Below are 57296 nucleotides of genomic sequence, written 5' to 3'. Positions count from 1 at the left end.
AGAGTCACGACGGAGAACTGGAATTGGCGTTAGCGCAACTGCCGTGACAAGGCTTGCGTTGTTAGCCGGTATGCAGATCAGAAGCAGTGGTTTATGGACATTGTGAATCCGGCTCCCAAAGTTGCAAACGATGAGGTGCAGCCACCTGCCGTTCCGCAAGGGGCAAGCGCGGCGCTTTGACGATCGCCATCATCGACGGTACCCGAGCCACTGGAACTGTATGGACAGACTGGAGGCGAAGCTCCCCAAGCTATTTCACTACCTCCGGCCTGACAATGAACACCGGCTGAGCGATCCAAGCGTTTCACCCGGCCACTACTATCGGCGGTTGACAGGCACGTCCGATGCGCAAATTAGAAGAGAGCGTCGCGGTCCGCCTACGGGCCGCGCCGCAGCGGCATGCACCTGCCTGCCGAACTCAAGAGCCGTACCCAAGCCGAAACCGATGCGAAGTCAGGTGAGCGTGCGTGCAAAGCGCGCGAGCCAAAGCTGATGCGAGCCGCGGTGTACAGCATCCATGGACGTTAAAGCGAAGGAGAGAATCATGCAAGACGCCAATCAGGGTGGCGAACAGATGAATCCGGGTGACGAAGCGCCAGCCGACGCACCCGGCACGGGCGAAGACTTATGCCGCGCGTGCCACGGCACCGGCAAAATAGAAGGGGAGCAGTGCAAGGCGTGCGGGGGCACCGGCAAAGTGCAACAAGGTATCGGAGGCGGTTGAGACCTCGCGTGAACTGACAGCCTCGCAGGGCAATACGGACACGTGATCACGAGCTTCGACGGAGGCTGTCGCGGCCATCTGACCGAAAAAGCAGCGCGGGTGCCGTTACGTCTCGCTATTCCGATGCGGCCACTGCTACCTGATGTTCCCTGGGCCGATTTCGCCCTACGGCGGGTCCCGGCTTCACTCCGACGCGCGCATAAAGGCGTATGCCATTTTCGGCGTCGAACGCGTCATTGGCGCGCCCCAAATCATTCGCCCTCCCGCCGGCGACTGCATGGAAGTATTGCGGCTAACGATGATTGCGGCGGCCGTCATGCGGCATGCAGATTACCGTCAATCGGATGCGGCTCCCACCGTCCGGTTCGACCGGCGACTGTCGATGCATGGCGCGAGACCCGTCGCACGGTCACTGTTCGGTACCATGCGGAGGATCTCTCGCGCGCCTTCGTGACCGAAGGAACCCACGACTACCTCGAAGTCCGGTACGCAGATATGCGGCGCCCGGCGTTTTCCCTTTTCGAACAGCGAACCGCGCTAAAGGCCGTCCGGTCGGAAGGACAGCACATTCCTTGCGGTTGTTTCTGGCCGGTAGTGGCAGTTATGCATTCCTCGCTGTGCGCAGGCGGCGAGGAGTCCAGGACCCAGAAACGTTCTGGATCAACGTAACGTCCGAACTAGCCATCGACGCAACCCAGTCCGCCCCACGGACCCGATATCTTCTGCGGTTGCCGGACGCGCAGATCAACGGGCGGACGGTACGTATGCCAATCATTGATATGCAGTGGGTGTCCGAGGATGTCTTCGAACCGGCTACGCCGATCAACGATTAACCGTCGAACGCCTACCAATGCAGGGGGAGACTGAATGGCCGTTTGCAGGTTTGCCGGACGCCAATTCCGGGTCGCGTGCTGTCGACCACCGGTTCGCATGAGGCGGTGCCCGGCCAACTCCGGACGTTGATCCGGCTCAACCAGATCGGCGACAATCCAGACCCTGCCTACGCTATCCGATGGAGCACCATGAGTGTCATTCAGCTAAGCCGCGTGATCCGCGCCGACGCCGCCGATTTGATCGCCGCGAACTTGGCAAGCCAGGACTATCACCTGCCTTGGGTCACATCCTTTACAGACCAAACGGGCTTCGATAACTGGTATGCACGCGGCCTCGTCGGGCCGAACGTTGGTCTCGTTGCGCGTGAAGCGGCATCGAATAAAGTTGTCGGCGTCGTAAATATAAATGAAATAGTTGCAGGCGCTTTTCAGAGTGCCTATCTCGGGTATTACGGGATGTCGAACTTCGCCCGGACAGGGTTGATGACGGAGGCACTGCGAGCGGCTGTCGCCTATGCGTTCAGCGAACTTGGATTGCATCGGGTGGAGGCAAACATTCAACCTGGGAACACTGCATCGACCGCACTTGTGCGTAGGTTAGGTTTTAAACAGGAAGGTTTATCGCCACGCTATCTCCGCATAAATGGCGAGTGGCGAGACCATGAGCGATGGGCGTTGCTTGCCGACATGCTTGGCTAAGCACCAGCCGGAGTCGTTCAGGTCTCACATCCGAATCTCAGCGGTTAAATTTCGCTATCGACTTCGACTGGTATTCACTTTGGATCGCTTGCCACTGTCCGGTAGCCTCCTTGCTTGACACCAAGCCACGATGCATGCAGCCCTCGCGAACGGCGGCTTCGGGGCGCGATGAGTGTCTCCTGTGGGCCGTCTGCTGCCCGTCGCGGCGGGGCTACAGTATCTGCGTCATTTGCAGCTAATGTTGGCACGCGGCGGTCGAATGCAGGTCGGTGCCGCTGAATGCAGCCACAGTTGCAGATAATCCTGGTTCGCGCGTGCCGTCAGTTGCAGTTAATGCTGACCGAAAAACGCGTCGATTGCAGGTCCGACCATTTTCAAATGCAGATCGTTACACCTAGCAGGTTGGGCTTACCGCCTGTGCAGGGGCCTGAACGCCGGCGGCGGTGGCTAGCGGAAGACTGGCGATGGTGCGGGAGAGTTTCGAGCCGGGCATGTCGGTCTCGATGGTTGCACACCAGCACGGCGTCAAGGGTGACGAGCACGGTGTGAGCCGGACCGCCTACAATCGATGCCGCGACAAAAATTGTAGGGCCCGCCCACTCTTTCGGCAACTTATATTATGAATTCGCTTCCCGGCCGTAGTCCGACCATCGCTGCAACCCGGATGCCTGTATCACGGGCGCTGTTCCTGACCGCGTGGATCAGCGCGTTCATTTTCGGCGTGTACATCGTCGTGTTCTATGGCGGTGCGGTATTCACGGGCAGCATGCAGGACTGGAACCAGGTACTGCCGCGCCTTTACGAAGCGGCCTCGAGACCGGCGACGTTTGCCATCGGCGCGCATTTCTTCGCGGGCGCTGTCGTGCTCCTGCTCGGACCGCTGCAGTTCCTGCCCGGTTTGCGGGCGGGTGCGCCGACCGTGCATCGCGCGGTCGGCCGCGTCTATGCGTTTGCCGCACTCGGCGCGGGGCTCGGCGGGCTCTCGTATCTCGTGCTCAAGGGCGCGGTAGGCGGCCTCACCATGGACGCGGGCTTCGGGCTCTATGGCCTGCTGGTCGTGCTGTCAGCCATCAATACGGTGCGCCACGCGCGCGCGCGCCGCTTCGAACTGCATCGCGCGTGGGCCACGCGACTTTTCGCGCTCGGCATTGGTTCATGGCTCTACCGGATGGACTACGGTATCTGGCTCAAGCTCGTAGGTGGCATCGGCCACACGCACACCTTCGATGGCCCGTTCGACCACGTCATGGATTTCTTTTTCTATGTGCCGAATCTGCTCGTCGCCGAGGCGGTCATCCGCGCACAACGCAACGCGGCGCACGTGCTGGGCGCTCGCACGCTGCGCACGGTGCTGATCGTGGCGGCCTGCTTGCTGGTGATATCGACGGCCCTCTTCACGCGCTCGTATTGGGGACCGCATATCGTCGCCCGCCTGGCCGGAGTTCACCGTGCGTCGGTGCTGTGATTTCCCCGCGACGCCGGTGCTTGGCGCCATCAAGGATGGAAACGACCGCCACTCCTTTATTCGTTAAGGGGGGGAAAGAGTCGCTGCTGGACCCTGCCCTCGCGAAGCGTTCATGTGTTCCGTCTGAGGCTCTCAGGAAGGTACGCTGTGAACGGAATGATAGAAAGCGTTCGCGGGCATGGTTACCGGCTGACCGATCGGTTCGCGATAGCCGGAGAGTCGAAGGTATCGGGCGGGTAGTAAATGGCGGGAGCCAAGGCAGGCGGCCATCTGGGAAGGATCCGCTACTGGAATCGTCGGGGCTGCAGGTCATTGAGCCACCACCAAGAGGCGGCTTTACACAATAGCGGTCGGGAGTCGGAGACGCCAGTTCGCCCGCTAGTGGCCGAACCCTGTCCATCGGGAACTGCACATAAAACCTGTCCGCACGGGCAGCCCCCAGTTACGGCCGTTTTTTTTTGAGCGCCGTGGTGACATTCGAAGAGATTAATTGAAAGGCAGGAACGGGTCGGGTTGAGCCGACCGCATCGGGCGGGAGTCGGCCAGTTGCTGCCGTTTCAAAGAACAAGTATCAAAATTTCGAACGACCGTTCCGGGCCGTGAAGCGGACATCGATGCATCATCAAAATCGCATTTCCCACGGTGGCCCGTCGATGAACTTCGATTCGATCCATTCCCTGAAGGCGATTGTTGTAGCCGGAGAGAACCTGGCTGAGGGCCTGACAAGAAAGACCCCACCTTGGGCATCAAGCAGCCAGTCAGGAAGGATACGCATCAGCCGGCCAGCCGCGATGTCGCGGCTCATCAGCCATTCGCCCGCGCCAAGAATTCCAACTCCATCGTTGGCCGCCGCGAGGAGCGATTCGCTGTCGTTGGCTGTCAGAGACCCCGTCGGCACGATCGTTTCCTGCCGGTTGCCGTTAGACAGGCGCCACTCAGGGAACGATGCGAATCCGCTGAAGCGCAGGCAATTGTGGCCGGCGAGGTCCTGCGGCTTTGCCGGAAGTCCGTGCCTTTTGATGTAGGCGGGGGCCGCACACAAGATGCGGCGGTGGTCGCAGAGCTTTTTTGCGATCAGTCGATTGTCGTTCAATTCCCCGATCCGGACGGCGGCGTCGAATCCTTCAGCGATGATGTCAACAAAGCGTTCGCTATAGTCCGCCACGATAGACACGTGCGGGTGGCCATTGAGAAACTCCGCCAGCATGGGACCGAGCCAGCGGCGCCCCATCGCGGCCGGAAAGGCGACGCGCAGTACGCCACGAATTTCTGCTGCACCTAACGCTGCTTCCTGTTCCGCCTCTGTGATCGAACCGATGGCAGACTGCAAGCGCTCTGCCAACTGTACGCCCGCATCGGTCATCCTGAGCTGCCGCGTTGATCTTTCTATCAAGCGAACGCCGAGGCGCTTTTCCATCGCCAGCAGGCGCTTCGAAACGATAGTGGGGTGACGCTGCAATAGTCGCCCTGCGGCCACGAACGATCCCTCCGAGGCCACCGCCAGCAGCGCCGCGATCTCATCGGTGTGTCGGGGGTCGAGTGGCCGGGCAATCATGGTTTCAGAATTATGGACCCTGAGGATTTTCCGGATTCCAGATCGGCATGGGCCGCTGCCGCATCGGCCAGCGAATACCGGCCCCAGATGCGTGGTGTGATAGCACCAGTCTCGATGTTCGTCAGCACGTCCCGCGCACGTTCCTGATACTCGGCGATCGTTCCCGTGTGTGCTGCCAACGAGGGGCGCGTCAGAAACAGCGAGCCTTTCGCATTCAACGTCGCGAGTTCTACGGCCATCGGCGCACCACTTGAAGCACCAAAGGACACCATCAGGCCACGTGGTCGCAGGCTATTCAAAGATGCGTCGAAAGAAATCCGACCGATTGGGTCGTAAACCACGTCTGCTTTCCTGCCGTCTGTGATCCGGGCCACCTCATCTGCCAGAGTTTGCGCATCGAATACGAACACCTCGTCGCACCCCAGTTCCCTAGCCTTTTGCACACTCGCCGGTTTGGATACGACACCGATGACAAAGGCTCCGAGATGTTTGGCCCACGGCGCCATGATCTGGCCGAGCGCGCCGGCCACGCCATACAGCACCATAATCGTGCCTTGACCGACTGGATAGGTAGTCTTGAGCAGATACTGGGCGGTGACACCCTTGAACATTACTGCGGCCGCATCCTCGTACGACAAGGTGTCCGGAAGCACAACTAGCCGGTCGGCGGGGTAGAGACGACCGCTTGCATATGCGCCTATAGGGCCTGTCGCATAGGCCACCCGGTCGCCCACCTTAACATTACCCACTCCCGGCCCAATGGCGGCAACATGGCCGGCACCTTCCAGGCCGAGACCGGATGGCAGGGGCACACGTACGGAGCCGTTGCGCTGCATGACGTCCAGATAGTTGACGCCGATGGCGTGTTGCTTCAGCCATACCTCTCCCGGGCCGGGGAGAGACTCTGTAAAGTCCTCGACCGCAAGGACTTCGGGTCCACCAACTTGGCTGAGTCGGATTGCAGAAACCATTTGTATGCCCTTTCGATGTAAGTCACTGTCGACGAATGTCGAAGAGGATTGTGAGATCTTTGTGCGGCGGAAGCAATGCGAGCTGGATGCATTACATTGCTGCACCCGATGCAGCCTAGCGCCGAATGCTTGACGAACGGCGGGTGTGCCATCCCTAGCGGACATGCAGCCTTGAGAGGTCGAACGGCTGAGTTGGGTCGGTTACCGCCGACAGCGTCAGGCAGAGGTCGGCCATGACCTGTCATTCGCTCACGCCATTGCCAGGACACTCAGACGGCGGCTTTGGTCCGTAAGCGGCCGTTTCTTTCGCGAAGGTGAGGGTTCCATCATCGACGCTGCACAACCCGCAGAACTGAAAAAATTCGGTCGCAAGGGATGGAAAAGTTTTGCAACAACGTGATCTACCGCGCAGTGTAACGTACAGGTATCCCCCGATTATTGAGGCGTTGCGTCACCGGGGCTGTATCCAGAAGTGGTCGGGACCTTGGCCTTTTGTGACCCCCCGGCATAAAAGAACATTTTTTAGTTGGCGGAGTGTCACGTGACGATGAGGGGGTCATCATGCTGCAGTGGATAGCAAGCTGGACAGTGCGTAACGCACTTACTCCGGAGAAACGGGCCGAAAAGGCGTTGCGAGAGTTGCGTATGGAACTCTTCCAGGCTGAACAACGTATCCTTGATGCGCAGATGCACGCAGAATACTATCGAGCCCGCCTGGCCTTTTGTGAGGCGGTATTAAAAAGCGGGATCGAGCAAGTAAGCGACCAACGGAAAGGGCCGCAGATAGGGGTGCCGGCTTTATGGACAGGTCACAAGCTTACAGCTGCCCAATAGCCGCAACTGTTGCGGTGGGGAGTGACTACTTCCTTACTGGCCGCTTTGACTGAACTGCTAAATGACGTTCTCGACGAATTGCCAGTATTCCGCTAATCGCTGCGGACGACGCATCGGCGCCGGCCTTTCACCAGGTGGCTGGATTGCCTCGTCGCTCGGTCGTGTGCACCTTCGCGGCCCGACTAAGTCTCGTGTTGGTCATGCCGAAACGAAGCGATTGTTCCGATACGAAGTCCGTCGGCGATTTTGCGTGTACCGCGCCAGTCATCGCTGGTTTGCGGTCGTCACGATCTGCACGTTTACCGTGACGACCGCGGTCCCGTTCGGTTAGTTAAATTGAGCACGCAACGTTCTCGTGCCGGGAGCGTGCCTGGATCACTCCGCGTCGAAATGTCAGCCGCTTTCGGAAACGACGGCGGTCCCATCATGTGCGCATGGCCTTCGCTATTCCCGCGAAAGACATCGACGGCCTGTCAGATAGCCCTGAACGACGTCATATCCTGCCTTTGACAACGAGGACGAGTGCACAGGGTAAGGCGTTTATCTAAAACGTCGACGGCGTGCACAGGCTGGGCTCCCCAAACGCTCGCCAGTCGAACCCGACACACTTCAATTTCCTCCCGTGAACCTCATGTTTGGCACCTCAACATTCCTGAGTAGTTGCCGTTACCGGATTACCAAGGTTGCACTTCACCGGTTGGGGCTGGCGATTTTTGCCAGCTCGTTGCTATCGATATGAGAGGTTGGCAAACATATGAGACTGTCTTTTGCAGAGAAGCTCACCATGACCGCATTCGTCGCAATGGGGGCCGTGCAGAGTGGGGATGCGCAGACATTGCCGACAGTGGGCCGGGCGCTGCCGTAGTCGCCCAACCGGGCATGGCGACGGCACTGTCGGCCACGACGCAAGAACAGCAGGGGCAGGCCGGCATGCTGACAGCCGACGAAGCGAAGCAATCCGCCGCTGGCAACGTCGCCGAGTTGCAGCAGATGATCCGAGGCTCGGACCTGAGTGAGCTGCGCACGACGTCCAACGGCAACTACGGTGCGAGCCTGCTGTTTTACGGCAAGGAAATGACCTACTACGTCGCGCTGTTCCAGTAAAAGAATGCGCGTCATCAAGACGCAGGATACAACGCGTGCCGACATGATCTACAAGGATTTTGTGCGCCAGACGTTGCAGCTATCCGAAGTCGAGATTCGCCGCACGCGGCTCGAGGCGCAGAAGGCGTTCATCGAGCGGATGATTGCGCTGTCGCAGGGTCGTGCGAACCGCCTCCAGGCCGGCCTCGATGTAGCGAGTCAGCAGCAGACAATCGTCGCCAGCCAGCAGCAGAAGACGCGTGCCAAAGCCACTGCGCTCGCGCAGCAGAAGGCCGCCGCGCAGGACCAGTTGCGGGCTTCCCAGCGGCAGGTACGCGAACTCCAGAGCCAGCTGGAAAGCGGCCTGGCGCGCTCACATTAATTTTTCAGTGTCTCACTGCACGAGCGCGACCCCGCCCGGTTCGCCGCTCGGAGCGATGTTCGTTCACCGAGGCCTCGCGCGACAGTCGCGCTGCGGCAGGCCGCGAATCTCGTTGTCAATGCTCCGCGCTGCGCGAGACGGCACTTGACTCTGCGCCACGACGAGGCCGCGGAACTGCTTCCACGACATATGCAGCCGCGACGGCCGAGTTCAGCACGAGGCGCGGCGGAATCTGATACAGATGCTTTATTAAGCTGGCTGGCTCCCAGGCGGGCGGTTGGTGAACATAGGGTTTGCCCCGATAAAAATATTGAGACGGGACGCCGTAATACTGCTGGATTTACACGGCGCGGGTCGAACATGGGAAAGCAAACGTTTGCTCAATTACTGTGGCTGCTAGTGCCCGTGAGACTTGTCGGTCCGATTGCGATCAAGGGCTTCGACGCATGGTTGTTGCGTCGGGTGCATCTGGTGAACAAGAGCGCCGGTGTCCGTTTGTGATCGCGGATTTTAAGGTGACCGCTACTGCTGGGTGCTGGCATCCCTACCAGCCCGCTGAGGAAAGAGCTACATGTTCGACGCCGAAATTGCCGCTACGCTCCTGAACCGGTGGCACCGTAAGCGTGCGAACCCAGGAGATCCGCCACCGCTGGAACTCTTGCAAGAAGGCAAGCTGCATTTCAGGCATGAAGGCGGTGACGTCCACGCGGACGATATCGCCGCGGACCGGCGTCTTCGCGTTGAATGCCTGACGTTCGCCGACGGTTCCCGCGCCTTGCGCGTCACCGACGCGGGTGGACAAAGTGGCTGGACGCGATGGACTGCTACCGAGCCGGTCTGAAGGCTCGAAATGAGCACCCCTCTCGGAAGATGCGCCAGCCGTTGTGCACGCAATCGCCATGCTCGACGAACTGGCCGGCGTACCGGCTTGCGAGCCACGGTGGCAATATCGTTATCGACGAATTCCACGATGCCCTTTCCTCGTGAAAGCAGAGCTGGAAAGGCTCCTCAATACTTCTGAGGCCGTAGATTCATGCGACTGCCCACCCACATGCCGACGAAAAAGAGCCGACAGAACGTGTCGGCTGAAGGATTCTGGCTATTCCGAGGGCCGTGCCAGAATCTGAGAGGCGCACATTATTGCACTGCCTGATTTCTAAAGGACGGATGGCGGAAAAAGGGTTTACGCCAATAAAAATATGCAAAAGGAAGGCCGTAATACATGGTTAGTTCATCCATGCGACAGATCGGACGTGAAAAAGCTAACGTTTGCGCAGAAGCTGTGGCTGCCCCTCTTCCTGAGCGTTACCTGTCTGACGGCGATTACGGCATTCGACGCCTGGTCGTTGCGCCAGGTGCGTATCGAAGAGCGCGAGAGCGATCTGGCCAACAACGCCGACAACGTGGTCAGCCTTGCGCGCCAGTACTCGAACCTTGAGCAACAGGCGACGCTCACGCGCGACGCCGCGCAGAAGGCGGTCATGGAACGCATCAAGGGGATGCGCTTCGGCAAGGATGGCTACTACACCATCATGACCGATGAGCCGAAGATGCTGATGCACCCGTTCAAACCCGAACTGATCGGACGGACGCTCGGCGATTTCAAGGACGCCAACGGCACGCTGCTCTACCAGGAGGCGGTCAACGTCGCCAAGGCGAATGGCGCAGGTTTCATCCACTATGTCTGGCCGCGCCCCGGCGAGGACCGACTGGTGCCCAAGCTCACTCGTATCGCAAGCTTCAAACCATGGGGCTGGATTTTTCTCGATGGCGTCTATTTGGACGATATCGATACCGCATTTCACCATTTGTTGATCAGGTCCGGCGCCATCCTCGCCGCTGTCGCACTGATGCTATCGGTCGTGATCGCCGCTCTGAATCGCGGATTGCAGCGCTCACTCGGCGGTGAGCCGGACGATGCTGCAGAAGCGGCGCGGCGCGGCGCGAGCGGCGGCCTGAGCGTGCGGCGCTCGTCGAGCAGGCGGCCGCGGCTGCTCAATCACTCAGCGGGCAGGCACACGGACTGGCACAGGTCGTCGCGGCATTTCGCCTGGAACCCGACGACCAAAAGCAACGAAGCTTTACTCACCACCCGGTATCGAGGGAGATAGCCGATGTCGACATGGCCTAACCGCACTCTGAGTTGGCTCTTCATCCTAACCTACACCCTGATGGTGGTATGGCTAAATTACCTGTAACGAATGTTGTGCCACGTGTGGCGTGTTGTGTCCAGGCGGATGCCTGAGCACCATGACGTCGCGAAAGGTGACGGAAGCGGCCACTGACCTATGCCGAATGAGCTGTCTTCTTCGGTCCACGGCAGCCCGTGGGACATTCCGTGTTTCAGAGGGTCGCGCAAGGAGACGAACGTGGACATGGTGAAGACCGAGATCGGACAACTTGAGAAGGCTGTGAACGCGCTGGTTCATCGCCCCTGGCTCATCCGTCGCGAGTATTGGGCATTGCAGATCGAGTGTCTGCTTGGACGTCCCGCCCTGTCGTTGCAGGATCGGCAACGACTACGCGCGCTACTTGACCTGCTCGGCACCCCCGTCGCGGAATGTATTGCCTCAGCGCAGCAGTGACAAGCGCCGTAAAGTCTTCGATGTACCAATCAAGATGACGCGGTTAGCGTTCTTTGAAACCGATCGTCGACAAGGCAAGCGCATTGATCCTGTGGAACACGCTCGCCGCTGCCGCATCAATTTCGGCGTGTGTCAGGACTTGGCAATGCGCCGACAACGTTGCGCGATGTCAGGCATCGTTGCGGCATCTGTTTGCACTCTCTGCGCGATCATTGACGGCGAACGCGCCTGCTGAGCTATCGGAAATTACTATGTTTAACGAGTCGAAGTGCATATCGCTGATGTACGAACAGGGCCTGGATCAGTGGACGCGTGCCTGCTACCACGAAGCCGTCGAAGCGAAATTTATCAACCCAACGTATTATCCCGACCCCGCGACCATACGGCGTCTTCGCGGCTATTTTGGCGCCGGCCTGTCGCCCATCGAAGCTGCCCAGGCATGCTTCGGACACAGGCACTGAAGCAACCGGATGATTGCGTCATGTCCCGGTAGCCATACCTGCACGAAAGGCAGTAACGGACCTGAACAGTTCGGCGAATTTTTCACTCACGACAGTAGCCGCGCTCGTATGTGCGTCAACTCGACCGGCATCTCGCAAACACCGCTCCCGATGTCAAATTCACACCGCTCTGCTAACGGCTACCGCTCCAGCCATTCCTCGGCGGGTTGCATGACTTCGTCAAACACGGGCTCCGCGATCGCGCCTCTGGCGGACCTGTCGAGCGCATCCTGATGACGCACGCGCAACCAGACTGCGGCGACGGTTGCGTCGTGCCGCCACCAGAGGTCGTCACTGCCCTCAAAGACCTCTACCTTGTCTCGAGCGCTCTCGCGCAGCGCGGCGCTTACGCTCAGGACATTCGCGATGCCCAATGGCGGACCATGGCTCAACGGGCTCAGGAGGCGAAGACAGCAATCGACCAGCACGGGGAGAGTCTTGAAACGCGTGCGATGGTGCTGCTTCGACAGATGACAAGCATATGCCAGGGTCTGGTTGATCGGCACGCGGCCCGTCAGGAGATTCCCTTCGCGGTCTGGCGCGAAGTAGGCAGACTTGGGCACGACGCCTATGAGTGGGTCAATCTGACCGCCCCTCGCCGGAGAGGGCCCGACGCATGAGTCAACAGCTAATCATGTGGGCGCACAGGGCCGGGCTCGAACCGGGTCGGCGCGCGCAACGCCTCGGACCGGTGTCGCCGCCACGTCCTGGCCGCCCCAACGTCCGGCGCGTTCTAGCGTCTCAGGGACGCCAACAACGCGCCAATGGAGGCTGCGCGCCCAACGTCCGAACAAAACCAGAACTGCGCACCGACACCGGTAAACAATGATCAGAAGGTTGTTGCAACCATTAAACCGTGGAGCTTTCATTGAACGCGGAAGGAATCAACAAGGCTGCGTTGCTGCTGATGTCGCTCGGCGAAAACGAGGCGGCGGAAGCCTTCCGGTTCCTCGATCCACGTGAGGTGCAGAAGATCAGTATCGCGATAGCCACCCTGAAAAACGTCACACTCGGTGCTGTCGACGCCGTGCTGCAAGACTTTATCAAGGAAGCGGAATCGCATACCACGCTGTCGCTTGACTCGAAGGAATACATCCGGTCGGTGCTGACGAGTGCCCTCGGCGAAGAGAGGGCTGGCGGCATCATCGACCGAATCATGCTGGGCGACGACGTCACCGGCATCGAAGGCCTGAAGTGGATGGACGCGCCGGCTGTCGCGGAATTGATCAGGAACGAACACCCGCAAATCATTGCGACAATCCTCGTGCATCTGGACCCGGACCAGGCTTCTGACGTGCTCGCATGTTTCACCGAGCGGACGCGAAACGACGTGCTGCTGCGCATTGCCACGCTCGATGGCATTCAGCCAGCCGCATTACGCGAACTCGATGATGTGATGACCGACTTGCTGTCTGGCAATGCCAATGTGAAACGCAAAGCGGTCGGAGGCGTTCGCGCGGCGGCGGAAATCCTCAACCACCTGTCAAACCAGCACGAAGAATCGGTAATCGAGAGCGTGCGCGGCTATGACGTCGATCTCGCGCAAAAGATCATTGACGAGATGTTCACGTTCGACAAACTGGTCGAGCTTGATGATCGCGCGATCCGGCTATTGCTCAGGGGAGTTGGCACAGAGACACTGGTTATCGCATTGAAGGTCGGACCGCCCGAGTTGCGTCAGAAGTTCATGGCGAATATGTCGCAACGTGCGGCGGAACTGTTTTCTGACGATATGGAGACGAGTGGCCCGGTGCGTCTCTCGGAAGTCGAGGCAAAACAGCGCATAGTTCTGCAAGTCGCGCGCAACCTTGCCGATAGCGGCGAGATAGCGCTTGGCGACAAGGCTGACGACATGTATGTCTGAAGTGCCTCACTGCGCGAACATCAGCGATGGGAATCGAGAGGATAGCTAATGGAAAAACGAGCCGTGAGGCACAAGAATGGCGTGTGCGCGTTCTGGAACGTTCGCACTCGCATCATACTGACGGCCTTGATCGGATGCATGCCTGGATGCAGCAACGGCGTTTCAGATTCCGATGTGAAGTTCATCGCTGCCGGGATGCCACCGCACTTCGAGTCGTTCCGGATGTACAGCGCAGCCCCAGATGGCAGTGGCCCAGTCAGTGGGTACGCTCATCGCCCAGTCCGGCTCCAGCAGGGCTGCCAAGCAATCATACTTTCGGCGGGCGGCCGTTTTCGCGAGTCTGTGATCCTGCAGAGCGAATCGGCCGAGTCCTTCGATCTCGATGTCGTCCATACGGCTGACGGATGGACCGTTACATCGGACGGCCTCGCCCCGCCGAGCGCCGACTCTGCAGGGCTTCGTACCCAGTTCATGAAATGCGTTAATGCGATCGAGGACAAGTTTCGGGCGGAGCCGGAAAAGATATCCCTCCGGTGACCGCGCCGGCGTCCGAAGGGGGCGGATGACCGTTGCACCCCAAAAGGTGCCGTCGAGGTGGCGCTGGGTTGAACGTCCGGAGCGGCTCGGCAAGCGCCTGTCGCGTTGCTCAACAACAGTCATTCGGAAACGCACGCGACCGCAGTGTTCAGGAAGACGCCGCTATCGTGGTAACCCTTCTCTGGGGTGTCCATTTTTAACCGGAGTTGGCGATTTGCCTCCACGGGCGGCTCGGCGAAGGTCGCTCCAAGCTCGGCGGACGTCCGCGTTGCCGCGGCTGCTTTGGAGGAACAGCCTTTGGGCGCTGGTTCATAACAAGGTCCCGAAACGGACCGGTTCATGGGCGACAGCAAGCTCCAGGACCCGGTAGAACAGCCTCACTCGGCTACGTGAGCGGGTTGAAACCGTTCAATTCCGGTTAAATGGAGACACCAGACCCTTCTTATCGCAAGCCTTTTCCACGCGTAACTGCGCCGATGCGATTCAAACCGCACGCACCGATGCGGACTCCGACTGTGGCCCGCATCAACGTCGAGACTTCGCTAGCCTCATCAAGAGCTTGGATGCTAATTCCAGGGCTTGCGACGCGAAGTGACAGATCTAATTCGGACTGAGGCGAGTTGTCACTTTTATTTGTCCGAGAGTGGAAGCAAATGTGTCACCGCAACGCCGCTGAACCGCATCGCGCCGTACCGCGGGTGGTGACAGATTCATTGCGCTTTCACGCCTCGGCACCGCCGGGTGACGACTTTACGTCGATCAGAACAATGTCCGGATACCGCCCCCTACGGTGTAACCGTACGAGAAGTTCGTCGCATGATCGCCGAGGACCGCAGCGTACACGATCGTGCGGCCGGACAACGGATAGTCATAGCCGACCGACCACGTGTTGCGGAAATCGTCCCGTTGCCCGCCGCTCTTCGACATCCCGTCGGACATCAGAATGCTGCCCGTGCCGACCTTGATGGATGCCCCAAGCTCGCCGAAGTTGACGTGGTACCCGCCGCCGGAGATCGCGTTCGACACGTACTGATACTGGCCGTACAGCTTGACGGTGCCGAAATCGTAAGTGGTGCCTGCCTGCACCGCCGACTGCGTCGACAGGCCCGGTACGCTCGCCGCGAGGTCGCCCGCCACCGTATTGAACTTGATCTGCTGGTAGACCACGTTGGCCGCCAACGCGCCGCTACGGTAGATCACCTGTCCAGCCCATTTGTTCTGCCCGGGCTCGCCGGCTGCATTGCCAAACGCGTATTGGGCGTTGAGTTGCCAGCCGCCATACGGCACGGTCGAATACGTGACCGCGTTGCTCCACTCGCCACCGCCGCCGCCCACGCCCTGGCCGTTGACCGGCACATAGGTATGGATCACCGCCGGCGAGAACACGAACGAGTTGAAGAACGGATTGAAGAAGATCGTCGAATTCCAGTAGAGCGGTCCGATCTGGCCGGCGACCAGCTTGCCCCATGGCGCGTTCACGCCGACCCACGCATTGCGCGAGAAAAAGCCGTCGCCCGCGAACCGGCCGAACGTACCGTTCTGCACCGAGAAGTAGCTTTCCAGCTCGAATATGGCCTGATAGCCGCCACCCAAATCTTCAGAGCCTTTAATTCCCCAGAACGACGCGGTTGCGCCGCCGTTGCCGACCATAAATGCGGTCTTCCCACCCAACGCCTTTTTCGCTCCGACGAAAGCATCGACGTCGCCGTACAAAGTCACACTCGACTGGGCCGCGGCCACGCCGCTCCCGCACATCGCGGCAAACGCCACCGCAGGCAGCGCGCGACGCAATTTCCTGTTCATATTTGGTTCTCCGTAGCTTACGGCTCTGATTCTGGTTCTGATTTCGGTCCTGCCGGGCGCAACGAATCAGTGCATGGCGGCGCGGTAATAGGTCGGGTCGTAGTACTTCATCGGGTCTTTCAGCGCTTTGTGCGGCATCGCATAGCGGGTGCGCAGCGCCAGCACCGTCTTGATGCCCGGCACGCTGATTCGGCCCTTGCGGAAGAATCCCGCTTTCGGATCGAGCAGTTCGCCGTACGTCGTGGAGGCCAGTTCAGGCGACATCTGCGGCACGTTTTTCAACAGGATGCGGATCGCCTCGTCATGATTTTTCGGGTCGTAGAGCCAGTCGATCGCCTCGACGTACGCCTGAATGAACGCCACCAGCTTCGGCTTGTTCTGGCGCGCCCACGACCGGCGAGTCGCCGCGACGTTGCCCTGATACGGACCGATGACGTCGGTCGCGGCCACGATCTGATTGAAGCCTTCGTTGCGAGCAAGAATGTTGAACGGCGTCGACAGCAGCGTGGCGACCTGCATGTGGTGCTGCAGTGCCGTCCAGCGCTGGGTCATGCCGCCCGCCGTCTCGACCGTGTAGTCGCCAGGCTTCAGGCCCTTGCGCGCCAGCATGTCGTACAGCACGAATGCGTAGCCGGTGGTGCGCGCATCGACCGACAGCGTCTTGCCGCGCAGTTCGTCGTAGGTTTTGATGTCCGGCGCCGCGACGAGACTCAGGAAGCTGCTGTCGCTCCCCATCACGGCGACGAAGTCCGGCTGCGGACCGATCGGCGCTTCGCCTTCGCCTTCGACATAGGCGACGATGTTGTCGATCGCCGTCATCGCGATATCAAAGTGTCCCTGAGACAGATCGGTCATCTGCGCGACGGAACCGGTAGTCGCTTGCAGGATCACGTTGATGCCGTGCTGCTGGAAGAAACCTTTGTCCTCGGCGACATAGCTCGGCCAGTTGAACCCGCCGGGGAACACGTTGACGGTGACGTCGCCCAAGCTGGGTGCCGGCTGCTGCGCTTGTGCCGCCGTAACCGGGAGAGCCGACATCGCGCACGCGATGAATGCCGCAGCCGTCAGTCTTGCCATTGATTTCTTTATAGCTGTATTCACTTAACAATCCTAAATGTAGGATGCAACATATTTTAAAAAAACCGCAGACGATCTACTTCGCGTCTGCCGTCATCATTCGGCTTACCGGCAATGCCATCTTCGACGGCTGCAATCCCAGCGAAATGAGTGCGCCGACGCAAGCCAGCAAAGAAATCTGTTCGAGGCCGGCCGCCGACCATCCGGCGGACGTGGCAAGCCATCCGATCGTGTAGCCGGCAATCGATGCCGAACCGTACACGCTTGACACGAACACGCCCGACGCCTTGTTGTTCAAATGGCCGCTGACCGAACGAATGTGATAACCGGCGAGGTTCACATAAATGGTTCCGCTGACGACGAGGCCCCACACGAACGACAACGCTTCCTGTGCAGCCACGCTGGTGGCGGAGTAGAACAAACCGTAGCCGAGCACGGCGGCAATCAGAAAGCTCACCGAGAGCACTTTGCGAGCCGACAGGGAGTCGCCGATCCAGCCGCCCGCAATCGATGCGAACACACCGATTCCGTAGGCGCTCATCACGTGTCCGGTAACGGCCGGCGTGAAGGCCAGATGCTCGCGCAGGAACGTTGGGTACATGCCGAGATACCCATAGATGATCAGGCCGCCGATCAGGCTGAGCACCGTCAACAGAACGGTGTTGCGGTTGAGCAGCGTCGGCGGCGCGGAAATCTGCGCGCTATTGCGGCTCGCTTCCGCGGCCCGGACTTCGCTGAACCATGGGCGCACCGCGACAGCGAGCAGTACGATCGCGACCACCCCGAGGAGGCCGAATACGACCATCGGAAACCGCCACGTATGCCGCATCGCCAGCAAGCCGCTGCCTGCGATAGGGCCGACGATCGCGCCGACGCCGAACGAGAAGTTCACCGCGCCCACCGCAGTCGACCGGAAGCGGGTGAAGTAGCTGGTGCCGATTGCGATGATCACCGTCAGTTGCATTGCCTCGCCGATGCCGGTCGCGGCGCGATACAGCAGCATGTCGACAAAGCCGTGCGCGCAGGCAGTCAGCACCGTGCCGAGCGAAAAGATCGCAATGCCTATGATGGTCGCGCTTTTGCGCGAGAGCCGGGCAAGCAGGAAGCCGGTCGGCACGCCGGCGATCGCCATGCCGAGCGTGAAGATGGTCGACAGAAGTCCGGTTTCCGCAAGGCCAAAGCCTAACTCGTGGCGCACGTCGGCCGCGAGCAGCGGGAAGATCTGCCGGTCCATCGCGTTGATCGAATAGGACGCCAGCAACACGACAAACATGGCGACGGCGGCAACGACGGGACCTGCAGGCCGGCCCCCGGCCTGCGAAACGGTGTTTTTCATGAGCGTCTCGAAGAAGGCGACGACCGCCGGGCCGCCGCTTACTGCTGGAATTGCGCCGCCGTTGGCGGCCAACGCGCGTATCCGTCTGCGGGTCAGTCCGACATCGGAGTGGAGGCCACGAACGCGTCGCAAATCTCGCTGCCGGTCGTGAACACGACGCCAGGACGCGCACGGATATGCGCCAGCGCCTCGCGGAAATAACGCAGCCGGTGCGGCACGCCCATGATGTACGGATGGACGACGAGCGCCATCACGCGCGGCTCGTTCTGTGCATCGGCGTACAGCTGTTCGAACTGGTCGATCGCGCGGGTGCGGTATTCGACGGCCGCATGAAGCTGAATCAGCATCATCGCGACGTCGTTGCATTCCTGCGTATAGGGAACGCTGACAATCGGTTTGCCGCGCGTCTTCAGGTACAGCGGCTGGTCGTCTAGCACCCAGTCGCACACATAGTCGTAGCCTTCTTCGGCGAGGATATCCGGCGTCTCCCACGTCTCCGTCAGGCCAGGTCCGAGCCAGCCGCGCGGCGCGCGGCCGGTGAAATCGCGGATTGCAGTGGTGGTCTTCAGGATGTCGGCGCGCTCGTCGTCCACCTTCTGCATGTTCTTCTGGCTGTAGCCGTGACCCATGAACTCCCAGCCCCGCTCGAGCGCCGCCCGCGAGATCGGTTCATAGGCGCGGATCGCGGAACCGTTGATCGCCAGCGCCGCGCGAATGCCGAGCGTATCCAGCACATCGAGCATCCGCCAGAACGCGACGCGATTGCCGTACTCGTGCCACGCCCAGTTCGGGATGTCTGGTGTCGGCGAGCCGCCGGCCGGCGGCGTCAGCACGGTGCGTGGCATCGTTTCGCGCGGATTCCATTCTTCGATATTGACGATTACCCAGACAGCAAGTTTCGCGTCGCCCGGCAACGCGAGTTTCGGCCGATCGACGATCGGCGAATAAGCAAGACGTTCGTTCGGTAGCATAGTCATTGTTTCCTGGAGCCAATGGTGAAGTGGACAGTGTCGAGCCCTTCGATCACGCCTTCGATGCGGTCACCGGGCACGACCGGACCGACGCCCGCAGGCGTGCCGGTGAAGATCAGGTCGCCGGCCTTCAGTTCGTATTGTGTCGAGAGGTTCGCAATGATCTCCGGCACATTCCAGATCATCTGGCCGAGGTCGCCCTTCTGGCGCGCCTCGCCGTTCACGGAAAGCGAAATCGAGCCGCGTCCGATATGGCCGACGCGTTCGACCGGATGCAGCGGGCCGCACGGCGCCGATTCGTCGAACGACTTGCCGATCTCCCACGGTAGCATCCGTTCGCGCGCTTCGCGCTGACGGTCGCGGCGCGTCATATCGATACCGACCGCGTACCCGAACACATGGCTGAGCGCGTCTTCAACTGAAATATTCATGCCGCACTTACCGATCGCGGCGACCAGTTCGATCTCGTGCTGGAAGTCTTCGGTGTACGGCGGAAAGCTCAGTTCGGCGCCGTTCGCGACGATCGAGTCCGACGGTTTCTGGAAGAAGAAAGGCGGATCGCGTTCATCCCCTTCCTTCATTTCGCGGATGTGTTCGACATAGTTGCGGCCAACGCAGTACACCCGGCGAACGGGGAAGCGGGAAGCGCTGCCGGCAACGGACAGGACGGGTGTAGCCAATGCAACGGCATAAGAAGACTGATCGACGGTCAAGCTTGATTCTCCGGACAGTGAAGACGGGTTGCACTGATCATGTGTGTACAATAATGCCATGTCAATGCTAAAGTGTATTCAGTTTGCGCATTGAAAAACCGTTGATTGCATGCGCGCAGAATCGGTGCATTTGGTATTTCTGGCCGTGCATATTGGGGCTTCCCCTGCACACGGATGGTGACATGCACTTACCAGATGCATACGATTCACCGCACGCGAGCCATAATTGTGCTCAGCTCTGATTTATAATCAGGCACGTCTCTAAGTCGAAGGACGCCAATGATGGAAAAAAACCGGGGCGGCGACGCTGTCCGGCGAACTCGCCGAACGTATCCGACAGGATCTGCTCGATGGGGTGATTGCATCCGGATCGCGCATCAACGAAGTCTCGCTAAGTCGCGACCTCGCCGTCTCGCGCACGCCACTACGGGCCGCGCTGCAGATGCTCGCGGGTGAAGGATTGTTGACTTACACACCGAACCGCGGCTTCACTGTGCGCGCGTTTCCGCTATCGGAAATTGTCGATGCGTATGAAATGCGGGCGCTCGCCGAAGGTCTCGCCGCCCGGCTTGCCGCCGAGCGCGGCCTTTCCGCCGATGCCTGCATTGAGCTCGAAAACGCGCTGACGCGCGGCGATCAGATTCTTGCCAGCGGCATCGAACCGAATGCCCAGCGCGCGGAATACGCGGAAATCAATGAGATTTTCCATTCCGTCATTCATGACGCGGCGAGTTCGCGGCTGGTGTCCGATGTGTTGCGTCTGTGCCAACAGATTCCCCAGACTTCGACGCACAACATTCTCGCGTTCGAAATCGACGACATTCGCGAACGTCACCGCTTTCACCATCGTATTTATGACGCGATCCTCGCGCGCGAGCCGCGTGAAGCCGAAGCGCTGATGCGGCAGCACGTCGTGAGCGTGAAGACGTCGCTGATCCGCGCGGCCAGCCGGCAGATCACTACCGCGCAACGAAACAGGCCAGGGCAGCGGAAGGCAGCGGTGGAGTAGCGCAACCTGTTGCGCACCGAAAGGTGCGCGCATACCGGTGCGAGCCGTTTCGATGAATTCGAAAAAAGCATGCTCAACGATGAGCCGGGGGAACCTAAGGGCTGAGAGCGATCACGTGCCGGCGCTCGCAATAGTTCGAATCATGTGCCCCATATGCCCATCGCATGAGACGGCGACCGGCCAAAAACGGCCGGTCGACAAGCCAGGCTGAATCGTCGACAATTTGGTGCTTTAGCATTTTGCCGACGTTCTCGACGATATTGATCTTTCCAAATCTACCTACGTCGTTTGAAACGGACCGTCTGGTCATCAGGTGCCCTCGGTCTGGTGACGGTCCTGAGTTGTTCTACGCGACCGTCGACGCACTAACGGAACTGAGGCGCTTCCCAGCGTCCATGCCATGGGCGCTCGGAACACCATCGATTGATACGTCCGAGTCGTTTTGCCTTGCGGGTTCGGCAAATTTTCAAGCAAGAAAAGACTTTCCGTTTTTGTTTATCGATAAGACGTCAGGCATCGTTGTGGGCTGCGGCGGTCTTCACCGGCCCAGATGGGCCGTCCCAGTTTTTGAACTCGGTTTTTGGGGACGGTCGTCGCTTGTGGGACGGGGAATGTTCAGCGAAGCCGCCGATGCCTTGGCAAACTATGCTTTTTCCAATTTCGGGGCGAAGCGAGTCGAGGCGATCTGCGACGATTTGAACATAAGGAGCATTCGACTTTGTGAGCGCATTGGGATGCAACTAGAAGGCGTGTTGCGGCAGGAACGGCGCGCCCCGGACGGTAGTTTACGAAACACGCGAGTCTATTCAAAACTAGCTTGAACTTGCGCTCGGTTCGGCAAGTGTCGGCCAGGGGCGGAGCGTCAACTCGAATTGTGAATCGGCGACAAGACTGACCTTTCTCGACACATTCGACCTATCGTTAAAGGAACAAACAGAGCGTATGGATGGCTCTGTTACCCTGCTACGGCCGGCGTTTCGGGGCCGTTAGCCTTGGCCCCTGTCGCCTACCGGCAACAGCGTACTAGCTCTTGAGCAGCCCTTCGTCTTCGAGCGCGTCAGCGGGGATGGAGTCGTCGATGCGCGGCCACTCCAACTCGACATGTGCGTTCCAATGGCGAAGCGCTCTCGCACGACCCTCTTCTTCGAGAACGAATTCGAAAGTGATGTCTGGAAAATCGCTGCTGCGAAATTGCAGGCCTTTGAATGGTTTAAGGACATCGGCGGGTTCGCCCGGATGAAATAACGAGATATCGCCGGCCCGACTCAGTTTGACACCGATCTTCCTGCCGAGAGGCGTTTCGTACGTGCCAACGAGTCTTGAAAGCACGTCCGCATCGGGTGGCGTTGGCAGACGAACGATCACGGCTTCCGATTGATCAAACCGTATCACCGCGCGATCGATCGTCGAGCATGCTCGTAAGGAATGAAACCGCCCACGCGCCATTTGTCTCGTCATCAGCAGGCTGCCGCGCGCGCGATTAAGTCAGGGCGACAAGAGTTTCTCGAAGTAAAGTGTCCGGTTCAACGTTTACTCGAGCCATATGTGCGCTGAATGTGGCCGTCCGGAGTGACTATATCGTCGCCCCACACCAGACGCGCCCAAATATTTTTTCGGCAACATGCTGGTCCTGCAGCAGCGACCCTCAGCAAGTGCATCGAAACCGAAATGTTTGCAAAACCTTGTGACCGAGGTGATCAGGCAGGCCGCCGGGCGTTCGGACCGGCTTGTCATGGTTGCAGATGAAACCTACCATGCCGGAGCAATATACGAGGCAATGGGTTTCCGGCAGCAAGGGCGCATAGCAAGCTTGTGTCAAGAGCCGCGTACTGCGCAACGTGCTCCGAATAGGAGCCAGGGACGTTTATCCAGGCGACCCGGGTGCCTGCTTTCAGCGACGCTACGGAGCTCCCAACCTCAAGGATCGTTCCAACGCCTTCAAAGCCGGGCACGAAGACACCGGACTGGTAATCAACCCCTCCATTTCGCTGGTACACATCGACATAGTTCACGCCTGCAGCTTCGACATCGACGAGCACTTCATCTGATCGCGGCGATGGCGACTGCGAGGAGACCAGTTCCAGCACCCCCGGGGCCTCCCGTCTTCCGAACGAGAATCTGCTTCATTTGACACCTCAATTTTTTGGCGCCCGGTGGTTGTGGCGACGGCGCTCATTCGTCAGGCTGCCACGTGTCAAACCCGTCTCCTGTCGAGACGGGTTTGATCAGAGCGGAGGGCGCCGATCGCCAAGACCGCCGCGGCGCTTGAGGAGCGCGCCAAGGCGCAGGATCGTGGCCTCGTTGAGCCATTTGGACACCAGCTGAATGCCGATCGGAAGGCTCTCCGAACTGAACGCATACGGAACGGAGAGAGCGGGGAGCCCGGTGACGTTGAACGGCGAGGTGGCCCTCATGACGTGCATCCAGGACACGGTTTCGCCGTTGACCGTGAGTTCCTGAGCGCCGTGAGGCGTTGCCGTCATTGGATTGACGGGGCACAGCAGTACGTCGTATTTCTGAAAAACGCCGGCAAATCCCGATCTCAGCGCTTCGGCGTTGCTCTCGGCGGTCAAGTAGTCGCTAAAGGAAGGATCTGAAAACGCAATGATGCCCTTGCCGATTTCGTGCAGATCGCTTTCGCGGCCAGCGGCAAGTTTTTTGATGTACGGCACGATCTCACCGTATACGGTTGTCATCAACGTACTCAGCGGATCGCCGAGGAACGGCAGGCGAACTTCTTCGACGTCGAACCCGAGGTCGGAAAGTTGCTTCGCAGCGGCTTTCACAGCAGCAGTGATCTCCGGATCAACGGGACCAAAGGCACCGTCCGATACCCAGCCGACCTTGAGCGCGCGACCCGCCAGGTTGACATCGCTGGAATCGGCATTGCTCTGATGTACAGCGTAGCCGTCGACTCCGTCCGGGCCTTTCAGAATCGAATAGCCGAGAGCCACGTCGCGGACTGTCCGGGCCATCGGACCAACATGCCACCAGCGCTGGGTGACGCCCGGATAATGCCCGGTGTACGGAATACGACCGTGCGTAGCTTTAAGAGCGGCAATCCCCGTAAATGCAGCCGGGCCGCGCACAGAGATCGCCACGTCACTGCCGATGCCGATCGGCGTCATGCCGGCGGCGATCGCCGCGGACTCCCCGCCAGACGATCCGCCCGGGGTACGTTCGAGGTTCCACGGGTTGTTGGTGCGGCCAGTCACAAGGTTGTCTGTTTCGGTCCACGCTGAAAATTCGGGAAGATTGCTCTTCAGCAGCGGGATTCCGCCAGCGGCCTTGAATCGGGCAACAGCAGTGGCATCCTGCGTAGGTATGTTGCCCGCGAAGAGCCTGGAGCCTCGCTGGGTCAAAACGCCAGCCGTATCCAGGGCATCCTTGATGGAAAACGGCACGCCGTGCAGCGGTCCCAACACGTCGCCGTTCATGACGGCTTTTTCTGCTGCTTTAGCGGTGTTGACTGCGTTGTCCCGCATCAAGGTGACGACCGCATTAACCTTTGGGTTGACCGTCTCGATGCGATCCAGATGCGCTTTTATGACCTCGACGGGTGAGATCTCTTTGGTCCGGATCAAACGCGCCAGTTCGGTCGCGTCGCGATAGAAAATCTTTGTGTCATCGTTCGTGAAGCTCATGGCTGCCGCCTATACGTGGACATACATTCGAGGAGGTATATGCGCGGAAAAACGCGCCGTGCAGTTCACGGCACATAGGCATATATCGCTAAGACGAACGGAGTGTAGGCGCGCACTGACGCAAGATAAACGGCGGATCCTGGAAACATTCTCCAGCGCGCTGGATAGTGCGATCTCAACGACCAGGAAGACGTGGGTGCCTGCGTTATTTGTAGCTGCGAAAGCGTATAAAAATGACTGGTTGGCCGATCGGCAACAAGCAAGCCAGATCGACATTCGTCAACAACTTCTGGCGGATTACTGACAGCCGCGGGCGTTGTGGTGAATTGTCGAAAGCCGATAGTTTGAGGAGCAGTCGCCGGTCGCCAAACGGCCGATGCAGCGACCGGTTGAATCCGCAGTCGACCGCGGAAGATGGGGCGCGGCTCGGCGACGCGCGATTCTCGTTGAACGTCGAACTGCCGGAATAGGCCAACTGCAGTCGCTCGCCCGCACGTGCAGACGGACACTCGAAGGTCGCGTTCGCTTCGAAAGCTGCCACTCGAGCCCGAAAGCTTCGAGCCTTTGAGGAAGGTTGTGGGCTGTGCCGATCACGCCGGCCTTGGACGGACCACAGCCAGGGGTCGTGATGCGCTGGCGATCCTCACGTGTCCAGTTGACATTGGGATCCTTTCCAATCCTAACTCCAGTGCTTCAATCCAGCGGCACCGTTAGCCGGTCGATCACGGCCCGCGTCTCGGGCCGCACGCCACGCCACCACGCGAAGGCCTCTGCTGCCTGCTCGACCAGCATGCCGACTCCGTCCGCGACGTGCTGCGTACCCGCATTGCGGGCGAGTCGCAAGAAGGGCGTCAGACGCTTTCCGTAGGCCAGTTCATAGGCCACACCCGTTGGACTGAAGACGCTCGGCGGAACGGGCGGCAACTCGCCAGTGAGACTGGCCGACGTCGCGTTGACCACCAGATCGAACTGTCCCATTGTCTCGAGATCGCGGTAGCCACAGGCAAGCAGCGGGCCGCGCGTCACGACCTGCGCGACTAGCGCCTTGACCTTCGCCGTATCCCGGTTCGCGACGACCAGTTCGGCAGGTTGCGCGGCAAGGAAGGGCAGCAATGCGCCACGCACTGCGCCACCCGCGCCGAGCAACAGCACGCGCGTGCCGCCCATCGGCAGTTTCAGGTTGACCTTAATGTCGTGTAGCAGGCCGATGCCGTCGAAGTTCTCGGCGATGATGCGGCCGTCCTTGAAGCTCAGCGCGTTGGTGGCGCCCGCCAGTTTCGCCCGTTCGCTGCGCTCGTCGGCCATCGCAAACGCCTTCAGCTTGAACGGCGCGGTCACGTTCATGCCTTTGCCGCCCGCCGCAATGAACGCACGCACCGTCGCGGCGAATGCGTCCTGCGGCTCCAGTGGACCTTCGATGGCCGTATAGGCCATGTCCTGCTGCGTCTCCTGTGCGAAGAGACCGTGGATCAGCGGAGATTTCGTGTGTTCGATCGGGTTGCCGATCACTGCATACTGGTCGCTCATCATGGCCTCACTTTTGAATACAACACGCCGTCGGTTTGCATCGCGTCGATTTCGGCGATGTCGAAGCCCAGCGATTGCGCCACTTCCGCGTTGTGCTGACCGAGGTCGGGCGCGACATCGCGGATCGTCGTGTCGCAGTCCGAGAAACGAAAGGGCAGGTTCGGCAGACGCAATTTGCCGTAGCGCGGATGCTCCTGTTCGACCACCATCCCACGCGCGACGATCTGCGGATCGGCCAGCACTTCGTCGATGCGCTGCACCTTGGCGCAAGGCACATCGATGCCATCCAGCAGGTCGAGCACCTGCGCGACCGGTCGGCTGGCCACCCATGGCTTCACGACGGACAGGATGTCGAGGCGATTCGCATTGCGTCCTGCCAGCGTGTGAAAGCGTGTGTCGGCGCCAAAGCCAGCCGGTCCGCCATGTGCCTCGACGAGCACCGCGAAGCGCTTCCACGCGTCGTCCACCTGGGCCGCGATGACGAGGTCGCCGTCGGCGGCACGAAACACGCCGTATAGCGTCGACGTGGGCATGTCGTGACCCGTCTGCTCCGGCAGGATGCCTTGCATCGTGTAGCACTGCACGGCGTATTCGTGCATCGACACCAGCGTGTCGTAAAGCGCCATGTCGATGTGCTGGCCGCGGCCGCTCTTCACGCGACCGAGCAGCGCGGCATTGATCGCCGCCACCGCGTGGGTTCCTGTGTACATGTCGCCGAGCGAGATGCGCATCAGCGGCGACGGTTCGCCGGGCGTGCCGATCATCTGCATGATCCCGCTCTTTGCTTCGGCAATCAGACCGAAGCCGGCGCGATGCGCGTCGGGTCCCGTATGGCCATAAGCCGAGATCGAGCAGTAGACCAGTTTCGGATTGCGCGCGGACAGTTCGTCATAACCCAGCCCGAGTTTGTCCAGCGCACCCGGCCGGTAATTCTCGACGAACACATCCGCCGAGTCGCACAGCCGTTGCATGAACTCTTTCCCGCGCGGGTCGCGCATATTGACGCTGACGCCGCGCTTGCCCATGTTGAGTTGCAGGAAGTAGCCGCTCTGTTCGTCATCGAGCACCGTGGCATGCTGACGTCCCGCATCGCCGCTGCCGGGACGCTCGACCTTGATGACCTCGGCGCCCAGCGCCGCGAGACAGCGCCCGACATACGGACCGGCCAGAAAATGGCTGTAATCGACAACGCGAATACCTTCAAGAGGACGTGCCTGCATCAGAATGCTCCGGGGCGGCGCGGCACCATCAGACGATGCTCGCCATGCTGGACGACCTTGCCGTCCTGATTAACCAGCTCGGATGGGAGTAAGACGATCCCCCAGTCAGGGCGGCTCTTGCTCGCGCGCATCGTGCCGATGCGGAACTTGACGTGCAGCACGTCGTTGACCTTGATGGGCAGGTTGAAGTCCCACGTCCAGCCGAGCGACATACCCGGCAGGAAACGGTAATCGCTTTGGGTCTTGAGGCCATCGGCGATAGACAGGCCAAACAGACCGTGAGCGACGATCGAACCGAAGTGGCTCGCATTCGCGTAGTCCTCGTCCACATGCACGGGTGTGTGGTCGCCTGTGAGGTCGGCGTAGGCCAGGATGCGTTCTTTGGTGACGGTGTAAGTAGGGCTTGTGCACTCGTCGCCTTCGCTGGCGTCATCCCAGTATTTTTCAATGATCGTCATGTCAAACCTCTGAACGTGGGTTGATCGCCAGTGCCTGCGCGACACATGTGGCAGGCCTCGCCTGAATCAGTTCGACGGCGAGGCCGTCGGGCAGGCGCAACCAGTTGCGTCCTTGCGGCATTTCGCTGACGCCGTATGTTTGTGCCGCGGCGAGCGCGGCTTCCATGTCCTCGCACATCACGCCGAGGTGACCGAGGCGGCCTTCGGGTGCGTCGTGCTGCGGGTTATGGATGAATTGCAGGCCGCCAAGCGTCCAGTACTGACGGGGTTCCTCTACCGTGCCGTCGACCTCGCGCATCGTCATGCCGAGCACGTCTTCGAAAAAGCGGATGTGCCAGTGGATGTCCTTCACCCAGATAGCGACATGTTCCAGATAGGCTTTGCTGCCGTTCATCAGGTTGTCTCCGTTGTCGACCCGAGCTGGTGCGAAGCACTTGCCCGGGTCTCATGCCAGTTATTGCGTTTTTCGGTCGGTCATCGCGCGTTCGATGCCCCTGATGCATGCCACCAGCGTCGCGTTGACGGGCGTCGGCACACCGTGCCGTTGTCCCCAGCGCACGACCGCGCCGTTGATAAAGTCGATTTCGGTGATGGAGCCTTTTTCGAGGCTCTGCAGCATCGAAGTCTTGAAGCCGGCGGAAAGGCCTTCGCCGGCGAGGGTCCACGGGCGTTCAGGATCGGTGGAGGAAAGCGTCACGCCGGCGGCCTGGGCGACTGCGATCGCTTCGGCAACGGCTGCCAGGGCGGCTGTTTTAAGTAGTGGCTCGTCGTAGAGCTGGCCGTAGGTCAGGCCGGTGGTGCCCGTCAGTGCGCCCGTTGCGACATTGACCAGCAACTTGTCCCACATCGTGCCGACGATGTTGTCGCTGACCGTGGTGGCCAGTCCGGCCGCGTTGAAGGTTGTGGCGATCGCCGTCACGCGGGATGTGATGTGGCCGTCGAGTTCGCCGATGAAAGTCGCCTTGCCAGCGACGCCGGACTCGATGTGCCCCGGATTGCGCAGCACGCCGCCGACGTAAGTCTTGCCCGCCAGCACGCGTTCACGACCCACGATGTCCGCGAGCACATCTTCGTGTCCAAGGCCGTTTTGCAGCGATAGCACCAAGGTTTCGGGTCCGATCAGTTCCAGAGCGCCGCGCATCGCCGCATCGGTATGAAAGGACTTGACCAGCACGACGACCAGATCGACGGCACCCACCTCGGCGGCCCGCGTCGTAGCCTTGACATTCACGCAACGTGAGCCGTTCGCATCGTCGACGAGCAGACCGTCGCGCCGCATTGCATTTACATGCGCCGCTGAGCGGTTCAGCAACCAGACCTCGTTGCCGCCTTCGGTTAGCGCCGCGCCGACGGCGCAGCCCAGCGCACCCGCACCCAGAATCGCAATCTTCACTATCGTCTCCTTGACCTGGAGATCACGATACGACCCGGTGCTCATACTGGCAATGCAATGGATACAATGAGGTCATTGCGCCAGACAATATCGTCATGAACCCGGCAGAACTCCCCGATCTGAAACTGCTGCAGCTTTTCGATCTTCTCTACGACGTTCGCAGCGTCACGCGCGTCGCGGAGCAGCTTGGACAAAGCCAGCCAACTGTCAGCATCTGGCTCGGCCGTTTGCGGGAGCATCTGCAAGACCCGCTCTTCATACGAACGCCAGGCGGCATGGCACCGACGCCACAAGCCGATGCGCTGATCGGACCGTGCCGGGAGATTCTCGAATCGCTGCGGCGCTTTGCGGCGTGGGAAATCGCCTTCGATCCCACCACCGCCAAGCGGCGCTTCCGCATCTGCATGACCGACGCGAGCCACATCACCCTGCTGCCACGCATGCTGGCGCACGTGCGAGCGCAGGCGCCGGGAATCCGTCTCGAAGCCGCGAGGATCGACGGCAATACTGAACGCGCGCTGGAATCGGGCGAGGCCGACCTGGCAATCGGCCACGTGCCTTGGCTCGGCGGCGGCATCTACCAGCAACAGCTATACATGCAGGACTGGGTGTGTCTGATGAACCGGCATCATCCGCGCGTGCGCGGCAAGCTTGGGCTCAAGCAGTACCGCACGGAGGGCCATGTCGCCATCGCGGCGGGCACGGGGGCGCAACTGCTGGAGCAGGCGCTGGTGCGCGAGCACATCGAACGGGACGTCGTACTCGAGTTGCCGGGTTTTCTCGGGCTCGGGGCCATCATCAAGAGCACCGATCTGATCGCCACGTTGCCGCGGCATATCGGCGAGACGCTGGCGAAGGTCAATGACCTGTCGGTGCATTCGTGTCCGATACCGGTGGAGGGGTTTGCAGTTCGGCAGCATTGGCACGCCCGCTATCACCACGAAGCGGGGAATCGGTGGCTGCGCGATGTGGTGGCTCAATTGTTCAGTAGTCTGCGGTGACGTTGCGTGTCGGCTGCGGTTGTCATGCTGTGCCGGGGGGCCTAACTTATTGCCGTTTGTGGGACTGGTTTCTCGCTGACGTGGTCTGCAACGGGAACTGCCCGTGCGGGAGTTTCCAGGCGCGCCCCTGCGTCCGACTGGCAATCCGATCGTCGGTTCTAGCGCCGGAAGCGGCCGTCAGTTGAAACAGCATTGAACGACCGCAACGAAGCGATGCGCGCGCATCCGACGCTATTATCAGCGTGACCTGAAACGCGAACCAGCATCGCTGGTCTATCCGGCGATGCCGCCATCATCCTCATCCTCCGCCGACGAACTGCAGGCGCTACGCGCAGAACTCGCTGCCATGAAGGGCGAGTTGCGTGTGGTGACAGTCGAACGCTACTTGCTGCGCGAGAAGCAAGGCCTATCAGCGGCAGCTGTTTGCCGCCAGGAGCGAAGTGCGCGGTGCTGAGCAACGCGACCTCTTCTTGAACGAAGCAGAAGCGCTCGCAACAGGATGCGAGCCGGCTCAAGAGACCGAAACGGAACAGAGCGTCGAGGTCGGCGCGCATGAACGCAAGAAGCGTGGGCGCAAACCGTTGGACCCAATGCTGCCTCGCGACGTCGTGCGCCATGAGTTGCCCGAACTAGAACGCGTCTGCGCACGCGACGGCCACGCACTGGTCGAGATCGGCGCCGAGATCAGCGAGCAACTCGATATCGTGCCGCAGCAGGTTCGCGTCATTCAGCACCAGCGAATCAAATACGCATGCCCTTGCTGCGACCTTGGCATCAAGGTGACGCCGGCACCTGCGCGCATCATCCCGAAGGGCTTACTCACTGAATCGGCGCTTGCATGGGTGGTTGTGAGTAAGTTCGCTGACGCGCTGCCGCTGTACCGAATCGCCGCGTTGCTGCACGGTTTCGGTGGCGATCTCTCACGCGGCACGCGTAGGGGAGTATTCGTACTTTCCGTGCATTTTCTGGCGGTTTGCACGAAAAATCACATTCAGATCAACGAGTTGAAAATCCGTCAAGTTGCAAAAGCCTGTGAGGCCGCGGAGCCTTGGTACAAGCGGTTTTCTTACGCCGCTACCGCCAGATTTTGCACGGATCGAACGAATACCCCTATTACTCAGCACCGTTTCAGTACGCTCCGTGGGATCGACGGCGGATACATCCGCCTGGCCGGACACAGCAGCCGGCGGGACGGCTGGTTCGAAGTCATCGTCGGAAAATCACTGCGCGACGGCGGCCGCGGTCAGGCGGCGCATGCGCAGTCACGTAGCAGCGCTTATTTCTGTCGATTCTCGTCGTGGAACTCTACGTCCTCGATCACGTCGCCGATATCCATGCGCTGGCCCGCGCGCTCGCGCACCTGCTGCTCGTGCGTCTGCTGTGCGCGTATTGCCTGCTCACGAATCTGTTTGCGTAGATCGCGCGTCTTCCACCAGACAAAACCGCCGATCACAATTCCTGCTCCAAGAACCACTGCCAACATTACAAGCGAAACGGCGAACCCCACGACGAGCAGGGCAGCGCCTATCACCACGGCCAGTACCTTTGCCAGCAAGCTTGGCGCGCCAGGACGCATGGTTACGCCACTTTGCCTGAGCCTCTTTTGTTGCTTGTCCAATTGCATCGCATCTCCAATCGCGGTTTTCCCGGGGCCGTATCAGCGTGCAGCGCGACAGCGAAATCAATATTTAGAGGTTCGAGGTTGATTCGCTGATACGACGGTCGCCCCTTAGGAACAAAGTCGATTTGTTGTCGCTCAGTATGCGCCGAAGATCCGGTCGAGCGCCGCGAGGATGGCCTCGCGTCGATCTGAAAGGGAACCAATGCACTTGCCGAGAGCCTTCAAGGGGACCGCGCTCATGCCAGGCGTATCAAGGAAACATTCTTCGCCGTGGACTTCGAAAACGGGAAGAAGGTCGGATGGTTTGCCCGAGAAGGCGAGATGCCGAACAGGCCGCAGCGGAATTACGATGCGCGTCGGCAAAATGCCGACATGGGCGCTTTGCACGTCGAGCAGGTAAGGTGCAAGCTTGCGCGTCTCAATGTCAGGGTTCGCGTAGAGATCAAACCGGGCCATCAAAACGCCCTGTATTTCGCGAGCGGAAGCCCGTCGCGATCGACCATCGCCGTGTAGGCGGCAACCAGCTCGGCGTTATCATCGGCCCACCGCCGCGCCTCGGCCTCCTGGATTTCTTCGCGTACACCGCGCTCGCTCGCGCGCGAAAGATTAATGCCAAGTTGTTTGGCCCGCTCCAGCACCTCGGGAGGCAAGGTGACGTTGGTGGATTTACGCGGTCGAACTTCGAGGGCTTTGCCCATGTGCGGCTCCGTGCAGCATAATTATGTGCATTATGCTGCACATGATCGACGGATCGCAAGCGGGTCGGCGGCCGATGTGCGCTACGCGGAAAAGCGTTAGGGCGCAGTCAGACGAGGTCCTTCGGATCTCCTCAATATTTGGTTGAGCAGGTGGTTTTCGATGCACATTGGGATTTTAAATAATTAATTTGTCCCCAATTTTTAAACAGGGAATCGTTGCATGACAAGTCCCTCGTCGGCGACTACGCATCCGACAGCGAAGTGCTTCGAGATGCGCTCCGGGTACTTCGTGAGCGGGATCGGGCAGTCGAAGCATGGTTGCGCGATCAGGTTGTGCCTGCTGCGCAAGCACTCCGCGACGACCCCGGGCGAGCGCTGTCTGCCGATCAGCTGCGCGCCGAGCTCAAGAAATCCCGAGCGCGTCGCGGATGAACCGGAAGGTTCAGTTTGCCCCTGAAGCACTCGGCCATTGCAGATACTCGAAGAACGGATCGCACAGGCTGCTGCTCCAATCACCGCGGAACGTTATGTCGATGCAATCGTAGACTTCTGCATGTCACTGCAGACGTTCGCTGCTCGTGGGGTCGCGCGCGAAGACCTGTTGCCGGGACTTAGAATTCGCACTTTCGCAAGCGCGCGATCATCGCTTGCTTGCTGGACGACGAAACTGTGTCTATCGTCGGCACCCTCTCTGGCGGCCAAGACTACGAGACTGCGCTTGGATCCAAAGAAGGAAAAGTCAAGAGCGGAAATCTTGTAGACGTTTCACTTGCGCCGGCTTGCCGGACACGGAATTTGTGCAACAACCTGCTGCACAATTGCCCGCGGTCCGTTCTCTCCAGGTCAAGGATACAGAGCAACGAAGCTGTCGGCGATACGCTTGAGCACGGCAGGCGCTGACGATGCAGATCGAGACAAATATTCGCGAGCGGGTGGCTTGTCGCGGAATATGCGATGCGACGCGACACCAAGCGAGCGGGCAAAGCGCAGTACATGCCTTAAGAAGCGCCGGAATGACTGGAAGCGGAACTCTCGTCGATCGGCCTGATTGAAGAAGAGTAGCGCGATATTGCAGATTCACTCAGAATATAATTTGACATAAGATAAATTATCAACGTCTTCGATGTAGCGGCTTCATGTAAATGTCGTGTTCTAGCCAGATAGAAATGTCGTGTTTTTGAACGCTGGCATGCTGGTCGGTCCGTTGCGAGATTTCGGAGTCGGCCATGTGTCCAGCCACACTGGTGACATTGAACATGCGCGAACTCGACCGTTTGAAGGTCATCCAGAGTGCATTCACAGAAACTGTTATAAAAATTCGACAGAAATCGTTCAGAAATGCCGTCGCCGTCTTTTCTAAACGGTTTACGTCGAAAACAGAACGCGTAGATGGTCTCGTGGCATTTCTGAAGGAATCACGTTAAGTCTCTATGGTGGCGACTTCTGGCCGCCCCAGCGGGTGGTATGCGAGTTACCCCCGGGGCAGCATTTTGAGGCAGATACTTGAAATGTGAGACTTGTGATATAAACTTAAACTATCACATTTCTCAATTTCGAGTACGCCATGGTTAAAAGACGTTCAAGTGCCGAAACGATGGCCCCCGCAAACATGGCCGCGTTGGCGCTCGGATCCCAGACCGCGGGAGGCGTCGGTGACGTCGGCCGGATCGTGATGGCGTTGGACGCGACACGTGCTGCTGCGACTGCAATTCTCGACGGGTTGGAAGACTTGGGCGGTGGCATGTCGGAGCACACCAAGGTAGAGCTGACTCGCAAGGTACGCCGGCGAATCAGCGAGCAGGAAGATAGTGTCCTGCAAGGTCTCGTCGATGCGTCACCGGTCAGGCTGATGACGCCGTCGCGTGCCGAGATGGAAGCCAAGGCGGTTGCAGCTGTGCTGGACGGAACCACGTGGTTGACGGCTCAGATGGTCGGCAAGCAGCAGAATCCGGATGCCACGAATCTGCATGCTGTGACGAGTCGGTGGAAGAAGGAAGACAGGGTTTTTTGCCATCGAGCGGGCGGGCCAGACCTTGTACCCGAGGTACATTTTTGATGATCTCGGCAACCCGATTCCTGCAGTGGCAGAGATCCTGAAGGTCTTCGAAGGCTTCACACCGTTCCGGATTGCCTCGTGGTTCGAGTCGACGAACAGTATGCTCCATGGGAAGCGTCCTCGCGAGGTCCTGGCAACAGGCCCCTTGGCCGTGATCGAGGCCGCGCGGGATCACGTGGTAGGAGCGGTGCATGGGTAGTACACAGCATCCTCCGCCGCCATCGTCATTCACGCTTTCAGCCTTCCGTCCCTAAAGTTGTTCTCCACCGGAAACGCTCCCACGTAATCTGTATCGTATATTCCACGTAATCTGTGCTGGAAATGGTCGCACCCATTTTCAACAGAGATCACGTGGCTTCGGAGTGTGTCAAGCGTACACTTTCCGTCATTAATCGCGTGGCCCAACCAATTCCACGCAATTTATGACGGAAAGGCGCTCCCACGTAATCTGTGCTGGAAATCGCCGCCCGGCGGTGGGCGTTGCCATCACAATCTGCACCAGTTCGCCCAGACACGCACGGCGGTTGTACGGCTGGTGCACCCGCGGTGCACGCTCCTTGCGCGGGATCCACACCCCGGCCGCCCGCATCAGCGTGCGCACCGTCTCGACCGCCAGCCCGATACCGTGACACTCCCGCCGCTTCTCGCAGGTCAGCGTCGGACCAAAATGCGGGTAGCGCTCGCGGATCAGCGCCAGCGCCCGCTGAGCGTTGCCAGCAGGAAGCTGGTGGTTGCCCGGACGGCCACGCTTGCCCGACACCAGTCCGGCCACGCCAGCCGCCTCATAACGCCGCACCGGCCGCTCGACCTGGCGCACGCCCAGTCCCAGCCGTTCAGCCGCCTGGATGACCTTGAACCGGTCCACCTCGCGCATCGTCAGGGCCAGGATTCACGGCATCCCGGAGGCTCGCGCCAATGCCTGCGTGTTGACATACTCGCCGATGTTCGTCAGCTTGCCGTGTCGAACTGTGAAAGTGCAGATCCAATGATCCTCCCACGTTCTCTTCGTGGCCTTAGCTTCCCCTTGGCAAAGCCGATCACGGGCGCCCGGTCTGCCTGCGCGACGAATTCACGTGTTTCCATGAATGAAGTCTCCATTGTTTCGGATCCCTTCTGAATACGTTCTTTTAGTCCGTCGTGCCCGCGGCGCGTGCCGGCCAGTGGCCAGCCATCGCCGGGAATAATCCATTCGATATCTTCGGCACCCAAGGTCAACAGGCTTTGCATATCGCCGCTGCGTAAGCAAGCACGGCCTTCCCCGGTCCGAGTCGTCGATGTCCACGATTCCTTGACCGGAGTCGAATGACCGCTCATGGCGGCGGAACCAGCCGAATTCGGATCGGTGTCGTACGATCCAAGGGCCTTTAACCCATCCGCTGTAATCGCCTCCGGCTGCGTTTAAGAAAACAGCGGGAAGGATTCGACGACGACCTGGTGCCGACGTCGCTCAGGCGCGGCACGGCCGGTTCGTGCGGGACGCTTCCCGTCGACCGAACTGAGGCGATTGGTCAGGTCCACCCGCGCCTTGCCGGCAGACGCGCGCTCGAGGATCTCTGGTAATGCCAGCTCAAGTCGGTTTAGCGAACTCTGGCAGACTCGCTTCTTCAGTCGTCTTTGCTATGAGCTTTGGCTTCTGCATACGACCGCTCCCTGATCGGCGGACGCCGTGCAATGGCGTTATCACAAATCCTCAAGATCTAGCGACCTCTGTCTTTTTGTCTTACCGCCAAAAGGTACGTCGGATCCATCTGCTTTCGGCGCCGCCAGTTTTAGCACTTCAAGGTGAAAAATCGCATCGACGCCGATCCCGACAATGCCATCATCGGGCCGCTGCGCGTGAAAGCCCCTCCACGGGCGAGCAACGCTCCCCCTCTTCTTCCTGCATCGTCCTATTCACGGTGCATCCGCCAGCATTGACTGACGACAGCGCGCCGCGGAACACGTGCACGCATATTGTGCCCGAGCCTTGTCGTCCGCAGGCTCGTCAATGGCGAGCGAATAATCGATGAACAGTTCTTCGCCTGGGGCAGGAGGCCATCATGAAAACCCGCATTTTCACTTACGTCGAATGCGCATGCGGACATCGCGGAGCCCTCATCGAAAGCCTGGACATCGGCGATTTTTCCGACCACCGGTACCGGACGTGGCTGCGTAACCTGACCCATGCCGGGACGTACGACGGAGGTGACGGACTCTTCGCAAAAATGAAGCCCGGCTGCCCGGCGTGCGGTCGAAGTCTGGTCCCGGACGATATCGTCGGCCGCAGTGAGTTGCAGGGGTCGGGCGAAGTGCTGCGGCCAAAAGAGGATTCAGGATCAGCGGAGACCACGCTCAGCATCGGTTGCTGACAGGCGGGGCCGCGCGTCCGGTTGGTGGCTTCCGGCGGTGCCGCGTGACAGCCCGCTGTTGCCCTGAAACCCATCGCTGGCAAACTTCGCTTTCACTCTGTTCAGTCTGGGAATCACCGGCACGGGCCTGCTCGCATTGCCAGTACTCGCGGGGTCTGGAGCCTATGCAATGGCGGGGTGCGTTTAACTGGCGAAACAGCCTCGCCCTGAAACACTAACTGATAAACCGTTTCTACGGCATCATCGCCCTGTCGACGCTAGTCGGTCTTGTGGTCGGCTTTACAAGGATCGATCCTATCGAGGCGCTTTACTGGAGCGCTGTGATCAACGGAGTGGTTCCGTCCCGATCATGGGGCTGATCATGTTCACGGCGGTGAATCCGAAGATCATGGGCAGCTTCATCATTCCAGTGCGCCATCGCATCACCCGCTGGGCCGCGACGATTGCCATGGGCGCTGCCCCGCTCGCCATGTTGGGGTTCATGCTCGCTCCTTGAGTGCGTGAGCAGTGCGGGCGCGCGAAACACCTTGGATTTATGTTTCATACTTAATTCGACCTTCCAATGTCCGCCCTTAATGGAATCCGTCCTGGAGCGCAATGCCCGCAATCTCCGTTGAGGAAATGATGAACTGCGAACGATCGAGAAATCGATACTCTGGCGGATCAGGGCGAACGGGGCAGCCGCGGCATTGCCTTAGCTGTGTTCGCAGGTCGAAGGCTTCAGCTGCGTTTCCCTTCGCCTCCTGTCCGTTTTCCTGAAGGTCTGTGATCCGTTGCTTCCTGTCGGGAAGCGTTCGACCTCAAGCCACCCTCAGATGGGATAACGGCCTATCGTCCAGCAGACGGGGTGCCCCTCCAACGGCGAGCAAGCACGCGCGCATAGTTCGCGGCCGCCGACTGACCCGTGTCTGATCTGCTTCTGAACTGTTCGTCAATCGTCTCACGATCGGAGCCCAGACGCGTTCCTGAACACACTGGCGAGTCAATCGGGCTTCTTCAGGCCGCTCGGATTCTCAGGTCCACCGCGCGTCACCCCCTGATCAGTCGGCGCGCTCGCCCCGCGGTTATCGGGCGCCGTCTCGCGTCGTCCGGAGGCCGCCGACCCAGAATGGGGCGCGCGGATTGCTCCAGGCACGCGCGATCGATCGTCGCTCTGAGGCGCCTCCGCGACGCTAGCGCCTCGCATCCCCGCCCCCGAGCGGGCCGCCCCTCCACCGCTCGCTCCCGCCTCGCGGGCCGCACCTGTATTCTGCGCAGTTCCAGTCGCCGCAAAGATCGACATCAGCGCTGCAGCTGCGAAGCTTTTAAAGAAAACTTCCATTTTCGTCTCCATCGCCAAGTGCACGCATCCGTCGGTGCGCGCGCGTTAACTCGACAAACCGCTGCTGACACGTCGAAGGCTTCTTCCGGGAAGGCGGACGGGCTCCGCCGAATCCTCACCGCTCTGATTTGATGATCGCCGCGACTGGGCTAAAGGGCAGGCATCATGAGCAGAGCGAACGCCACCCCGTGTCTTACGCCCGTCGAGGGCTCGACGAAATCTGACGTGCGGTACGCGGCCCCTGGGGCGTCACAAAGACACTCACTTGAGCACGTCTTCACCGGAAGGTCGCCTCCATTTAGAAGTTGCACCCTGATGCGCCCTGCACGAGGCAGGCCCTGCTACGCGCTTTGCAGTGGGGTGCTTTCATGTTAGGTCCGTTGAGCGACGGGACCAGCATTTTCGTTACTTCCGACCAAATTGCGACGGAAAGTGACTTTGGAGAGCGCCGGCCGTGCGAATGGGTGCGTCAGCGAATTATCAGGTTGGGCCCGACTTTTGCGCACCATCTGGCACGCCGTCCCGCTGCCGAACCAGCGCTTTACATAGAGGCGTGGTTCTCGACTTTCATGCCGGCGCATTTTCCCGTGCGGCCTGATCGCACTCACTTGAGGAGCAGACAATGGAAACGACGAAAGCAGAAGGAACGCTACGGGAGGTTGCTGGCGACGTTCGGCAGACCGCCGGAGACCTGCTGGGCAATGCCGGCGCACAGGTTAGCGGAACAGCGAAAGAGTTGAGCGGCAAAGCTCAGCAACTGTATGCCGATTTTGTGGATGTCGTACGCGAGTCTACGGTGGAGCGGCCGTTCGCGGCGCTGGCAATTGCCGCTGGCGTAGGCTTCATTCTTGGAGCGTTGCGCGCAGCGAATCGCTCAAGGCCCGATAACGGCCGAAGCGACTCGAGCGATCGGGAGTGAGGCTACACGCGTCTTGCCTTCGACGCGGCCTGGAAGGTGTAGACGGCAAACACCTGGCGCGGGCCGCCCCGGCGTTTCCGCAACAAGCCAGTCCCGAGGAGTCCCGCAATGTCCATGCGTTCGAAAGTCACGAAGTGGCGAAACGTCGGCAGATTCTGCGTCGAACGAGCCACCGACTATGGTGAGCTCCTCGGCGTCGAACTTGTGGAGACCAGGAAATCTCTGGTCCGCGAGTTGAGCGCACTTGTTGCCCTGGCCGTCGCCGGTCTGTTCACACTTTCGTTTGTGTGCATTGCGATCATCGCGACGGCGTGGCGGACGCCTTACTTCCTTCCGGTGGTCTGGGGCGTTGCCGTGATGTGGCTGGTTGTTTCCGTTGTCTCTCTGCTCTTCGTCCGCGCCCAGAAACCCGGACGTTCGCTTCATCTTCTGCAGGGGGAGCTCCGGAGCGATCTCGACACGTTGAAGGAGGCGCTAAAATGAACCGCGTAGCGACCAATAGTGAAGCCGAGACCGCAATCCTGCTGCGCATGGCGGAATCACGCACAGCACTGCTAGCGGCGAATAGCACTCCACCATCGGTCCCGGCCGTACTCGGACAGACGCGGCCTCCTGCGGTCGGCGTGATCGCCTCGCTGGCCGACGCACCGCGCGTCACGCTGCTGCTGGCGTTGTGCGTCGGCGCCATCGTCCTCGGACCTCGCCGGACTATTGGAATTGTCAGCCGTTCGGGGATCACCGCATGGCTAGGTGGTACCGTCCGGAAAGTCATTCTCAGATCTGTGTGAGTTGCACATGCAAGGGACCGCGCGGGGACCCCGTACACTGCAGCAGCAATTCCGCAAGGTTTCGGACCAATCGGAGCCACGAGCATGCGCTTCCCCACGCCGAGCGATCGGCGCGTGCGCTCAAGACATTCGAATACGGCCTCCGGATCGCTTGCCGAGCAGTACTCGATCTCGAGGCGCGCCGTCTGCAGGGTCTGCAAATGCGGAACGATTGAATCCAGCTCCCATCCCGGCTGATACGCTGGAACACCGAAGACTATCTTGACTTCCTTATCTGCGATCATCTGGTGCTCTTCAAGCGCACGCTCCAGCCCCTCCGATTCGAATCCGAGAATAAACACTCCCGCCTCAAGATCATCACTGCACGAGATCGACTACGGAGCGAGGAATCGGCTGATATCCAAGCGTGGTTTCGGACAGCGCGAACTGGTCCCCTCCCGGTTGTCGTCGCGTGTATTTTTCCGGCTCCATGGAGACTATATCGATCCGCTTGCAATCGAGCTCAACTAGCCCACTCACGAGCGTGAACAGCACTATGCCAGGCAGTGACAGATTTGCTTCGATCTACGCCTACCGCGAATGGCACACGAAAACGAGATCGTATGAATCGAACGTATCGGGCTCGATGCCGGCCGATTCGCTGGCTTGCGCAATCGCCCTGTCAAGGGAGCCAGTATCGAGCGACTCCACGAGGAGTAGCCCAGCGAACTCACCTTCCGAACTTCGACGCATAGACTTTTCCTGCGTGGCAATGGCTGTCGCATCGTTTTTGACGGACATGATCTGCGCGCTCACAACCCAATCGACTTTCGCTAGCGCTTTCACCAGTTCCAGCCCTTCGCGCGCGGCCAGACGATCCGGCAGAGCATCCTCGAAGCGTGCGATGGAAATGTGGCCGCCGTGTCCGGCCGGGTTGCCGCCCCGCGCGACAATAGAGCCGCCGCCGCGACGAAACTGTTCCAGCGTCGGCATGATCCGTTGCGTCCACGGTGTCGGATTGTTCAATCGTTCCAGGTAGCCAGGGCTCGACATTACGTCCGCATTGTCGAGCTCATAAAGCATCATGTATTCCGAGGGCCGGCTATTGCGTCGTTTGAATACGCGCCCGGATCGAAAGCCAGGTACGCTCACACGTTCGAAGATGTGCTCCCGGGTCAGCCAGTGCATGTAGTCCGTTTCAGATTCGGCTGCGATCGTGCTCCAGATCGCGAGCAAGCCGGTTTCGTCTTTGATCATTTGCTTTTCTCCGTCTGCTTTTCAGTGCGCCGAGGCTATGCCCTCCGCCGCGCAGGGCGAATGCACTCCCCGAAGGATCAGTAAGTCGCCTGCCCGGAGACAGACTCACGTTCGCCAGCAATTTCGGCTGTTGAGTCGAGGCGGTTCATGTCGATACCGGCGGTCTCTGGTCCGATGGCGATCATGCAGAACGACAGGATATTGAGTGCTCCAACCAGTGCGATCAGCGCCCACGGAGAGCCATTGCCCAGGTGCAGCAACCACGCGGCGACCACCGGAATTGGGCCGCCCGCGAACAGGCTCGCACCGGTGAAGGCGAGCGCCGAACCGGAATACCGGACATTGGTCGGGAACACCTCGGCGAAAGCAACAGGCTGAATTCCGGTCTGGACCTGCGTGAATGCCATGAAAAGACCCATTGCTATCGCCATCGGTACGAAGCTCCGTGTGGCGAGCACCTGAAAATAGAACAGCATGATCACGAACGTCGCGGCTGACGCAAGCAGCAACGCGCGCTTGCGACCAATCCGGTCACTCAGCAAGCCGCCACCAATCGAACCCGCGATAGCACATGCATTGGCGATCATCAACAACATGAAACCGGTCTGCTTCGGCACGCCGAGCGTGTTCGTCAGGTAGCTCAAAGTGAACACGACGGCGAGGTAAAAAAGTGCGGTCGGCCCACAGAAGAACAGCATCATGCGAATGATTGTCTTGTAATGCAGACGGAATGCATCCCGTAACGGGCTTCCGACCTTGGCGACGGCGGACTGCTGCAGCTTGACGAACGCCGGTGTCTCGGCAACGCGCAGCCGGATGTAAATGCCGACCAGCACCAGGACAAAGCTCAGCACGAAAGGAATGCGCCAGCCGTAGCTTATGAAAGCACCCGCACTCATCGTCGATGAGAGCAGCAGAAGCGCCGCGTTGGCGACTATCTGGCTCAGCGGGGCGCACATGCCTATCAGGCCCGAGTATTTGCCTCGCCGGTCTGCTGGTGCATGTTCAAGCGCCATGAGCTGACCGCCAGTTGATTCGCCGCCCAGCGCGAAGCCTTGGATGATGCGGAGAATCACAAGCAACAGAGGGGCATAGACACCAATCTGCGCATACGTCGGCAGAAGCCCCATCAGCACCGAAGTAATCCCCATTACGGATACCGTACCGAGCATCAGGTTACGACGCCCAACCTTGTCGCCAAAGTATCCGCAGATGATCGCACCGAGTGGGCGCGCGGCCAATCCGACACTGAAAGTTGCCAGCGACGCGAGCATGGCGGAATTCGAATCCATCGCAGGAAAGAACAGTTTGGGCAGCACGGTGGCTGCGACTGATCCATAGAGCGTGAAATCGAACCATTCAAGCGCCGTACCGAGCGTAGCGGCGCTCACCGCCCGGTTGGCCATGGAATGCGAGGTACTCTCATCCGTAACGTGGGTCATGCGTGTCTCCTGCTGTTTAAAAGAGGCTGCCTTGCCTTTTTGTCAATCCGACATCTTTGCTTCGTAATACTAATTACTAATTATAAGTGAAGGCGAATTTCAATTCGCCTTCTACCATGTCAAGTCGTGAATGAACTACGCCCTCGCAGTAGACGACCCGGCCTAACGCTCAGCACCTGCCGCGCGGCCGGCGCCTCGCAGCGCCTGCTTAAGCATGGGCGACACGCCGCTTGCATCGGACAATTCCGTAGCGGTCGACATGAGCGCCGGAACGAGTTCTTTCATTCGCTCTTCTGTCAGGCGCGACATCGGCCCCGCGATGATCAAGATTGCGTGCACTTCCCCCCCAGCCGTACGCACAGGCGTTGCCATGGAACTCATGGCTGGCAGAAACATGTCTTGCGTAGTCGCGTAACCATTCTTGCGCGCACGCTCAATCATTGGCAGCAGAGCTTTGAATGTTGTCGGTGCACGCGGACCAAAGTCAGATGGCATGCCAAAGCCCTGTTTCGAAACAAGCCTTAACGCATCTTCTTCGCTCTTGCCAGCTAACCAGATCATGCCCGCAGCGCTGCATGAAAGGGTCACCGCGCGGCCCATCTCGGGGTCATAGCGAATGCCTTGCCGTGCACCTTGCGCTTTGGCAACGTAAATCAGTTGCTCTCCATCGACGATCGCCAGCCGGATCAATTCACCCGATGTCGTGGCAAGCCGCTCCAAAATGGGCTGCGCGACGTCCACCACACCGCCGGCGCTAAGAAACCGTAGACCCAGCGAGGGCATTTTCATGGTGAGGGAAAATTCGCCGCGCCGTTCGTCTTTTCGCACATAACCTTGCTCCACGAGATCGGCGAGCAGACGATGAGTCGCGCTAACCGGCAGGTCGAGCGTGCTGGAAAGTTCTGAAAGCGTTTTGCCCTCTGGCGCATTGGCGAGCTCTTCCAGTACACGGAGGATGCGTTCGGCTACGGCGCTCATTGCTTGTCACCTGAATCCACGGATTCGCTACGGTGCGTCCCAATGACGCTCCCATTCGACACAGGTGCCATCATAGTGGAAAGTCTTTCCAAAAAGCAAACGCTTTTCAAAATTTCCTCGTGTGGCTTCCCTTCTTGTCTGCTGATTGGCGCGCTGACCGTTTCGGGTCTGGATGCCAATGCGAACGTCCGATCTCAATTCGACTTCGGTCAAACGAAGTGTGTTCGCGCCAGGTATGAATCTGCTTATAGATCATCGGCGGACGACCACGGGTGCTCAGGGGTGCTGCGCTGAACGAAGCGCGTTCGCCAGCCAGTTCGTTAGCGCGAATCGCGCAGACCGCGTTGCTCCTTCCGGGCGGACAACGCGCTTCCGGTATTAGCCGGCCCTTATCAGCCTTTCCTTCCTGCAGACGTTCGCGGCTTGCGGAAGGTCTCCAGCACAGTCACCGCCTCAAACGGCCTCGTTGCCGTAAGCGAACTTTTCATGAGGGCTTCGATACGCTGTGCAGTATCCGTCGACGGCGCGGGTGTGTAGACCATGATGCGGATTCCTGGCGCATCGGGCACTTCGAGCGAAAGTGCGTCCAGTTCAAGCACTCCCGCGACCGGATGCTCAATCACCTTGCGCCAGTCGCTGCGCTTGAGCACTTCATGCTCGGCCCACCAACGACAAAAGTCCGCATCGGTATCCGTCAATTCTTCGACCAGATCGCGAAGGAACACTTCCCCCGAAGGGCGAAGGATGTAGTCGCCCCGAAACTGCGCTAGCACGCACTTCGCGTACGCATCCCACCCCCGGAACAATGAGCGCGCGCCTTCGTGCTGAAACGTGAACCAGAGCAGATTGCAGCGGCCGGCCGGCATCTTGCGAAAGTCGGTGAATACCTTGACCGCCGCCTCGTTCCACGTCACGTAGTTCCAGTTTCCATCGACGACATACGCCGGCATGTTGCCCAACTGATCGAGCATCCGACGGACCGTGTCGGTCACATTCTGCGCAATCGGATAAGGACCCGGCGGCGTGTAGTGGTTGGCAAGTTCAAAAAGATGCGTGCGTTCATGCGGAGAAAGCTTCAACGCATTCGCAAGGCTTTCGATAGTTTTGAAAGAAACGTTGACCTCGCGGCCCTGCTCGAGCCACGCGTACCAGGTCACGCTGATCCCCGCCCGTTCAGCGACCTCTTCGCGCCGCAGCCCCGGCGTCTTTCTGCGGTTGCCGGCCGGGAAATCGATGTCTTCCGGGCGAAGGCGGGCTCGCCGCGTGCGTAAAAAATCAGCCAGTTCATCCAACCGCTGCTGCTTTTCCATTCCGTGCCTCCTGTCACTTCCCTGTTACTGCCATTACTAGTAATGGCAATTGCTAGATGCCCCGATGCATCCGTGCCACATTTCAGCCGTCGGCAGGACGTTCATTGATCCGCAGCGGCAGCGCCTGATTATAGATCGCGCTCCGAAGGAAGGTGACAGTCCGACGACAACCAAAATATTCATGGAGACATACATGCGTCGCTTGATTCCGTTCTTACGTGCCGGTGTTTTCACACTCGCAGCAGCACTTCTTCTTCCCCTGAACAGTGCACATGCGGACTACACCGGTGCGCCCAGAACCTTCCTGTTCAACCCGGCTGTGCAGATTCCCTTCTCCGACACAGCGAAGTTCAAGAAGAAGGCGCCGTATGTCATCGGCTTCTCAAACGCGGGGCTGGGCGACAGTTGGCGTGTCGTCATGCAGCATTCGTTGATGAAAGCCGCGTCGGAGCATGCGGACGTCATCAAGCAGTTGATCATCACGAACGGCAACATGGACGACGCGAAGCAGGCCGCGGACATCCAGGACCTGATTTCGCGAGGCGTCGATCTGCTGATCGTGAGCGCGAATACACAGAAAGCACTCGACCCTGTTGTCACGCGCGCCATGAAGCAGGGCATCCCTGTCGTGATGGTCGATCGCCGCATCTCATCTGACAATTTCGTGTCGTTCGTGACAGGCTCCGATGCCATGATGGGGCGTGTGTGGGCGCAATGGATCGTCGAGAAGCTGCACGGCAAGGGCAACGTGATCATGCTGGCCGGCCAGGCGGGTTCGAGCGTCAGCGCAGACCGCGAGGCTGCCGCGCATCAGGTCTTCTCGCAATACCCGGGCATCAAGGTGCTGGATACCGTCTATTCGGACTGGAGCCCGGTGAAAGCCAAGCAACAGATGCAGGCGATGATCGCGAAGTACGGACACACCATCAACGCAGTGTGGTGCGCGCACGGTTTGCCGGTTGCCGGTTCGATCGATGCGTTCGTCGCGGCCGGCTTCAAGGCGGGCGAGATTCCGCCGCACACCACGGCAGACCTGAACGGCCCGCTGCAACTCGCGCTCAAGTACAAGATTCCCATGCTTGAAATCGGCTATCCGCCTGCGATGGGCCGTACAGCCCTCGACGTTGCGCTGAAGGTGCTGGATGGCCAGCCTCTGCCGAAAATCTACGAGATCAGTCCGCAAATCGCGCTGACGCGTGGCGATGAAACGGCCTCGGTCCCCCATCCGGATCAGTACATTGACCAGATCGTCGATGCGAAGGGACCACCGGACGAAATCATCGACGGCGGCATGGGGCCGGGCTACAACCCGTCGACGTTCAAGATCAAGCTGCCGGGTGAGAAATGAGCCATCCAGCAATGAAGGTCGCCGTCGACCTGGCTCAGCTTTCTCATGACAGGATCGAAGTCGTCGGCGTGACCAAACAGTTCCCCGGCGTGAAGAGTCTGGACGCCGTGTCGTTTGGTGTGCGAAGCGGAGAAATTCACGCACTGGTAGGAGAAAACGGCGCCGGTAAGTCGACGCTGATGAAAGTGATGGCGGGCGCGTATACGCCGGACGATGGCGAGATCCGTTTCGAAGGCAAGCCGGTGCAGTGGAAATCCGCTGCGGATGCCAAGGCGCGCGGCATTCACGTCATCTATCAGGAACTCGTGCTGTTTCCGCAATCGACGGTGGCCGAAAACATCTATGCCGGGGCCGAGCCGCTCACGTCGCTTGGCACGATCGACCATCGACGCATGAACCGTCAGGCGCAAACCTTGTTGAACGAACTCGGGGTGCGTCTGGACCCACGCGACCGGTTGCGCAGTCTGTCGGTGGCGGATCAGCAAATGGTTGAAATCGCGAAAGCGATGGCGGGCGAAACGCGCGTGCTTGTGCTCGACGAACCGACTGCCGTGATCGCGGGCAAGGAAGTGCAGTTGCTGTTCGAGCGCCTGCGCGTACTGCGCGCGAGAGGCGTTGCGATCATTTATATCTCGCATCGTCTGGAAGAAATCTTCGCGCTCTGTGATCGCGTGACGGTGATGAAAGATGGACGCAAGATCGCGACGCAGGATGTCAGCGCGGCGACGCGCGACGGCCTCGTCAGGATGATGGTTGGCCGCGAGATGAAAGAGATCTATCCGCCCAAACCGGCACTCGCGTCTAACGCGGCGGTATTGCTCGCAGTCGATAGCTTGCAAGTCGAAAACCGCGTGTTCGATGCGTCGCTCACCGTACGCGCAGGCGAGATTGTCGGCCTTGCCGGCATGGTTGGCTCGGGACGCACCGAACTGGCGTCAGGAATTTTTGGCGCCATGCGTATTGTGCGCGGCACGGTCGACGTGCGCGGCACCCGGCGGACACGCATGACGCCGAATACGGCGATTCGCCTGGGTCTCGGTTTCGTCACCGAGGATCGTAAATCGCAGGGTTTGCTGATGTACCTGAACGTTGCGCAGAACGTCACGGCCGCCACGCTCGGCAGAATCTCCCGCTTCGGTCTGTTGCGCTCACGCGCCGAGCGCGACGCCGGCGCGGCTTCCATCAGCGAATACGGCATCGCAGGTGCGCGTCCTGCGGGCAGCGTGGCGACGCTCTCGGGCGGCAACCAGCAGAAAGTGCTGATTAGCCGCTGGGTTCGTGTGTGCAAGAGCGTTCTGATTCTCGACGAGCCGACGCGCGGAGTCGATGTGGGCGCGAAAGCCGAGATCTATCGCGTGATGCGGCAACTGACAAAGCGAGGTCTCGGCATCCTGATGATCAGTTCGGAACTGCAGGAGGTGATCGGCATGTCCGACCGCGTGCTCGTGATGCGCGAAGGGCGAATCAACGGCGAAGTGGCTGGCGAACAGATGACCGAGCACGACATCATGCGGCTTGCGACCGCTTCAGAGGTGCAAGCGAATGGAGACGGACATGCTTTCATCAACTAACGGCGGCGCAAGCCTGCTGAAACAGCATGTTGGTGCCGAACGGCACTGCGTATGTCGTAACCGGCCTGCTGCTGGTTCTTCTGCTGGCTGGGGCCTATGTGAGCGACCGGTTCGCGACGGTTCCGAACCTGCTGAACGTCCACCAACAGGCGACCGGACTGGCACTCGTGGCGCTCGGTCAAACCCTCGCTATTCTCACGGGCGGCATCGACCTGTCGGTGGGCTCGCTGATCAGCGTAACGGCGACGCTCACGTCCGGGCTTTCCGACAACCCATACGGCGGCTGGACCAGCGCGATTGTGCTGGTTCTCGTCTTGTCGCTCGTCGTTGGGCTGGCGAACGGATTCCTCGTTCTCTGGCTGCGCGTGCATCCGCTGATCGTCACACTCGGCATGGGCGCCGTGCTGCAGGGCGCAATTCTCTATTATTCGAGCGGCCCCGCGGGTAACGTGCCCGACGGTTTCGATTCGATCGCATATGGCCGCTATGCTGGCGTACCCGTTGCGGCGACGCTCGTCGTGCTGCTGTACCTGGCCGTCTCGTACTTCATGCGCAACTTCAGGTTGGGACGCTACGTATACATGGTCGGCGATGACGAATACGCGGCAACGCTGTCAGGTCTTCCGCGAGCGCGCGTGATCCTGTTCGTCTACGTGTTCTCCGCGCTCTGCGCAGGCTTGACGGGTATCTATCTGGCCGCGCAATTCGGCTCGGGCCAGCCTTACCTCGGTGCGAACTATACGCTCGCATCGATCACGCCGGTGGTGGTGGGCGGGACGGTTCTCAGCGGCGGGCGCGGCGGCGTGATCGGCACGCTGATCGGCGTCTATCTTCTCAGCCTCCTGAACAACCTGATCAACTTTGCAGGCATCCCCTCTCACTATCAGCTGATTGTTCAAGGCGCGGCAATCATTGTCGCGGTATCGCTGAATCTGCAACGCAAGCGGGGGGCGGCATGAATTCGATCGCTTCCCGACGTCGCCCGCCTTTCGCCCGCTTCCTGTCGATTGATATCGCGCGGCGCTACGGCATCTTTCTTTTCTTCATCCTGCTTGTCGTCATTTCAGGCGCCCTATCGCCACCGTTTCTGCGCGGCGATAACGTCGTCAACATGCTGGTGCAATTCGCGCCACTCGGCATTGTCGTGATCGGCCAGGTATTCGTGATTCTGGTTGGCGGACTCGATCTGTCAGTTGCTTCCGTGATGGCCACCGCTGCCGTAATCGCAACGGCATTCGACGGAACCAATGCATCGGCGCCGGCGATATTCGGCGCGACGTTCATCATGTGCGTATGCGCTGGACTGTTGAACGGACTGCTCGTCACCAAGCGACAAGTGTCGCCTTTTCTCGCTACCTTCGCGACGGCGATCGTGTTGCAAGGTATGCGCTTCGCCTACACACAGGGCGCACCGTCGGGCAACGTGCCACCGCTCTTTCACGCGATGGGCACGGGTGCGATAGGCGGCGTGCCCGTCAGCGTGTTGCTGCTGATTGCGTGTGCCGTTGGGTTCGGCGTGTTGCTGCATCTGTCGACGTTCGGGAGACGCGTCTATATGGTCGGCGGCAATCCGGAATCGGCGCGGCTCGTCGGCGTCAGTCCGGACGCCGTACGCATCGTTTGCTATGTCATCAGTGCATTGCTCGCGGGGCTTGCCGGCCTTGCGCTGTCGGGCTACGTCGGCATCGTCGACAACTGGGTCGGACGCGGCTTCGAACTCGATTCGATCGTGGCGGCCGTGATGGGCGGCCTCGCGCTCTCGGGTGGACGCGGTTCCTTGCCCGGCGGACTGACCGGCGCGGCGATCCTCGTGATCGTCTTCAACATCGTCTTGCTGGTTGGCATGCCCGTGCAGGCGCAGATCATCGTCAAGGGCGTAATCATCATCGGTGCGTCGGCGTGCTACGTGGTCCGGCGGCGACGCTAGCAAGGTGGCTTCACAGCGCACCGCTCGCGCGCATTTCGGCAGCATCCACGAACATCGGAGAACGACGCCCGCTCAGGGGCGTCAACGCAAACAGGAGCAGACACATGAGAGCAGTACGTTTTCACTGCGCACACGACATCCGTGTCGAGAACGTGCCCGACCCAAGCGGGATGGGCGCCAACCAGATGATCGTCAAACCAATGTGGTGCGGCATATGCGGCACCGACCTGCACGAGTATCAAGCCGGCCCGATCGTCGTGCCCACCAAACCTCACGCACTCACGGGTGCGAAAGTGCCGCAGGTGCTCGGACATGAGTTCAGCGCTGAAGTGATCGAAGTCGGCAAAGACGTGAAGAACGTCCAACCCGGCGACCGTATCTCGGTGATGCCGCTGGCGTCGTGTGGCCAGTGCTACTACTGCGCACGTGGCTTGCGTCACCTTTGCACGAAGATGGGCTGCGTAGGCTTGAGCTGGGACGGCGGCGGCATGGCCGAATACACCGTGCTGAACGACTACCATGCCAACAAGCTGCCCGACACCGTCAGCGACCAGCAAGGCGCGCTGATCGAACCGGCCGCGGTCGCACTCTATGCCGTCGATCGCGGCGGCGTGACGGTGGGGTCCACGGTCCTCATTACCGGAGCGGGACCCATTGGCGTGCTCGCCGCGTTGGCCTGCCATGCTGCCGGTGCTTCGAAAATCTTCGTCAGCGATCCCAATCCGGCGCGCGCTGCCAAGATGGCGGGCTTCGGCGTCGCGACCGAGATCTTCGATCCCACCGATGGCGAGTTGCCGCAAAAGATCCGCGATCTGACTGAAGGCATCGGCGTGGACGTCGCGATCGAATGCGCCGGCAACCAGCACGCGCTGAACGCCTGCGTCGACGCCGTGCGTTCGGCAGGCGCAGTCGTACAGGCTGGACTGCACGTGGGCACCGCAAGTGTCGATCCGATGAAATGGTCACTCAAGGACATTCGCATCGAAGGGACATGGTGCTATCCGGTCACGATCTGGCCGCGCATCATCGGCATGATCGCGAACGGCAAGTTTCCCGTCGAAAAGCTGATCCACGACCTGATCGACGCAGACGATGTGGTCGCCAAGGGCTTCGACGTGCTCAGCGACAAAGGCAGCGACAAGATGAAGATCCTGATCAATCCGCAATCGCGCTAAGGCGCCAATTTGACATGACAGCGCTGGAGAATCGCATGACTGAAGCAGGCACGCAGAACCATCCCACAATTGGCTGGATTGGCCTCGGCAAAATGGGCTTGCCCATTGTCGGCAATCTGCTCAAGGCAGGCTTTGACGTCGTGGTGTACGACGTCGACTCGCGCCGCACGGAAGAACTCGCGCAACGTGGCGCGCGGGCATCGAAAGACATCGCTGGCGTCGCGGCATCGGCACACCTGATTTTGTCCATCATTCCCGACGACGTCGCTTTACAAAAAGTCGCGCTCGGCCCACAAGGGGTCATTGCGAATGCACGCGATGGCGCAGTGTATATCGACATGAGCACCGTGTCGCCGGCTATATCGGAGACGGTACGCGACGCGGCCCGCGCACGTGCGGTCGACTTCATCGCCGCGCCGGTTTCGGGCAGCACCGTGCTCGCCGAGAAGGCGCAACTGACGGTTTTCGCATCCGGACCCAAACCCGCATTTGAACGTACGCTGCCCGTGTTCGAGGCGCTTTCCGCTCGCCAGTACTACGTCGGCGCGGATCAACAGGCGCGCTATCTGAAGCTCGCGATTAATCATCTGGTTGGGTCGACGGCCGTTCTCCTTGCGGAAGCATTGACGCTCGGCAAGAAAGGTGGTCTCGACTGGGCGGAGATGCTGACCGTGATCGGCGACAGTGCCGCTGCGTCACCGTTGATCAAATACAAGCTTGAGCCATTGAAGCAACGCGACTTTTCGCCGGCGTTTTCGTCCACGCAAATGCTGAAGGACATGACCCTCGTTGTCGACGCCGGCGATGCGGCCGGCGTACCGATGGCCGCCGCGTCGCTCGTGCGCGAGCAGTTTGCGCAATACGTGAACGGCGACGGCGCAGAACTCGATTTCTTTTCCATCGTGCGCGCAGTCGAATCGGCTGCTGGTATCGAAGGTTAAAAGTTTTCGTCGATAACTTACTTTCTCTCGGGAGCTGCAATGCATTTCACTGTCTACTGCCTGGACCATGACGACATGGTCGAACGCCGTCTCGCTCACTACGATGCACACAAGGCCTATCTGGCAACGTCGCCGATCAGGATGGTGATGTCCGGTCCGTTGCTGGCCAGCGACCAGGAAACCATGATCGGCAGCTTCTTCCTGTACGAAGCGGACAATATCGCCGACGTGATGCGTTTCAACAGCCACGACCCCTTCAACGAGGCCGGCATCTGGCGCGCCGTCGATATTCGTCCTTTCCTCAAGCGGGTCGACAATCGCTAGACCAACTGGAGAGGAACATAACGGCCATGCGAAATCTCGACGAAAATACCATCACCGAAGCGGTGCTGGCGCGCCATGAACACGCGACCGACGAGCGGTTGAAAACCCTCATTACGAGCCTCGTCCAGCATCTGCATGCGTTCGCGCGCGAAGTGAGCCTGACGGAAAGCGAGTGGCAGCAAGGCATCCGTTTTTTGACCGAAGTCGGCCACATCACCGACGACAAACGCCAGGAATTCATTCTGCTGTCGGACACCCTCGGGTTGTCGATGCTCGTCACGGCGATGGCAAACCGCAAACCGGCGAGCTGCACGGAAGCAACGGTATTCGGGCCGTTTTTCGTCGAGAATGCGCCGGTCTATCAGAACGGTGACGATGTAGGGAACGGCGCAACGGGCGAGCCGTGCTTCGTATCCGGTTCGATCAAGGGACCTGACGGAGAACCCGTGGGCGGTGCACGGATCGAAGTGTGGCAAGCGGACTCGGACGGCTTCTATGATGTACAACTGGCGGGTGAAGATGCGCATCGGGCGAGAGGCGTACTGCATAGTCTCGCCGACGGGCGTTATCACTTTCGCTCAATCGTGGCCGAGCCGTACCCAATTCCACACGACGGCCCTGTCGGGATGATGCTGAAGGCGCTTGGGCGTCATCCGTGGAGGCCGGCGCATCTGCATTTCATGATTGCGGCGCCTGGCTACGAGCGTCTCGTCACGCATGTTTTTCGCGAGGGTGACAGGTATCTCGATTCGGATGCCGTATTCGGCGTGCGGTCGTCGCTTGTCGCCCAATGGAGACGACATGCGGAAGGCGTGGCGCCGGATGGCACGCGGATGGACATTCCGTTCAGCACGCTTGAATTCGATTTCGTCCTGAGCCGCTCGACATGACACCCTTCACTTTCACCAGCCGCCCTGCCCGCATTGTCTTCGGCGCGGGCTCGCTCGAAAGACTCGGCGAGGAACTCGACGAACTGGGCATCCGGCGCGCGCTCGTACTGTCGACACCGGAACAGCGCTTCCTTGCTGATCGCGTTCGCAAGTTGGCCGGCGGGCGTTGTGTGGACGTGTTCGACGGTGCCATTATGCACGTTCCAGTCGAAGTCGCGCAGTCAGGCCTCGACGCAGCGCGCGCAATCGAAGCGGATGGACTAATCGCTGCGGGGGGAGGCTCGACGCTCGGACTCGCCAAGGCGATTGCGCTCGAAACGTCGCTGCCCGTCGTCGCTATTCCGACTACCTACGCGGGGTCCGAAGTGACGCCGATCTATGGCATGACCTCGGGCAACGAAAAGAAAACCGGCAAGAGCTACCGCGTGCTGCCGCGAACCGTGATCTACGACGCGAGCCTCACATTGACGCTGCCCGTCGGCCTCTCGGCCACCAGTGGGCTAAACGCGATTGCGCATGCCGCCGAGGGCCTGTACGCGCAGGACGCCAACCCCGTGATGTCGTTGTTCGCCGAGGAAGGCATTCGCAGTCTGGCATTCGCGTTGCCGTCAGTGTGCGCGCGTCCCGACGACGTAGCGGCGCGCGAAACGGCGCAGTACGGAGCGTGGCTGTGCGCCACAGTGCTGGGCAATGTCGGCATGGCATTGCATCACAAGCTTTGTCACACGCTAGGCGGTACATTCAATCTTCCGCATGCGGAAACACACGCAGTCGTTCTGCCGTATGCGATGGCGTTTAACCTGCCGGCAGCGACAGAGGCTGCCGAGCGGCTTCGCCGTGCATTAGACGTCCCTGATCCGGCGGCGGCTCTATACGACCTTGGGCGGCGGCTTGGAGCACCCTCGGCGCTGCGTGCACTGGGTCTTGCCGAGAGCGATCTCGATCACGCGGCCGAAGTCGCGATGCGCTCACCGTACTTCAATCCGAGGCCGCTGTCCTACGGCGCGATTCGTCGGTTGCTGCAAATGGCTTTCGACGGCACCGCGCCAAATCTGCACTCATTCGACGGCATCTAACGAATTTCGCTGGAGACGCGTTCAATTCACAGGGAAATGATGGGTCGAAGAACCCTCCCTGTGTCGACAGACATTTCATTTACTTTTTGAATTTCTCACTCATGGAAAATCGGGCACTTATCATCGGCGCAAGCGGCATCGTCGGCAGCAATCTGGCCGACCAGTTGCTTTCCACGGGCTGGAACGTTTCGGGGCTCTCGCGCGGCCGCACTGCGGTGTCGCCTGCAATCGAACCGATCACCGCCGATCTGACCTCACCTGAATCGGTCAGTGACGCCCTGTCCGGTAGAACCTTCAGTCACGTGTTCTTCACCGCATGGGCTCGCCAGGCCACGGAGAAGGACAACATCCGCGTGAACGGCGGCATGGTGCGTCATGTGCTGGACGCACTTGGACCGACAGGCGGGGTGTCACACGCCGCCCTCGTCACCGGCCTGAAGCATTACCTGGGGCCTTTCGAAGCGTACGCGACAGGCGCGGTGCCAATCACGCCGTTCCGGGAAGAACAGGGCCGTCAGCCGGTCGACAACTTCTACTACGAGCAGGAGGACCGCCTGTTCGAAGCGGCGCAACGATACGGCTTTAGCTGGAGCGTGCATCGTCCGCATACCATCATCGGCTTTGCTGTCGGCAACGCGATGAACATGGGGGTCACGCTCGCCGTCTATGCGACCCTTTGCAAGCAGACAGGCCAGCCGTTTCTGTTTCCCGGTTCCGCCGCGCAGTGGGACAGTCTGACCGACATGACCGATGCCCCGCTGCTCGCGCGACATCTCGAATGGGCCGCGACGTCCGCGCATGCTCGCAACGAGGATTTCAACGTGGTCAACGGCGACGTGTTCCGCTGGAAATGGATGTGGTCACGCATTGCGGATTACTTCGGCATTGAAGCGATTCCATTCGATGGCGAGATGCGTCCGTTGGAGAATCGAATGCAAGACGCTCAACCGCAATGGTCCGAGATCGCGGCAAGGTTTGGTCTGATCGAAACCGACGTCGGCAAGCTTGTGTCGTGGTGGCATACCGATGCCGATCTCGGGCGCCCGATGGAAGTCCTCACGGACATGACAAAAAGCCGGAAGGCAGGCTTTCTCGACTATCAGAGCACGCCAGATGCCTTCTTTGCATTGTTCGACCGATTGAAGGCGCAGCGAATCATTCCTGGATGACGGACCCGAAACAAAGTTCGCGTGAGACGTTCGGCCCCCGACGCCCACGATTGAATAACGAGGACGCGGGGTTGGCGGCGCTCAACCCTGCGGCTCCAGCAAAATGAGCGCAACCTCGTCACGCGATCTGGGATATTCGTTCGATCCGCGCAAAATCTGGCGGTAGCGGCGTAAGAAAACCGCTTGTAGCAAGGCTCCGCGGCCTCACAGGCTTTTGCAACTTGACGGATTTTCAACTCGTTGATCTGAATGTGATTTTTCGTGCAAACCGCCAGAAAATGCACGGAAAGTACGAATACCCCTCATTGGGGGCATTGGTCATGAATGGGCGAAAGTGTTTAACGGCTTGCTTGGTCTAAGAGCCGCCGCATATTCTGAACACTGGGAGCAATCTGGCGTCGCTCAATTTGATGCGCGACTTGAACGATTGCCCGATTGACAGCAGCATCCTTCCCCGCAAGGTTGAACTGATTCACAACCAGCCCGTTCAAATCATCAACCTCGCTGCGCCGGCCCTTCGTCCAATCCTGAAGCACCGTGGTCGTAGTCTCGGGCAGAACAAATCCTGACATCAAGGTATCGAGCAGCTTCTCAACCGCGTGTTCGCGGTCCGACACATCTTCCGGCTTCAACCCGAAGATAGGTAGGATCTTGTATCCTTGTAATAGACCAGCTTGCAAGGCTTCCTGGCCCGATCGAAGCATGAGGTCACGCATACCCGGAAAATGCATCGCTTCCAGCATCGGAAGCCCCAGAATCGCAGTCGTCACCAAGGTGGTCGCATTGCTGACGACCTTCATCCACTTTGTTGAGCGAATATCATTCACGACCTCCGTCCGACCCACGTCGCTCAATAGTGATGCAATTTCCCGTTCACGGCCTTGCGTGTCAACCCCGGTTGCGCCAACAGCAAACCAGGAACGATCCGGCGGAGAGTCTCGACGCACCACGCCCGGGTCGTACATCGTCGAAGAAATTTCGATCACGGTGCCAATGCTTCGATGTGCGCCTACGACGTCGCTTATTGCGTCAATGGTCATGCCGTTTTGCACACCCGCCATCAGCCCCTCAGGCTTAAGATAGGGCTCGATTAGTTGGCTGTGCCAGCACGTGTCGTAGGCTTTGCACGAAAGCAGGATGACATCGAACTGCTCGGTGAAGGTGCATACGTCACAAAGGTGAAAGGCTCGAACCTTTGTGACCAGCGTCTCCTCGCGCATCACCTGGGTGACACCTTTGGCGCGCATCGCTTCGACGTGGGCGGGCCACTGATCAATCAATACAACGTCGTGACCAGCTCGGGTAAGGTCAGCAGCGATCGTCGCGCCGTTGGCGCCAGTGCCAAGCACGGCGATACGGGGGGTGGTCATTTCGGCTCCGGTGGGTGAGTTTCGGCGCGAGCGCTCCGGCATCTACCTGAAGCGCGTCCAAGACAGATCGTCACTTCATGATGTCGAGAAGTCGGTCGATATTCGAAGGGGCGGCTTCGAGCTTGCCTAGTTCTATCTCGTGTGCGACCTCAACCACCCGTTGGTTGACAGGCGCAGACTTGCCGACTTTTTCCAACCACTGCACCACGTAGCCGTTCACATCGTCCGTCTCCCCGCGACGACCCTTCCGCCAGTCTTGCAACGTGGTTGTCAGCGTATCCTCCATCGAGAAGGTCTTCAGCACCTCGGCGAAAAGGTCATCGACAACCTTTTCCGGATGAAAAGGATCGACAGCGGACATGCCAAAGATCGGCACAATACGGCTTCCGCTGGCGACGGCAGCGTGGATCGCTTCGTATCCGGCGTGACGCATGAAGTCGAGCATGCCCGGTACGCGTGCTGCTGCAGATAATGGCAAATTCAAGATCGCGGACGGAACAAGTTCAGCCGCATTGACGACGAGTTTCATCCATTTTGAGGAACGGATGTCGGACGTGACTTCCACGGTGCCTGTGTGTCGCAGAATGCTCGCGATCGATTCGGC

At 59.9% G+C, this 57296-nt stretch carries 55 protein-coding genes and 4 pseudogenes (1 of these 59 only partly in view); 32 read left to right on the top strand and 27 right to left on the bottom strand.

The features are described 5' to 3' along the window. Positions 1-544: 544 nt before the first annotated feature. From B0G74_RS34540 to B0G74_RS34520, 4 genes and pseudogenes are all read left to right on the top strand, one after another. Complete coding sequence (locus B0G74_RS34540) at positions 545-724, top strand: hypothetical protein (RefSeq protein WP_132380378.1); 180 nt, start codon at positions 545-547, stop codon at positions 722-724. Between the two features lie 1022 nt (positions 725-1746). Beyond that, on the top strand, positions 1747-2256 hold the full coding sequence (locus B0G74_RS34530; protein WP_132380688.1) for a GNAT family protein: 510 nt from the start codon (positions 1747-1749) through the stop codon (positions 2254-2256). Between the two features lie 378 nt (positions 2257-2634). Continuing rightward, positions 2635-2795: pseudogene (locus B0G74_RS34525) on the top strand (transposase); the annotation flags it as partial. An 80-nt stretch (positions 2796-2875) separates the two neighbouring features. Continuing rightward, the gene (locus tag B0G74_RS34520) at positions 2876-3721 is read left to right on the top strand and encodes a DUF2306 domain-containing protein (protein ID WP_132380686.1); all 846 of its coding nucleotides are present in this window, start codon (positions 2876-2878) and stop codon (positions 3719-3721) included. 622 nt (positions 3722-4343) lie between these two features. Here B0G74_RS34520 and B0G74_RS34515 read toward each other — a convergent pair. Together B0G74_RS34515 and B0G74_RS34510 are read right to left on the bottom strand one after the other, a co-directional pair. After that, positions 4344-5276: a LysR family transcriptional regulator gene (locus B0G74_RS34515; protein WP_132380684.1), complete on the bottom strand. Its 933-nt coding sequence runs from the start codon at positions 5274-5276 to the stop codon at positions 4344-4346. Next, entirely contained in the window at positions 5273-6247 is a 975-nt protein-coding gene (locus tag B0G74_RS34510) for a quinone oxidoreductase (protein WP_132380682.1), read from the bottom strand. The genes B0G74_RS34515 and B0G74_RS34510 overlap by 4 nt, the downstream gene beginning before the upstream one ends. A gap of 561 nt (positions 6248-6808) precedes the next feature. Here B0G74_RS34510 and B0G74_RS34505 point away from each other — a divergent pair. Both B0G74_RS34505 and B0G74_RS34500 read left to right on the top strand, forming a co-directional pair. After that, on the top strand, positions 6809-7081 hold the full coding sequence (locus B0G74_RS34505) for a hypothetical protein (RefSeq protein WP_132380680.1): 273 nt from the start codon (positions 6809-6811) through the stop codon (positions 7079-7081). 754 nt (positions 7082-7835) lie between these two features. Beyond that, positions 7836-8546, top strand: a pseudogene (locus tag B0G74_RS34500) (DUF2968 domain-containing protein). 544 nt (positions 8547-9090) lie between these two features. Here B0G74_RS34500 and B0G74_RS34495 read toward each other — a convergent pair. Beyond that, positions 9091-9348 carry a hypothetical protein gene (locus B0G74_RS34495; protein WP_132380678.1) on the bottom strand — a complete coding sequence of 86 codons (258 nt, stop codon included), beginning with the start codon at positions 9346-9348 and terminating at the stop codon, positions 9091-9093. A 397-nt stretch (positions 9349-9745) separates the two neighbouring features. On the opposite strand from B0G74_RS34495, the gene B0G74_RS34490 reads away from it, so the two are divergent. The 3 genes from B0G74_RS34490 (at position 9746) to B0G74_RS34480 (ending at position 11592) form a co-directional block, all read left to right on the top strand. Further along, on the top strand, positions 9746-10657 hold the full coding sequence (locus B0G74_RS34490) for a cache domain-containing protein (protein WP_243658449.1): 912 nt from the start codon (positions 9746-9748) through the stop codon (positions 10655-10657). Between the two features lie 264 nt (positions 10658-10921). Then, on the top strand, positions 10922-11131 hold the full coding sequence (locus B0G74_RS34485) for a hypothetical protein (protein ID WP_132381310.1): 210 nt from the start codon (positions 10922-10924) through the stop codon (positions 11129-11131). Between the two features lie 53 nt (positions 11132-11184). Further along, positions 11185-11592 carry a hypothetical protein gene (locus B0G74_RS34480; RefSeq protein ID WP_132380676.1) on the top strand — a complete coding sequence of 136 codons (408 nt, stop codon included), beginning with the start codon at positions 11185-11187 and terminating at the stop codon, positions 11590-11592. Between the two features lie 179 nt (positions 11593-11771). On the opposite strand, the gene B0G74_RS34475 is transcribed toward B0G74_RS34480, so the two are convergent. Then, positions 11772-12137, bottom strand: coding sequence for a hypothetical protein (locus tag B0G74_RS34475; protein WP_132380674.1), 366 nt, complete (start codon positions 12135-12137; stop codon positions 11772-11774). A 362-nt stretch (positions 12138-12499) separates the two neighbouring features. Between B0G74_RS34475 and fliG the strand changes: the two genes are divergently transcribed. Together fliG and B0G74_RS34465 are read left to right on the top strand one after the other, a co-directional pair. After that, positions 12500-13495 (top strand): flagellar motor switch protein FliG, encoded by a 996-nt coding sequence (gene fliG, locus B0G74_RS34470; RefSeq protein ID WP_132380672.1) that lies wholly within the window; start codon positions 12500-12502, stop codon positions 13493-13495. A 48-nt stretch (positions 13496-13543) separates the two neighbouring features. Further along, positions 13544-14032 (top strand): hypothetical protein, encoded by a 489-nt coding sequence (locus B0G74_RS34465; protein ID WP_132380670.1) that lies wholly within the window; start codon positions 13544-13546, stop codon positions 14030-14032. Positions 14033-14791: 759 nt separating this feature from the next. Here the strand turns inward: B0G74_RS34465 and B0G74_RS34460 are convergent. From B0G74_RS34460 to B0G74_RS34440, 5 genes are all read right to left on the bottom strand, one after another. Beyond that, positions 14792-15835 (bottom strand): porin, encoded by a 1044-nt coding sequence (locus tag B0G74_RS34460; protein WP_132380668.1) that lies wholly within the window; start codon positions 15833-15835, stop codon positions 14792-14794. Positions 15836-15901: 66 nt separating this feature from the next. Continuing rightward, positions 15902-16936, bottom strand: a complete 1035-nt coding sequence (locus B0G74_RS34455) for an ABC transporter substrate-binding protein (RefSeq protein ID WP_132380666.1) — start codon at positions 16934-16936, stop codon at positions 15902-15904. A 52-nt stretch (positions 16937-16988) separates the two neighbouring features. Then, entirely contained in the window at positions 16989-18248 is a 1260-nt protein-coding gene (locus B0G74_RS34450) for an MFS transporter (RefSeq protein WP_132380664.1), read from the bottom strand. A 92-nt stretch (positions 18249-18340) separates the two neighbouring features. Next, positions 18341-19219: a polysaccharide deacetylase family protein gene (locus B0G74_RS34445; protein ID WP_132380662.1), complete on the bottom strand. Its 879-nt coding sequence runs from the start codon at positions 19217-19219 to the stop codon at positions 18341-18343. 2 nt (positions 19220-19221) lie between these two features. Further along, positions 19222-19932: a fumarylacetoacetate hydrolase family protein gene (locus B0G74_RS34440; protein ID WP_243658448.1), complete on the bottom strand. Its 711-nt coding sequence runs from the start codon at positions 19930-19932 to the stop codon at positions 19222-19224. A gap of 307 nt (positions 19933-20239) precedes the next feature. On the opposite strand from B0G74_RS34440, the gene B0G74_RS34435 reads away from it, so the two are divergent. Together B0G74_RS34435 and B0G74_RS34430 are read left to right on the top strand one after the other, a co-directional pair. After that, the gene (locus B0G74_RS34435) at positions 20240-20941 is read left to right on the top strand and encodes a GntR family transcriptional regulator (RefSeq protein WP_279388637.1); all 702 of its coding nucleotides are present in this window, start codon (positions 20240-20242) and stop codon (positions 20939-20941) included. A gap of 164 nt (positions 20942-21105) precedes the next feature. Further along, on the top strand, positions 21106-21762 hold the full coding sequence (locus B0G74_RS34430; RefSeq protein ID WP_132380656.1) for a GNAT family protein: 657 nt from the start codon (positions 21106-21108) through the stop codon (positions 21760-21762). Positions 21763-21964: 202 nt separating this feature from the next. Here B0G74_RS34430 and B0G74_RS34425 read toward each other — a convergent pair whose 3' ends face one another. The 8 genes from B0G74_RS34425 to B0G74_RS34380 form a co-directional block, all read right to left on the bottom strand. After that, positions 21965-22270: a hypothetical protein gene (locus B0G74_RS34425; protein WP_132380654.1), complete on the bottom strand. Its 306-nt coding sequence runs from the start codon at positions 22268-22270 to the stop codon at positions 21965-21967. An 896-nt stretch (positions 22271-23166) separates the two neighbouring features. Beyond that, positions 23167-24585, bottom strand: coding sequence for an amidase (locus B0G74_RS34410; protein ID WP_132380650.1), 1419 nt, complete (start codon positions 24583-24585; stop codon positions 23167-23169). A 205-nt stretch (positions 24586-24790) separates the two neighbouring features. Beyond that, positions 24791-25126, bottom strand: a complete 336-nt coding sequence (locus B0G74_RS34405; protein ID WP_132380648.1) for a hypothetical protein — start codon at positions 25124-25126, stop codon at positions 24791-24793. A gap of 152 nt (positions 25127-25278) precedes the next feature. Continuing rightward, positions 25279-26112: a shikimate dehydrogenase gene (aroE, locus tag B0G74_RS34400; protein WP_132381308.1), complete on the bottom strand. Its 834-nt coding sequence runs from the start codon at positions 26110-26112 to the stop codon at positions 25279-25281. Then, on the bottom strand, positions 26112-27332 hold the full coding sequence (locus B0G74_RS34395; protein WP_132380646.1) for a CoA transferase: 1221 nt from the start codon (positions 27330-27332) through the stop codon (positions 26112-26114). Before B0G74_RS34395 ends, aroE begins: the two co-directional genes overlap by 1 nt. Next, the gene (locus B0G74_RS34390) at positions 27332-27790 is read right to left on the bottom strand and encodes a MaoC family dehydratase (RefSeq protein ID WP_132380644.1); all 459 of its coding nucleotides are present in this window, start codon (positions 27788-27790) and stop codon (positions 27332-27334) included. Before B0G74_RS34390 ends, B0G74_RS34395 begins: the two co-directional genes overlap by 1 nt. A 1-nt stretch (position 27791) precedes the next feature. Further along, positions 27792-28184 carry a VOC family protein gene (locus tag B0G74_RS34385; protein ID WP_132380642.1) on the bottom strand — a complete coding sequence of 131 codons (393 nt, stop codon included), beginning with the start codon at positions 28182-28184 and terminating at the stop codon, positions 27792-27794. Between the two features lie 60 nt (positions 28185-28244). Further along, on the bottom strand, positions 28245-29183 hold the full coding sequence (locus B0G74_RS34380) for a 2-dehydropantoate 2-reductase (RefSeq protein WP_132380640.1): 939 nt from the start codon (positions 29181-29183) through the stop codon (positions 28245-28247). Between the two features lie 95 nt (positions 29184-29278). On the opposite strand from B0G74_RS34380, the gene B0G74_RS34375 reads away from it, so the two are divergent. Then, positions 29279-30184 (top strand): LysR family transcriptional regulator, encoded by a 906-nt coding sequence (locus tag B0G74_RS34375; RefSeq protein WP_132380639.1) that lies wholly within the window; start codon positions 29279-29281, stop codon positions 30182-30184. 283 nt (positions 30185-30467) lie between these two features. Further along, positions 30468-31116, top strand: a pseudogene (locus B0G74_RS34370) (IS66 family transposase zinc-finger binding domain-containing protein); the annotation flags it as partial. 824 nt (positions 31117-31940) lie between these two features. Here B0G74_RS34370 and B0G74_RS34360 read toward each other — a convergent pair. Next, on the bottom strand, positions 31941-32261 hold the full coding sequence (locus B0G74_RS34360; protein WP_132380637.1) for a CcdB family protein: 321 nt from the start codon (positions 32259-32261) through the stop codon (positions 31941-31943). Further along, positions 32261-32503, bottom strand: a complete 243-nt coding sequence (locus B0G74_RS34355) for a type II toxin-antitoxin system CcdA family antitoxin (RefSeq protein ID WP_132380636.1) — start codon at positions 32501-32503, stop codon at positions 32261-32263. Before B0G74_RS34355 ends, B0G74_RS34360 begins: the two co-directional genes overlap by 1 nt. Before the next feature lie 186 nt (positions 32504-32689). Here B0G74_RS34355 and B0G74_RS47065 point away from each other — a divergent pair, with 186 nt between their 5' ends. Further along, positions 32690-32935 carry a type II toxin-antitoxin system ParD family antitoxin gene (locus B0G74_RS47065; protein ID WP_243658486.1) on the top strand — a complete coding sequence of 82 codons (246 nt, stop codon included), beginning with the start codon at positions 32690-32692 and terminating at the stop codon, positions 32933-32935. 1132 nt (positions 32936-34067) lie between these two features. Continuing rightward, complete coding sequence (locus tag B0G74_RS34340) at positions 34068-34559, top strand: hypothetical protein (protein WP_132380634.1); 492 nt, start codon at positions 34068-34070, stop codon at positions 34557-34559. Positions 34560-35049: 490 nt separating this feature from the next. On the opposite strand, the pseudogene B0G74_RS34335 reads toward B0G74_RS34340, so the two are convergent. Together B0G74_RS34335 and B0G74_RS34330 are read right to left on the bottom strand one after the other, a co-directional pair. Further along, a pseudogene (locus B0G74_RS34335) lies at positions 35050-35433 on the bottom strand (helix-turn-helix domain-containing protein); the annotation flags it as partial. A gap of 74 nt (positions 35434-35507) precedes the next feature. Next, positions 35508-35786, bottom strand: a complete 279-nt coding sequence (locus tag B0G74_RS34330; RefSeq protein WP_342960607.1) for a hypothetical protein — start codon at positions 35784-35786, stop codon at positions 35508-35510. Positions 35787-36598: 812 nt separating this feature from the next. On the opposite strand from B0G74_RS34330, the gene B0G74_RS34320 reads away from it, so the two are divergent. The 5 genes from B0G74_RS34320 to B0G74_RS34300 all read left to right on the top strand — a co-directional run bounded on the left by B0G74_RS34320 (position 36599) and on the right by B0G74_RS34300 (position 39935). Further along, entirely contained in the window at positions 36599-36907 is a 309-nt protein-coding gene (locus B0G74_RS34320; RefSeq protein ID WP_132380633.1) for a hypothetical protein, read from the top strand. Positions 36908-37256: 349 nt separating this feature from the next. Continuing rightward, a complete protein-coding gene (locus B0G74_RS47715; protein WP_342960608.1) occupies positions 37257-37403 on the top strand; it encodes a hypothetical protein in 147 nt (48 codons plus the stop codon). A gap of 1447 nt (positions 37404-38850) precedes the next feature. Continuing rightward, positions 38851-39147 (top strand): CsbD family protein, encoded by a 297-nt coding sequence (locus tag B0G74_RS34310; protein ID WP_132380631.1) that lies wholly within the window; start codon positions 38851-38853, stop codon positions 39145-39147. Between the two features lie 108 nt (positions 39148-39255). Beyond that, entirely contained in the window at positions 39256-39630 is a 375-nt protein-coding gene (locus B0G74_RS34305) for a phage holin family protein (RefSeq protein WP_132380630.1), read from the top strand. Further along, the gene (locus B0G74_RS34300) at positions 39627-39935 is read left to right on the top strand and encodes a hypothetical protein (protein WP_243658447.1); all 309 of its coding nucleotides are present in this window, start codon (positions 39627-39629) and stop codon (positions 39933-39935) included. Before B0G74_RS34305 ends, B0G74_RS34300 begins: the two co-directional genes overlap by 4 nt. Before the next feature lie 570 nt (positions 39936-40505). Here B0G74_RS34300 and B0G74_RS34295 read toward each other — a convergent pair. The 4 genes from B0G74_RS34295 to B0G74_RS34280 form a co-directional block, all read right to left on the bottom strand. Next, positions 40506-41150 (bottom strand): DUF4286 family protein, encoded by a 645-nt coding sequence (locus B0G74_RS34295; RefSeq protein ID WP_243658446.1) that lies wholly within the window; start codon positions 41148-41150, stop codon positions 40506-40508. 98 nt (positions 41151-41248) lie between these two features. After that, a complete protein-coding gene (locus B0G74_RS34290; RefSeq protein WP_132380627.1) occupies positions 41249-42613 on the bottom strand; it encodes an MFS transporter in 1365 nt (454 codons plus the stop codon). 162 nt (positions 42614-42775) lie between these two features. Continuing rightward, on the bottom strand, positions 42776-43591 hold the full coding sequence (locus B0G74_RS34285; protein WP_132380625.1) for an IclR family transcriptional regulator: 816 nt from the start codon (positions 43589-43591) through the stop codon (positions 42776-42778). A 392-nt stretch (positions 43592-43983) separates the two neighbouring features. After that, positions 43984-44901 (bottom strand): helix-turn-helix transcriptional regulator, encoded by a 918-nt coding sequence (locus B0G74_RS34280; protein ID WP_132380624.1) that lies wholly within the window; start codon positions 44899-44901, stop codon positions 43984-43986. A gap of 193 nt (positions 44902-45094) precedes the next feature. On the opposite strand from B0G74_RS34280, the gene B0G74_RS34275 reads away from it, so the two are divergent. The 10 genes from B0G74_RS34275 (at position 45095) to B0G74_RS34230 (ending at position 55322) form a co-directional block, all read left to right on the top strand. After that, on the top strand, positions 45095-46249 hold the full coding sequence (locus B0G74_RS34275) for an ABC transporter substrate-binding protein (RefSeq protein ID WP_132380623.1): 1155 nt from the start codon (positions 45095-45097) through the stop codon (positions 46247-46249). Further along, complete coding sequence (locus B0G74_RS34270) at positions 46246-47820, top strand: sugar ABC transporter ATP-binding protein (RefSeq protein WP_132380622.1); 1575 nt, start codon at positions 46246-46248, stop codon at positions 47818-47820. Before B0G74_RS34275 ends, B0G74_RS34270 begins: the two co-directional genes overlap by 4 nt. 26 nt (positions 47821-47846) lie before the next feature. Beyond that, a complete protein-coding gene (locus B0G74_RS34265; RefSeq protein WP_132380621.1) occupies positions 47847-48779 on the top strand; it encodes an ABC transporter permease in 933 nt (310 codons plus the stop codon). Then, positions 48776-49747, top strand: a complete 972-nt coding sequence (locus tag B0G74_RS34260; protein WP_132380619.1) for an ABC transporter permease — start codon at positions 48776-48778, stop codon at positions 49745-49747. Before B0G74_RS34265 ends, B0G74_RS34260 begins: the two co-directional genes overlap by 4 nt. Positions 49748-49851: 104 nt before the next feature. Next, complete coding sequence (locus tag B0G74_RS34255; RefSeq protein ID WP_132380618.1) at positions 49852-50922, top strand: 2,3-butanediol dehydrogenase; 1071 nt, start codon at positions 49852-49854, stop codon at positions 50920-50922. Between the two features lie 35 nt (positions 50923-50957). Further along, complete coding sequence (locus B0G74_RS34250; RefSeq protein WP_132380616.1) at positions 50958-51863, top strand: NAD(P)-dependent oxidoreductase; 906 nt, start codon at positions 50958-50960, stop codon at positions 51861-51863. Between the two features lie 39 nt (positions 51864-51902). After that, positions 51903-52187, top strand: coding sequence for a YciI family protein (locus tag B0G74_RS34245; protein ID WP_132380615.1), 285 nt, complete (start codon positions 51903-51905; stop codon positions 52185-52187). Between the two features lie 26 nt (positions 52188-52213). After that, complete coding sequence (locus B0G74_RS34240; protein ID WP_132380613.1) at positions 52214-53077, top strand: intradiol ring-cleavage dioxygenase; 864 nt, start codon at positions 52214-52216, stop codon at positions 53075-53077. Beyond that, complete coding sequence (locus tag B0G74_RS34235; protein ID WP_132380611.1) at positions 53074-54153, top strand: maleylacetate reductase; 1080 nt, start codon at positions 53074-53076, stop codon at positions 54151-54153. Before B0G74_RS34240 ends, B0G74_RS34235 begins: the two co-directional genes overlap by 4 nt. Positions 54154-54254: 101 nt before the next feature. Next, entirely contained in the window at positions 54255-55322 is a 1068-nt protein-coding gene (locus B0G74_RS34230; RefSeq protein ID WP_132380610.1) for an SDR family oxidoreductase, read from the top strand. Between the two features lie 338 nt (positions 55323-55660). Here the strand turns inward: B0G74_RS34230 and B0G74_RS34225 are convergent, their stop codons facing one another. Then, positions 55661-56692, bottom strand: coding sequence for a 2-dehydropantoate 2-reductase N-terminal domain-containing protein (locus B0G74_RS34225; RefSeq protein ID WP_132380609.1), 1032 nt, complete (start codon positions 56690-56692; stop codon positions 55661-55663). A gap of 70 nt (positions 56693-56762) precedes the next feature. Beyond that, positions 56763-57296: the 3' portion of a 2-dehydropantoate 2-reductase N-terminal domain-containing protein gene (locus tag B0G74_RS34220; protein ID WP_132380608.1), read on the bottom strand. 495 nt of this gene lie beyond the right edge of the window; the window shows 534 of its 1029 coding nt (coding positions 496-1029); its start codon lies beyond the right edge, outside the window; its stop codon occupies positions 56763-56765.

The sequence above is a fragment of the Paraburkholderia sp. BL9I2N2 genome, assembly GCF_004339745.1.
GTDB lineage: Bacteria > Pseudomonadota > Gammaproteobacteria > Burkholderiales > Burkholderiaceae > Paraburkholderia.
The sequence above is the reverse complement of the archived record's forward strand: the minus strand, read 5'-3'. Positions and strand labels throughout refer to the sequence as shown.

Bases quoted from the DNA above. Each gene is read 5' to 3' on its own strand.
- B0G74_RS34355 (WP_132380636.1), bottom strand. From the start codon at position 32,503: ATGGGCAAAGCCCTCGAAGTTCGACCGCGTAAATCCACCAACGTCACC.
- B0G74_RS34540 (WP_132380378.1), top strand. From the start codon at position 545: ATGCAAGACGCCAATCAGGGTGGCGAACAGATGAATCCGGGTGACGAA.
- B0G74_RS34290 (WP_132380627.1), bottom strand. From the start codon at position 42,613: ATGACCCACGTTACGGATGAGAGTACCTCGCATTCCATGGCCAACCGG.
- B0G74_RS34505 (WP_132380680.1), top strand. From the start codon at position 6,809: ATGCTGCAGTGGATAGCAAGCTGGACAGTGCGTAACGCACTTACTCCG.
- B0G74_RS34465 (WP_132380670.1), top strand. From the start codon at position 13,544: ATGGAAAAACGAGCCGTGAGGCACAAGAATGGCGTGTGCGCGTTCTGG.
- B0G74_RS34410 (WP_132380650.1), bottom strand. From the start codon at position 24,585: ATGAGCTTCACGAACGATGACACAAAGATTTTCTATCGCGACGCGACC.
- B0G74_RS34235 (WP_132380611.1), top strand. From the start codon at position 53,074: ATGACACCCTTCACTTTCACCAGCCGCCCTGCCCGCATTGTCTTCGGC.
- B0G74_RS34510 (WP_132380682.1), bottom strand. From the start codon at position 6,247: ATGGTTTCTGCAATCCGACTCAGCCAAGTTGGTGGACCCGAAGTCCTT.
- B0G74_RS34340 (WP_132380634.1), top strand. From the start codon at position 34,068: ATGGTTAAAAGACGTTCAAGTGCCGAAACGATGGCCCCCGCAAACATG.
- B0G74_RS47715 (WP_342960608.1), top strand. From the start codon at position 37,257: ATGGGGCTGATCATGTTCACGGCGGTGAATCCGAAGATCATGGGCAGC.
- B0G74_RS34250 (WP_132380616.1), top strand. From the start codon at position 50,958: ATGACTGAAGCAGGCACGCAGAACCATCCCACAATTGGCTGGATTGGC.
- B0G74_RS34275 (WP_132380623.1), top strand. From the start codon at position 45,095: ATGCGTCGCTTGATTCCGTTCTTACGTGCCGGTGTTTTCACACTCGCA.
- B0G74_RS34280 (WP_132380624.1), bottom strand. From the start codon at position 44,901: ATGGAAAAGCAGCAGCGGTTGGATGAACTGGCTGATTTTTTACGCACG.
- B0G74_RS34430 (WP_132380656.1), top strand. From the start codon at position 21,106: ATGAGACGGCGACCGGCCAAAAACGGCCGGTCGACAAGCCAGGCTGAA.
- B0G74_RS34390 (WP_132380644.1), bottom strand. From the start codon at position 27,790: ATGACGATCATTGAAAAATACTGGGATGACGCCAGCGAAGGCGACGAG.
- B0G74_RS34310 (WP_132380631.1), top strand. From the start codon at position 38,851: ATGGAAACGACGAAAGCAGAAGGAACGCTACGGGAGGTTGCTGGCGAC.
- B0G74_RS34375 (WP_132380639.1), top strand. From the start codon at position 29,279: ATGAACCCGGCAGAACTCCCCGATCTGAAACTGCTGCAGCTTTTCGAT.
- B0G74_RS34395 (WP_132380646.1), bottom strand. From the start codon at position 27,332: ATGCAGGCACGTCCTCTTGAAGGTATTCGCGTTGTCGATTACAGCCAT.
- B0G74_RS34245 (WP_132380615.1), top strand. From the start codon at position 51,903: ATGCATTTCACTGTCTACTGCCTGGACCATGACGACATGGTCGAACGC.
- B0G74_RS34330 (WP_342960607.1), bottom strand. From the start codon at position 35,786: ATGCAAAGCCTGTTGACCTTGGGTGCCGAAGATATCGAATGGATTATT.
- B0G74_RS34490 (WP_243658449.1), top strand. From the start codon at position 9,746: ATGCAAAAGGAAGGCCGTAATACATGGTTAGTTCATCCATGCGACAGA.
- B0G74_RS34450 (WP_132380664.1), bottom strand. From the start codon at position 18,248: ATGAAAAACACCGTTTCGCAGGCCGGGGGCCGGCCTGCAGGTCCCGTC.
- B0G74_RS34520 (WP_132380686.1), top strand. From the start codon at position 2,876: ATGAATTCGCTTCCCGGCCGTAGTCCGACCATCGCTGCAACCCGGATG.
- B0G74_RS34225 (WP_132380609.1), bottom strand. From the start codon at position 56,692: ATGACCACCCCCCGTATCGCCGTGCTTGGCACTGGCGCCAACGGCGCG.
- B0G74_RS34530 (WP_132380688.1), top strand. From the start codon at position 1,747: ATGAGTGTCATTCAGCTAAGCCGCGTGATCCGCGCCGACGCCGCCGAT.
- B0G74_RS34260 (WP_132380619.1), top strand. From the start codon at position 48,776: ATGAATTCGATCGCTTCCCGACGTCGCCCGCCTTTCGCCCGCTTCCTG.
- B0G74_RS34300 (WP_243658447.1), top strand. From the start codon at position 39,627: ATGAACCGCGTAGCGACCAATAGTGAAGCCGAGACCGCAATCCTGCTG.
- B0G74_RS34485 (WP_132381310.1), top strand. From the start codon at position 10,922: ATGGTGAAGACCGAGATCGGACAACTTGAGAAGGCTGTGAACGCGCTG.
- B0G74_RS34255 (WP_132380618.1), top strand. From the start codon at position 49,852: ATGAGAGCAGTACGTTTTCACTGCGCACACGACATCCGTGTCGAGAAC.
- B0G74_RS34240 (WP_132380613.1), top strand. From the start codon at position 52,214: ATGCGAAATCTCGACGAAAATACCATCACCGAAGCGGTGCTGGCGCGC.
- B0G74_RS34445 (WP_132380662.1), bottom strand. From the start codon at position 19,219: ATGCTACCGAACGAACGTCTTGCTTATTCGCCGATCGTCGATCGGCCG.
- B0G74_RS34460 (WP_132380668.1), bottom strand. From the start codon at position 15,835: ATGAACAGGAAATTGCGTCGCGCGCTGCCTGCGGTGGCGTTTGCCGCG.
- B0G74_RS34385 (WP_132380642.1), bottom strand. From the start codon at position 28,184: ATGAACGGCAGCAAAGCCTATCTGGAACATGTCGCTATCTGGGTGAAG.
- B0G74_RS34360 (WP_132380637.1), bottom strand. From the start codon at position 32,261: ATGGCCCGGTTTGATCTCTACGCGAACCCTGACATTGAGACGCGCAAG.
- B0G74_RS34305 (WP_132380630.1), top strand. From the start codon at position 39,256: ATGTCCATGCGTTCGAAAGTCACGAAGTGGCGAAACGTCGGCAGATTC.
- B0G74_RS34230 (WP_132380610.1), top strand. From the start codon at position 54,255: ATGGAAAATCGGGCACTTATCATCGGCGCAAGCGGCATCGTCGGCAGC.
- B0G74_RS34265 (WP_132380621.1), top strand. From the start codon at position 47,847: ATGTTGGTGCCGAACGGCACTGCGTATGTCGTAACCGGCCTGCTGCTG.
- B0G74_RS34285 (WP_132380625.1), bottom strand. From the start codon at position 43,591: ATGAGCGCCGTAGCCGAACGCATCCTCCGTGTACTGGAAGAGCTCGCC.
- B0G74_RS34515 (WP_132380684.1), bottom strand. From the start codon at position 5,276: ATGATTGCCCGGCCACTCGACCCCCGACACACCGATGAGATCGCGGCG.
- B0G74_RS34320 (WP_132380633.1), top strand. From the start codon at position 36,599: ATGAAAACCCGCATTTTCACTTACGTCGAATGCGCATGCGGACATCGC.
- B0G74_RS34270 (WP_132380622.1), top strand. From the start codon at position 46,246: ATGAGCCATCCAGCAATGAAGGTCGCCGTCGACCTGGCTCAGCTTTCT.
- aroE (WP_132381308.1), bottom strand. From the start codon at position 26,112: ATGAGCGACCAGTATGCAGTGATCGGCAACCCGATCGAACACACGAAA.